Below are 57,671 nucleotides of genomic sequence, written 5' to 3'. Positions count from 1 at the left end.
TCATCACCCTCGACCGGGAGGTGCCTCGGACGGCCGACACGCCAGCCGACAGCCGGGCAATCACGAAACGGCGGAAACGGGAATACCGGGCGCGTGGGCGGGTAACGCGCGGCGGGAGGTGGCCCGAATGGTCGCTTTGGCACAGACTCCGCCCTCGGCCGACCGGCTGCGGTTGATCGACGAATCCCTCGCGCAGGCGTGGGCGGACCAGGTCCGGCACGACGACCGACTGCGCGCTCTGGCGGTCGAGGTGCGCTTCGACCGGGGGGTCGCCCACCTCACCGGGGAGGTGGCCGAGCCCGCCGAGCTGCGGTTGGTCCGCGACCTGGTGGGGCGGCTGGCCGGCGTCTACGGCGTCTGGTGCCGCGTCGGCGTCGGTGACCGGGAGCCGGTGGTGGTGGACCTCGGTTGCGGGCCGACCAAGCAGTGGTCGAGCAACCTGGGGTTGGACATCTACCCGGCGCCGGGGGTGGACGCGGTCGCGGATCTGTCCGGCTCGCTGCCGCTGGCGGACAAGTCGGTGGACGTCCTCTTCGCGGTGCACATCCTGGAGCACCTGATCGACTTCCTGCCGCTGGTGGACGAGTGCCACCGGGTACTGCGGCCGGGTGGCGTCCTTCACGTTATGAGCCCCTGGTGGGGGCACGTGAACGCGGTCGCCGACCCGACGCACGTCCGGCTGATGGACGTGCAGACGTTCAAGGGGATCTGCCAGCTCCGACCGCCGGGCACGCCCCGGTGGTACCCGCTGCACGCGGGCTGCGACGGCGCCTCGATCTTCGCCGACCTGACCCCCCTGCCTCCGGAGGCCGACCCGGCACCCCCGTCCCACCTGGCCCGCTTCTTCGACTGAGCACCGGCAGACGGCCGAACCCGGTCCGGGATTACGGGGCCTGGGTGGACTCGCGGATCTCCAGGCGGTAGGGGGCCGAGAGCTCCTTCGCCGGGGCGGCGCGGTCGCCGTCCAGGCGGTGGGCAAGGAGTTCGACTGCCAGTTGGGCGATCCGCTCCTTGTCCGGTGCGACAGTGCTCAGGGTCGGGATCGAGAACCTGCCGTCCTCGATGTCGTCGAAGCCGACCACCGCCACGTCCTCGGGCACCCGCAGGCCGGCCTCGTGCAGGGCACGCAGGGCGCCCAGGGCGAGCGTGTCGTTGAAGCAGAAGACGGCGTCGGGGCGTACGCCGGCGGTGAGCAGGCCGCGCATCGCGGCCGCGCCGTCGGCGCGGTGCCAGGCCGGCGCGGGCGCCACGAGGGTTTCGTCGTAGGGCAGACCGGCGGCCCGCAGCGCCTCGGCGTAGCCGGCCAGGCGCAGGCGGGCGCTGGCGCCCTCGTCAGTGCGCTGCGAGCCGATGGCCGCGATCCGACGGTGGCCGAGCTTGATCAGGTGGTCGGTGATCTCGCGGGCGGCGGTCACGTTGTCGATCACCACGCGGTCGGCGGGGCCGTGGTCGACGCGCTCGCCGAGCAGCACCATCGGGGTGCCGTCCAGGCCGGCCAGGTCCTCGGCGGTGAGCGCCAGCGGGCTGAAGATCAGCCCGTCGATCAGGTGGTCGGTGATGCCGGAGGCGACCACCCGCTCCTGCTCGCGCCGGCCGCCGGTCTGGTCGATGAGCACCGTCCAGCCGTAGTCGGCGGCGGCGGTGACCACGTAGCGGGCGAGTTCCGCGAAGTACGGGATGTCCAGTTCCGGCACCGCCAGGGCGATCACCCCGGTACGCCCCTTGCGGAGGTGACGGGCCGAGAGGTTGGGCCGGTAGTTCAGTTCGGCGATGGCCTCCTCGACCCGGGCCCGGGTGTCCGGACGTACGTGCACGTAGCCGTTCACCACGTTGGAGACGGTCTTCACCGAGACGCCCGCCCGTTCGGCCACGTCCTTGAGCCTGTGTCGCACGCCGCAACCTCCCCGATGTAACCCAGCGCACCATACCTCGTCAGCAGCTCTTTACAACGTTGCCTACAACGTTGTAGAAACGAGGGACGCCGGGTGGGCGGTGACTGCGGTCACCCGGTTCCGGCACTGAGGAAAGGTGGCATCCCTTGCGGACCGCGCAGCTGACGATCGACCCGGCCTTCAAGATCGGGCCGGCCGACCGACGTCTCTTCGGCTCGTTCGTCGAGCACATGGGGCGGTGCGTCTACGGCGGCATCTACGAGCCCGGCCACCCCAACGCCGACTCCCGCGGCCTGCGCCGCGACGTGCTGGACCTGACCCGTGAGCTGGGCGTCTCGGTGGTCCGCTACCCGGGCGGCAACTTCGTCTCCGGCTACCGCTGGGAGGACGGCGTCGGCCCGGTCGGTGACCGGCCGCGCCGGCTCGACCTGGCGTGGAAGACGATCGAGACCAACGCGTTCGGGCTGGACGAGTTCATGACCTGGGCCGCCGAGGCCGGCGTCGAGCCGATGATGGCGGTCAACCTGGGCACCCGCGGCGTCCAGGAGGCGCTCGACCTGCTGGAGTACGCGAACCACCCGGGCGGCACCGAGCTGTCCGACAGGCGCCGCAAGCACGGCGCGGAGGACCCGTACGGCGTGCGGCTGTGGTGCCTGGGCAACGAGATGGACGGCCCGTGGCAGGTCGGCCACAAGACCGCCGACGAGTACGGGCGGCTGGCCGCCGAGGCGGCCCGCGCGATGAAGATGATCGACCCGTCGATCAGCCTGGTCGCCTGCGGCAGCTCCAACCGGCGGATGCCCACGTTCGCGGCGTGGGAGGCGACAGTGCTGGAGCACACCTACGAGCACGTCGACTACATCTCGGCGCACACCTACTACGACCCGTCCGACGGCGACCAGGCCAGCATCCTGGCGTCGGCCGTCGACATGGACAACTTCATCACCGAGGTCGTGGCGACCGCCGACCACGTGGCCGCCAGGCAGCGGCAGAAGCGCAAGCTGAAGATCTCGTTCGACGAGTGGAACGTCTGGTACGAGTCCCGCCTCCAGGCCGACCTGGACCGGCGTGGCTGGGTCGAAGCGCCCGCGCTGATCGAGGACGACTTCACGGCGGTGGACGCGGTGGTGGTCGGTGACCTGCTGATCACCCTGCTCCGGCACGCCGACCGGGTCGGGGTCGCCGCCCAGGCCCAGTTGGCCAACGTGATCGCGCCGATCCGCACCCGCAACGGCGGCCCCGCCTGGCGGCAGAGCATCTTCCACCCGTTCGCGCTGACCGCCCGGTACGCCCGGGGCACCGTGCTGCGCACCGAGCCGGTGTCGCCGCGCTACGACACGAAGAAGTACGGGGACGTGCCGGTGCTCGACACGGTCGCCGTGCACGACGAGGAGACCGGCGAGCTGACCGTCTTCGCGACGAACCGTGACACGACGGACCTCGCAGTGGACATCGACCTGCGCGGCCTGCCCGGACTATCCGGTTACTCCTTCCAGAGCATCGCCGCCGGGTCCGACCCGTCGGCGACGAACACCGAGGCCGAGCCCGACCGGGTGACGCCGCGGGAACTGCCCACCCCCACCCCCGACGGCGGCCGGTGCACTGTGCGTCTGCCCGCCGTGTCGTGGAGCGTGCTGCGCTTCGGCCCGACCGGCGTCTGATGTCGTACCGGTTCTGAGCAGGCACAATTCATCCCGTCCCCCTCCAAGGAGAGATACAGCATGATCCAGAACGACATGAGCCGGCGACGCCTGCTCGGCCTCGGTCTCGGAATCGGTGCCGCGGCCTCGCTGACCCTCGCCGGCTGCGGCGGCGGCGACAGCACCTCCGGGCCGGCCGCCGGTAACGGCGGCAAGGAGTACACCGGCCCGAAGGTCGACCTGAAGCTGTGGAACGGGTTCACCGGCGGCGACGGCGACATCTTCAAGGCGCTGGTCAACCAGTTCAACACCGAGCACAAGAACATCGCGGTGTCGGTGGCCACGTACCAGTGGGAGGACTACTACAACAAGCTTCCCGGTGCGGCCTCCAGCGGCAACGGCCCGGACATCGCGGTCATGCACATGGACCAGCTCGCCACCTTCGCCGCTCGTGGCGTGATCACCGAGCTGGACGACGTGGCCAAGAACCTGGAGCTCTCCGAGGGCGACTTCGCCCCGACCGTCTGGAAGGGCGGGATCTACAACAACAAGCGGTACGGCATCCCGCTGGACATGCACCCGCTGGGCTTCTACTACAACAAGGCCGTCATGCAGAAGGCCGGCCTCGACCCGAACAAGCCGCCGGCGACGAAGGACGACTACACGGCGGCCCTGGCCGAGCTGAAGAAGGCCGGTGTGCAGGGCTTCTGGGTCAGCCCGTTCCAGTTCACCGGCGGCATGACGTTCTACTCCCTGCTCAACCAGTGGGGCGCCACCCTCTTCGACGCCGAGGTGGCCAAGGCGACGTTCAACTCCGACCCGGCGGTCGAGGCGTGCACCTGGCTGGTCGACATGATCAAGCAGGGCTACTCGCCGGCCAACGTCGGGCAGGACGCCGACTACCTGGCGTTCAAGAGCGGCAAGAACGCCTTCACCTGGAACGGCATCTGGCAGATCAACGACCTCAAGAAGAGCCCCGAGGTCCAGTGGGGTGTCGCCCCGCTCCCGCAGATCGGCAGCAAGCCGTCCGCCTGGGCCAACTCGCACAACTTCACGATCGTGAAGCAGCGCGCCAACGACGCCAACAAGGTCTCCGGGGCGAAGGTCTTCATCAACTGGCTGAGCCAGCACTCGCTGGACTGGGCCAAGGGCGGGCAGATCCCGGCCCGCAAGGAGGTCCGTGAGGGCGCCGAGTTCAAGGCGCTGCCGGAGATCTCGTCGCTCGCCCCCGAGCTGGAGTACGCGGCTTTCCCGCCGGCGGCGCCGGGCCTGGGCGAGGTCATGACGACCTTCTACAACTCGTTCAACGAGGCCGCGCTGGGCAAGAAGTCGCCCAAGCAGGCGCTCGACGACGGCGTGTCCAAGGCCAACAAGCAGCTCGAGGACAACCGCAAGAAGTACGGGAGCTGATAACCCGTGGCGGACGTGATCGAGGTCGGGGCGGCGCGCGGTGACGCGCCGCCCCCGGCGGCCAACGCAGCCCGCCGGGGCGCCTCGGCGGGCCGGACCGGACGGGCGACGCCATACCTGTTCCTCGCCCCGTACCTGGTCCTGTTCGGGGTCTTCGGCCTGCTGCCGATCATCCTCGGCCTCTGGCTGAGCGTGCACCAGTGGGACTTCCAGCTGCCCAACCGACCCTTCGTCGGGTTGGACAACTACACGGAGCTGTTCTCCAGCGACTCCGCCGTCTACGGCGACTGGTGGGAGAGCGTCCGGGCCACCGCGATCTTCACGGTGCTGTCGGTGCCGCTGCTGGTGGTCGTACCGCTGGGGTTGGCTCTGCTGTTGAACCGCTCCTTCCCGGGCCGCACCTTCTTCCGGGCGATCTACTTTGCCCCGTACGTGCTGGGCGTGGCGGTGATCGGCCTGCTCTGGCGGTTCCTGCTCGACGCCAACCTGGGCCTGGTCAACCGGCTCCTCGGAGTCGTCGGCCTGCCGTCGGACACCCCGTGGGTGACCAACATGCCGTGGGCGTGGATCTCGCTGGTCGGGGTGACCGTCTGGTGGACCTCCGGCTTCAACGCGGTGATCTACCTGGCCGGTCTGCAGGACATCTCGCCGGAGCTGTACGAGGCGGCCCGGATGGACGGTGCCAACGCGTGGCAGCGGTTCCGCAATGTGACAGTGCCCGGGCTGCGGCCGGTGCTGCTCTTCGTGATCACCACGACGGTGCTCGCCTCGGCGAACATGTTCGGCCAGTCGTTCCTGATCACCCAGGGAGCGCCGGGCACGGAGACCCGCACAGTGGTGTGGTTCATCGTCGAGGAGGGCCTGCGGGACAACGACGCCGGTCGCGCCGCCGCGATGAGCATCGTGTTCGCCCTGCTGCTGGCGGTCGTGAGCATCGCCAACTTCCGCCTCTTCCGCTACCGGGAAGACTGAGGGGACCGCCATGACGACGCCCACGCCGACCACCAACGGCTCCGCCTCCGGGCTGCGCCGGGTCGTCTTCTACGCCACTCTGGTCGCGCTCACCCTGATCTTCCTGACCCCGCTGGTGTGGATGGTCATCACCTCGCTGAAGACCTACACCGCCGCCCAGCAGATCCCGCCGAGCTGGCTGCCGAACCCCCTCGCCGGGTACGGCTACGAGCAGATCCTCAACAACTCGGCGAACCCGGTGCTGCGCTGGTTCCTCAACAGCATGGTGGCGGCCACGCTGCACTCGCTGCTGGTGCTGGTGACGGCCTCGATGGCCGCGTACTCCCTGGCCCGGCTGCGGTTCCGTGGACGCGGGGTGACCTTCGCGCTGATCGTCGGGACGCTGTTCATCCCGCCGACCTCGCTGATCATCCCGAACTTCCTGATCGTCGACCAGCTCAACTGGATCGACACCCTCGCCGTGGTGGTGGTGCCCGGCGCGGCCAGCGCGTTCGGGGTGTTCTTCCTGCGGCAGTTCTTTCTCTCGCTGCCGAACGAACTGGAGGAGGCCGCCACCCTCGACGGCGCCAACCAGTGGCAGATCTTCGTCAAGGTGGTGCTGCCGCTGTCCAGGCCGGCGTTGGCCACCCTGGCCGTGCTGTCGTTCCTGACCAACTGGAACGACTTCCTCTGGCCGATCTTCGTGCTGTTCAGCCCGGAGAAGTTGACGCTGCCGCCGGGCCTGGGCCTGCTCCAGGGCTCGTACGTCACCGACTACCCGGTGATCATGGCGGGCGCGGTGCTCGCCAGCCTGCCGGTGCTGATCCTCTTCGTGCTCGCGCAACGGCACATCATCCAGGGCGTCTCCCGCAGCGGCCTCAAGGGATGACGCGCTCGACCGCCCGGCGACGCGGCGCGGCGGCGATCACTCTCGCCGCCGCGCTGCTCGTCACGGGCTGTTCCGACGGTGACGAGACCACCTACACGAGCAACGGGAGTGGCCCGAGGATGTTCACCAACCCGGTCGTCAGCACCGACGCCCCGGACCCGCAGGCGATCCAGGTGGGCGACACCTGGTACCTGTTCCACACCAACTCGCAGGGCCACAACGTCCCGGTGCGCACCTCGTCGAACCTGGTCGACTGGACCGAGGCGGAGGACGCCCTGCCGACGCTGCCGGACTGGGCGGACCCCGGCAAGACCTGGGCGCCCGAGGCGATCGAGCTGGCACCGGACCGGTTCCTGCTCTACTACACCGTCGCCGGGCGGGAGTCCGGCCGGCAGTGCGTCGGGCGGGCGGTGGCCAGCGCGCCGCAGGGGCCGTACTCCGACGACGCGACAGGCCCGCTGATCTGCCAGGCCGACCTGGGCGGGGCGATAGACGCCAGCCCGTACCGGGACACCGACGGCAGTCTCTGGCTGCTGTGGAAGAACGACGGCAACGCGATCGGGGTGGACACCTGGATCTGGTCGCAGCGCCTCGCCGACGACGGCCTGACCCTCGTCGGTGAGCCGACGAAGCTGCTCAAGCAGACCGAGCCGTGGGAGGGCACCCTGATCGAGGGGCCGTTCTTCCACCGCCAGGACGGTCGGCTGCTCCTGTTCTTCGCCGCCAACGCCTACGACCGGGCCGAGTACGCCGAGGGCTACGCGGTCTGCGAGAGCCCGACCGGCCCGTGCGTGAAGGGAGCCGAGAACCCGATCCTGAAGAGCAACGAGGCCGCCTCCGGCCCGGGGCACGCCTCGATGGTGGTCAAGGACGGGCGCACCTGGCTGCTGTACCACGCCTGGCCTCCGGGCCAGGAGGGCAGCACCGACCCCGGCCGTCAGGTGTGGCTCGACGAGGTGACCTGGGTCGACGGCAAGCCTGTCGTCAAGGGTCCGACGGCCACGCCGCAGACCCGGCCCTGAGCTGATGAGTGCGGAGGGGCGCTCGGCCCCTCCGCACATCGGTCAGGCGCTCGGTTCGCGTGGCGCCGGGGCGACCGCCGGTTCGTGCTGGGCCAGCCGGTTGCGGCGGTAGCCGTAGCCGAAGTAGATGATGCCGCCGAGCAGCATCCAGGCCAGGAACCGCAGCCAGGTCTCCACCGACAGGTTGAGCATCAGGTAGAAGCAGGCCAGCGCCGAGACGACCGGCAGCACCGGGGAGAACGGCACCCGGAACGGCCGCTCCAGGTCGGGGCGCTTGCGGCGCAGGATCGGCACCGCGATCGAGACCAGCACGAACGCGCAGAGCGCGCCGATGCTGACCAGGTCGGCCAGTGCGGACAGCGGCAGGAAGCCGGCCAGCAGCGCGACCGCCACCGTCATGATCGCCGAGATCCGGTACGGGGTGCCCCACCGCGGGTGCACTGCCGCGATCGAGGGCGGGATCAGGCCGTCCCGGGCGATGGCGAAGCCGATCCGGCCCATCGCCACCAGGTCGACCAGGATGACGCTGGTCAGGCCGGCGACCGCGGCGATGGAGACGAGCGTCGCCGCCCAGCCGGCGCCCACCGACTCGAACGCCGAGGCGATCGGGGCGCCCCGGTCGATCTCGGTGTACGGCACCATCCCCACGACCACAAGCGAGACACCGATGTAGAGCACTGTGGAGATCAGCAGCGTGCCGAGCAGACCCAGGGTGAGGTCCCGCTTGGGCCTGCGCGTCTCCTCGCCCAGGTTGGCGACGGCCTCGAAGCCGGTGTACGCGAAGAAGACCACCGCAGCGGCGCTGAGCACCCCGACGAAGCCGAAGACCGACGGCTCCAACCCGAACAGCGCCTGCGTCACCGGCTGCTTGATGCCGTCGTCGCCACTGCCGGCGGGCTCGGCCGGCGGGATGAACGGGGTGAGGTTGGCCGCCTTCACGAAGAACAGGCCGGCGACCACCACGAAGACGCAGATCGACACCTTGACCAGCACCAGCAGGTTGGTGATCCGGGCGGACTCCCGGATGCCGACGATCGCCACGATGCCGAGGATGAGCACGATGGCGATCGCGCCGATGTTGACAGTGCTGCCCTCCTCACCGAACCACCGGGTCGGCAGGTCGAGCAGCTCGGCGAGGTAGCCGGACCAGCCGCGGGCCACCACCGCCGCACCGAGCGCGAACTCCAGCAGCAGGTCCCACCCGATGATCCAGGCGACGATCTCGCCCATCGTGGCGTACGCGTAGGTGTAGGCGCTGCCGGCGGTCGGCACGCTGGAGGCCAGCTCGGCGTAGCAGAGGGCGGCGAGCAGGGCGACCACGCCGGCGATGGCGAAGGAGATCACCACGCCCGGACCAGCGCTGTCGCGGGCCTCGATCCCGGTGAGCGTGAAGATGCCCGTGCCGATCACGATGCCGATGCCGAAGCCGGTGAGGTCGATCGCGCCGAGCCGCCGCTTGAGCCCGAGTCCGCCGTCGGTGCCGTCGGCGTCGCCCTGGGCTATGACGTCCTTGATTGGTTTGGTTCGCAGCACGGACATGCGCTCACCCCTCCCCACCGTGCGGCCACCACCGCAGCGGCCGGTGACCGCCGTGCTACCCAGCCGGAGGAATGGTCAACCACGAATACTTGCGGTGGCGACGCGATTGTGAAAATTTCCTTCTGTACGCAGATAGGCAGCGGCGAATCTTGCCGCACCCACAGTGCACGGGAGCCCCAATGAAGGGACATACCGCATGAAAGCAACCCGACTCACAGCCGCCGGTCTGGCCGCGGTTCTGCTCGGCTCACTCGCCGCCGCCACCCCCGCGAACGCCACCACCACCCCCACCACCCCGACCTGCGTCACCAACCCGGCCACCCCCAAGCGACAGTTTCGGGCGATGTGGATCTCGTCGGTGGTCAACATCGACTGGCCCAGCAAGGAGTCCCAGACCAGCCCGGACCGGGTCGCCGCCCAGCAGGCCGAATACCGGGAACTGCTCGACCTCGCCGAGCGGTTGAACCACAACGCCGTAGTGGTGCAGGTCCGACCGACCGCCGACGCGCTCTGGCCCTCGCCGTACGAGCCGTGGTCGGAGTACCTGACCGGCGTACGCGGCCAGGACCCGGGCTGGGACCCACTGGCCTTCCTGGTCGCCGAGTCGCACAAGCGCAACCTGGAGTTCCACGCCTGGTTCAACCCGTACCGCGTCTCCATGCCGGCCCCCGGCGGCGCCGGCGCCGACGTCAGCCAGCTCGCGCCCGGCCACCCGGCCCGGCAGCACCCGGACTGGACCTTCGCCTACCCGCCGGCCGGCGTGGCCGGCAGCCGGCTCTACTACAACCCCGGCATCCCCGAGGTCCGCGAGTTCGTCCAGACCGCGATGATGGACGCGGTCAAGCGGTACGACATCGACGGCGTGCACTTCGACGACTACTTCTACCCCTACCCCAGCGGCACCTGGCAGGTGCCCGACGACGCCACCTTCGCGGCGTACAACCGGGGCTTCACGGATCGGGCGGACTGGCGGCGGGACAACATCAACCTGCTGATCCAGGAGATGAACGGCAAGATCAAAGCGGCGAAGCCGTGGGTGAAGTTCGGCGTCAGCCCGTTCGGCATCTGGCGCAACGCCAGCGCCGACCCGCTCGGCTCGGACACCACCGGCAGCCAGTCGTACGACATCATCTCCGCCGACACCCGCAAGTGGGTCAAGCAGGAGTGGATCGACTACGTGGTGCCGCAGCTCTACTGGTACATCGGCCAGTACCCGGCGGCCGACTACGCGCGGCTGGTCCCGTGGTGGGCCGAGACCGTGCGCGGCACCCGGGTCCAGCTCTACATCGGCCAGGCCGACTACAAGAGCGGCGATCCGGCGTACGGGCCGTACTGGCAGAACCCGCGTGAGCTGTCCGACCACCTCACGCTCAACCGGTCGTACCCCGAGGTGCAGGGCAACGTGCACTTCTCGGCCGTCCAGGTGCGGGCCAACCGGCTCGGCGCCACCGACATCTACGCGGCCGAGCACTACTCCCGCCCGGCTCTCGTGCCGGCCATGCCGCACCTGCCGGCGAAGCCGTTGCTCCTCCCGGTGGTCACCAGGGTCGCCCGGGAGGCCGACGGGGTGCGGCTGACCTGGCGCCAGCCCGCCGACGGCGTGGGCCCGCTGGGCACGGCCACGTCGTACGCGATCTACCGCTTCGACGGCACCACCCTGCCCGGGCGGTGCGCCACGGCGGACGCCACGCACCTCGTCGACACCGTCCGGGCCACCCCCGGCGGCGCCCAGTCCTGGGTGGACACGACGGCCGAGCCCGGCCGCCGGTACACCTACCGGGTGACGGCGCTGGACCGTACCGCCAACGAGAGCCCGGCCAGCCCGCCGGCGTTCCTGCTGCACTGACCCGTTCCGCGAAATGCCCCGGGTGCCTCGCGCACCCGGGGCATTCGTCTGTTTGAACGTATGTCACCAATAGTTGGCGGCGCACATACCGCCCAGTTGATCAGCTGATCGACACTCATCGACATCCGGTAACCCGCCGGTAACTTCCGTCCCACCGCTCACCCCGCGGAGGTAAACCGTGCCCCGACGTCTCGCCACCCTGTTCGCCTCGGGCGCGCTCGCGCTGCTCGCCACCCTCGCCGTCGCCTCCCCCGCCGCCGCCGTCACCCCCGCGGAGCGACTGTCCGTGCTGTCGAGCTGGACCCAGACCAGCGCGTCCAGCTACAACTCCTGGAACAGCGCCCGCGTCAACCGGGCTCCCTGGACCGAGTACAACTTCGACTGGTCCACCGACTACTGCTCGTCCAGCCCGGACAACCCGCTCGGGTTCACCTTCAACCTGAGCTGCTACCGGCACGACTTCGGCTACCGCAACTACAAGGCGGTCGGCCAGTTCTCCGCCAACAAGTCCCGCCTGGACAACGCCTTCTACGCGGACCTGAAGCGGGTCTGCGCCACGTACAACACTGTCGTCCGCCCGGCCTGCTACAGCCTGGCCTGGACGTACTACCAGGCGGTGCACATCTTCGGCTCGGTGGCAGCCGTCCAGCAGGCCGACATCGACCGAGCCGCCCGCATGAAGGCCCAAGCCGAGGCCAAGGCCGCAACCCACTAACCCACCCCACCCCACCCGTCGCGTTGATCATGAAGTTGTTGCCCGTCCGCCCGGCGTGTCGCGGCAACAACTTCATGGTCATCGGTGGGAGGTCAGGCGCGTTCCGTTCGGGTTGCCGGGTGGTGGCGGTTGGGGTCCGCCGGGTGCGGGGGCGGCGCGTGTTGGGACAGGTCGGTGCTGAAGCGGGTCGAATCCGCCGCCAGGTCCGGGTGTTCCACGTCCAGCGCCAGGGCCACGGCCTCGTCCAGGCCCATCTCGGCGCCCTCCCCGTACGCGTCGTCGAACGCCGCGTCACCCGCCATCGCCCGCAGCTCCGCCTGCTGGTCGGCCCAGTAGCCGCCGTAGATGCCCGGTGTCGCTCGCATGCTCGCCCGGGTGGCCTGGGCCGCCCCGAACAGCCGGGCGGCGGTCAACCGGTCGCCACCGAGAGCGCAACGCACCGCGATCGCGTTGAGCGTGTCGCACGCCCGGCCGTGGTAGCCGTGCCCCATCCGTGAGCGCAACGCCACCAGCAGGTGCTCGTGCGCGGCGATCACGTCGCCCCTGGCCAGCGCGACCATCCCGAGCAGCATGTCCACCGAACGCCGGCCCCGCTCGACCGGCCGGGCGGCCTCCACCGGACGCGCCGCTCCCAGCAGCTCCGCCGCCTCCTCCAGCGCGCCGCGCCGCCACAGCAGCTCGGCCAGGCTGAACACGGCGAACAGCGCCTCGCCGACCACGTCCTGCCCGTGGGCCCAGTCGATGACCTCCCGACAGACCCGCTCGGCCTCGAAGAACTGGCCCATGTCCACCAACGGCGCGGCCCGGCCGGCGAGCACCCGGGCCAGCAGCCCGGCGTCGCCGGCCTGCCGGGCGGCCGCCTCCGCCCGCTGCGAGTAGCGCAGCTCCTCCGCGAACTCGCCGTCGGCGCCGGCGTGCAGGGAATGCATGTGGTACGCCGCCGCCAGCTCCGCGTCCGGGATCCGCTCGCCGGTCTCGGCGATCCGTCCGTACAGCCGGAACAGCCAGAGCCGGCCCTCCCGGGCCAGCCCGCGCTCACGCCACCACTGGTCCAGCCCACCGGCCAGGCGGAGACCGGCACGGGCGCTGCCGCCGGTGGCACACCAGCGCAACGCGGACCGCAGCTCGTCGGCCAGCGGGTCGAGGGTGTAGAGCGACAACGTCACCGGCCGGCCGTCCGGCCCCAGGTGGGCCCGCTCCAGCGCGTGCGCCGACCAGGCCACGTGCCGGTCCCGGGCAGCCTGCTCCTCACCCGCCTCGGCCAGCCGCCGCGCCGCGTACGCCCGAATCGGGTCGAGCATCCGGTACGAACTGCCGGCGGCGCGCGGCTCGGCCAACACCATCGACTTGTCGACAAGCACCGACAGTGGATCCAGCGGGTCGTCGCCCAGCAGCCACTCCACAGTCGGCAGATCCACCGGCCCCGCGAAGACCGCCAGCCAACGCAACAGCCGCGCGGCCCGGGGCCCCAACGTGCGGTACGACCAGGTGACGGTCGCCTGCATGGTCAGGTGCCGTTCGGTGGCCGAACGCTGCACGGCCCTGCTCGCCGGGGTGGGCGGCGGTGTCCCGATCGCCGCTGCCACGAGGTCCACGGTGTCCTGTTGGTTGCCGGACCAGCCCCGCTCCACCGGCGGCGGATCCGGATCCTCCCGGCCGGCGTCCAACGTGCCGAGGACGTCGTCCAACCGCTCGGCCAGCTGACCCACCGAGAGCACCCGCAGCCGGGCGGCCGCCAACTCGATGGCGAGTGGCAGCCCGTCCAGCCGCTGCACCACCCGCCGCAGGTCGGCCGACTCGGACGGATCGGGCCGCCGACCGCCACGGGCCGCCGCCGTACGGTCCAGCAGCAGCGCGACAGCGTCGCTCTCCACGCCGTCCGGACGGGGATCGACCGAGAGCGGCGGGATCCGCCAGACCACCTCGCCGGGCAGGCTGAACGACTCGCGACTGGTCGCCACCACCCGCACCCCGCCCCCGCCCGAGAGCAGCCGAGAGATGACCTCGCCGCAGGCGGCCGGTTGTGTGTCGCAGGTGTCCAGCACGACAAGCATCCGGCGGGCGGCCGCGTACTCGACGAGGGTGTCCAGCATCGGGCGGCCCGGCTCGGGCCGCAGCCCGAGCACCGCGGCGATGGCGAACGCCACCAACCCCGGGTCGGTCACCGCGGCGATGTCGACGAACCAGACCCCGTCCGGGTACGCCTCGACGACGCTACCGGCCAACTCCACGGCGAGCCGGGTCTTTCCCGCGCCACCCGCGCCCAGCACGGTGACCAGTCGGTGCCGCTCGACCAACCGGCCCAGCTCGGCCCGCTCGACCTCCCGCCCGACGAACGAGGTCACCTGGGTCGGCAGGTTGTGCGCCACCGCGTCGGCGGTGCGGGGGCGGGGGAACTGCCGTTCCAGGCCGGGCGCGACCAGTTGGAACAGCCGCTCCCGGTCGTCGAAGCCACGCAGCCGGTGCAGGCCCAGGTCCAGCAGGGTGGCGCCCGGGGGCAGCGGATCGGCCCGACGGGCAGTGGACGCCGAACAGAGCACCTGACCGCCGTGCGCGGCGGCGGCTACCCGGGCGGCCCGGTGCACCTCGGGGCTCGCGTACTCGCCGTCGCGGGGCTCGGCGTAACCAGTGTGCAAGCCCATCCGCACCCGGGGCGCGGCCTCCTCGGTGGGCCAGTCGTGGCTCGCCAACGCCCGCTGGGCGGTCAGGCAGGCGGTCAGCGCCGCCGCCGCGTCGTCGAAGGCCAGGAAGAACGAGTCGCCCTCGGTCAGCAGCTCCGCGCCACCGGTGGCGGCCAGGGTGCGGCGCAGCAACCGGCGGTGCTCGGCGAGCACCGGGCGGTAGTCCGCGCCGAGCAGTTGAGCCAGCCGGGTCGAGCCCTCGATGTCGGTGAACACGAAGGTCACCCAACCGCTCGGGAGCTGGATCCGTGGCGACATGCGTGGAACCTCCGCCCGTGACGTCGGGTTCATGCTGCCTGACTCCGAGCGGTCACGCATCGTGAGAACGGCCGGGCACGTGCCGCCTCAAGGTGCCACTCGAACCCGCTCCCGGCAAGGCCAGCCCACCGGCCGGCCACCGGAACGCCAGCTCAGCAGCCGCAGGCACCACCGCAACAGCCACCGCCACCAGCGGGAGCTTGCGCGCCACCAGCGCCCCGACCGGTGACCGACACCGCCGAGAGCAGCTTGACCGTGTCGGCATGACCCTGCGGGCAGGTGGCCGGGGCGCCGGCCTCCGCCATCGGACGGTTGACCTCGAAAGTGTCGCCGCAGGCGCGGCAGCGGAACTCGTACCGGGGCATGGCGATCAGGGTACGTGGGCCTGACGCTCGCCGGGGACATGAGTGATACTCGACGGGTGGTGGACGGCGAGGACAAAACGCGTGTGCAACCGCTTCGGCCGGCCGCGCCGCTGGACGGGCCGCTGGCCGAGTCGGGCGCCGCACCGGATCCGGCGCCCGCGGCCGTGCCCCGCCCCCGCCGGCCCTGGCTTCGCGTCGGCACGACCGACGCGAAGGCCAAGGCCCCCGCGACGTCCGTGACCACCGACGCACCCCTTTCCCCGAACGTCGGTGCCCCGACCGGTGACCAGTTGGGGGCCACCGGCGACCTCGCCCCGGCGAAGCCCTCTTCGGACACCACCGACCCCGACGCCCCAACCGCAGCCGACGCCGGCAGCGCCGACGCGGAGGCCGACGACGCGAAGGCCGAGAGCCCGACGCGCGACGACGCCGAGGGCGACACCGCGAAGGCCGACAGCATCGGAGCCCCGAAGACCGACAACCCGCGAGCGGACACCGCGGAGGCCGAGAGCGCGAAGACCGACGACGCGAAGACCGACGACGCGAAGGTCGACGTCGCGAAGGTCGACGACGCGAAGGTCGACGACGCGAAGGTCGACGACGCGAAGGTCGACGACGCGAAGACCGACACCGCGAAGGTCGACACCGCGACAGCGGCGGGCGCGACCGCCACCGACCTGACGGCGACCAAGGTGGACGGTGTCGCCGTGGTGCCGGTGCCCGAACGTGGCCGTCGGCGGCGGGTGCCGTTCGCGCACGCCGTACGGGTGCCACCGCCACGTCAGGCCGCGGTGACCGCCGCCCGGGCGACCCGCGCCTGGGCCCGCCGGCCCAGCGGTCGACTCACGGTCCCGGGAGTCTTCCTGCTGGTCCTGGTGGCCGCGACCGCCGCGGCGGGGGCGTTGCTCGTCCCGGCGACCATCCGGGGATCCCGACCGGTGGCCGACGTCACGGCCGCGCCGACCGTGGCCCTGCCGCCGGCGGTGCCCCTCGACCCGCTGCCCACCGGGCCCCTGCCCACCGGGCCGATGCCGACCGCGCCGCTCCCCACCGGAGCGTTCCCCAGCGGCGGCATGCCGACCGGGCCGACCGTCGGTCCGACGGCCGGCGGCCGTCCCTCGGACTCCCTGGCCGCCTGGGCGCAGCAGGTCGCCGCCAAGGTCAACATTCCCGCGACCGCCGTGCAGGCGTACGGGTACGCCGAGGTGATGCTCGCCCAGACCAATCGCAGTTGCGCGCTGAGCTGGACGACGTTGGCAGCGATCGGCCAGGTCGAGTCCGGGCACGGCTCGGCCAACGGCGCGCGCTTGGGGGCGGACGGCAAGGCGCTGCCCCAGATCATCGGGCTGCCGTTGGACGGGAACGGCGGCCGGATGCGGATCATCGACACCGACCGCGGCGCCCTGGACAAGGACAGCACGTTCGACCGCGCGATCGGGCCGATGCAGTTCATCCCGACGACCTGGCAGGAGATCGGCGCGGACGCCGACCAGGATGGCGTCAAGGACCCGCACGACCTGGATGACGCCGCTCTGGCGGCCGGCAACTACCTGTGCAAGGGCGGCCGCAACCTCAGCATCCCGGGCGACTGGTGGAACGCGATTCTGTCGTACAACGACGTGCGCCAGTACGCCAAGGCCGTCTACGACACCGCTGACCGGTACGGACGGGCCAGCCGCACGTGATGTGATCGTCCGCGTACATTGGAGAACTGGACACTTCCCCCGAGCAGCCGTTAGCGGCAAGCTAGACGGGTGATGGTGCGCGAGTGGGACCCCAGGACCGCGTCGTCCGCCGAGATCGCGTCGCTGCTGACAACGCTGAACGCGGTGCTGGCGGCCGATCTGCCGCAGGACCCGCCGTGGCGGGAGACCTCCCTGCGGGAGTATCTCGGCGAGGTGATGCCCGGTGAGCGGCGGATCTCCTGGCTCGCTCAGGCCGAGCCGACCGCTCCCGGTGAGACGGGCGCCGTCCTCGGGCAGGTCCACGTGCTGCTCCTCGGTGACATCGGGGTGCTCGAGGTGCTGGTGCATCCCTCCGTCCGACGCAACGGCCTCGGCCGCGAGCTGGTGCTGCGCGCCGCCCGCCGCGTCTACCAGGAGGGTTTCCAGTCGATCGGGGTCGAGGTGGTCGGCGACACGCCGGCGGTGGGCTTCTACGAGTCGCTCGGCTTCACCCGGGAGTACGTGGAGACGCGCAGCGTGCTCGACCTGACCTCGGTGGACTGGGCCGAGCTGGCCGAGATGGCCACCGGGATCGGCGCGGGCTACCACCTGGAGTTCTATCCCGGTGGGCCACCGGACGACCTGATCGAGTCGTACGCGCGGGCCAAGGCCGAGGTGCGCGACGTCGACGACGGCGAGCTGCGTCCCAGCTCGTATGACCCGGAGCGGCTGCGGGACAGCCTGGACACCCTGCACCGGCGGGGCATGAAGCCGTACATCGTCCTGGCCCGGCACGAGCAGAGTGGCGAGGTGGCCGGCCTGACCGAGGTCGTGGTGCCGGCGCAGCACCCCACCCGAGCCGACCAGTACGACACGATCGTCGCGCAGGACCACCGGGGTTACGGCATCGACCGGGCGATCAAGGCGCGGATGCTGCTGGAGCTGCGCTCCGCCGAGCCGGAGCTGGCCGAGGTGCAGACCTGGAACGCCCAGGCCAACGAGGCGATGCTCAAGGTCAACGCGGAGCTGGGCTACCGGCCCGACCGGGACTGGTGCGAATACAGCGTCGACGTCGCCGAACTGGTGCACCGCCTCGACCCGCCGCGCTGAGGAATTCACGAAACTGTCCGGTGGGGGATGGACGATGGACGGTTACGCCCCTTAACGTGCGTTGACTCCCATCCACCCATCGTGGAGGCCCTATGCGCCCGCGCCGCACGACAGCAGCGCTCGCGATCGCCACCGCCGCAGTGACCGTCACGGCCCTCGGCGTCACACCCACCGCGGCCAGCGCCGCGCCCACCGACCTGTTCATCTCGGAGTACGTCGAAGGCTCGTCGAACAACAAGGCGATCGAGCTGTTCAACGGCACCGGCGCCGCCGTCGACCTCACCGCAGGCGGCTACCAGTTGCAGCTCTACTTCAACGGCTCCACCACACCGACAAGCATCGCGCTGGCCGGGACCGTGGCCGCCGGTGACGCGTTCGTGTTCGCCAGCGCCTCGGCCGGGGCGGCCATCCTCGCCCAGGCCGACCAGACCACCGGGGCGAGCCTGTTCAACGGCGACGACGCGATAGTGCTGCGCCGGGGCACCACTGTGCTCGACTCGATCGGCCAGGTGGGCGTCGACCCGGGTGCCGAGTGGGGCACAGGCGCGACGAGCACGGCGGACAACACGCTGCGCCGGCTGCCCACGGTGACGTCGGGCGACACCGATCCGTCGGACGCGTTCGACCCGGCCGCGCAGTGGACCGGTCTGCCCGTCGACACCTTCGACGGGCTCGGCTCGCACACCGTGGACGGCGGCGGCCCGGTCGATGCGCCGGCCACACTGACCTGTGGTGGGCCGCTGGTCACCGCCGCCGGGACGGCCGCGAGCCGCGAGGTGACCGCCGTCGACCCCGACGACACGATCGTCGACCTGGCGGTGACCGCGATCAGCCCGAGCCCTGCCTCCGGCTCGATCACCCGTACCGCGTTCACCCCGGCCGACGAGGTGGGCGGCACCGCCCGCGCCACGATCAGCGCGAGCGCCGACCTCACCGCCGGGGCGTACACCGTCACCGTGACCACTACCGACGCGGGCGGTGGCACCGCCACCTGCGCGCTGGCCGTGCAGGTCACCCGGGAGCTGACCGTCGGCGAGGTGCAGGGTCCGACCACCGACGCCGAGTCCGGCCCCGCCGACCGGTCACCGCTCGCACCGGCGAGCGGCAACGGCACCAGCAGCACGATGTACGACGTCCGGGGCGTGATCACCCAGTTGACGCTCGCCCGGACGGCGGCCGGGGCGGAGCAGAACGGGTTCTTCCTGCAGAGCCGCAGCGGCGACACCGACGGTGACCCGACCAGCTCCGACGGCGTCTTCGTGTTCATGGGCACGTTCACCTCGCTGATCGGCGGCTACGTGCCGACGGTCGGCGACGAGGTGGTGCTCCGGGCCCGGGTGTCGGAGTACTACAACCTCACCCAGCTCTCCGGCGCGTCGCTGGTCCGCCAGATCGCCACCGGCCTGGACGTGGACACGACTGTCGCGGTGACCGACGCGGTGCCACCGGTCGAGCTGACCGAGGCGCAGCGCTGGTGGGAGCGGCACGAGGGCGCCCGGCTGCGCGTCCGCGCGGGCAGCGGCGCGGTGAGCGGTCGCGACGTCTTCTCGTCCACGGCGGACGCGGAGCTGTGGGTCGTCGACCGGGACGACCCGCTGCTCGACCGCGCCGACCCGTACGCCCGACGGGTCTTTCGGGACTCCCACCCGCTGGACAACGACCCGAGCCGCCGCTTCGACGATGGTAACGGTCAGCGCGTGCTGCTCGGCAGCATGGGCGTGAAGGGCACCGCCGGGGACAGCACCGCGCTGCTCCCGCCGGCGCACACCTTCGACACCCTGCGCGCGGATGCGGTGGGCGGCGTCTACTACTCGTTCGAGAAGTACGGCGTGCAGGTCGAGCGGGCCGAGTTCGACGCCGGGGCCGACCCGTCGAAGAACAACCCGCCGAAGCCGGCGGACCGTTCCCAGGAGGTAGCGGTCGCCACGTACAACGTGGAGAACCTGTACGACTACCGCGACGACCCGTTCGACGGCTGCGACTTCGCCGGCAACTCCGGCTGCCCGGGCGTCAGCCCGCCGTTCGACTACGTGCCGAGCAGCGAGGCGGACTACCGGGAGCACCTGACGTCGCTCGCCGACCAGATCGTCTCCGATCTGCACGCGCCGGATCTGATCCTGGTGCAGGAGGCCGAGGACCAGGACATCTGCACGGTCTCCGGTGCGGCGCTGGCCTGCGGCGACACCAACAACGCCGACGGTGCTCCGGACAGCATCCAGGAGTTGGCGCTCGCGGTGGCGGCGGCCGGCGGGCCGGCGTACGCCGCGACCTATGACCGGACCGGCGCGGACGCCCGCGGTATCACCGCCGCGTTCCTGTACCGCACGGACCGGCTGTCGTTGGCGGCCGCGACGGCGAACGACCCGCTGCTCGGCTCGGCGCCGACCGTCCAGTACCGGGCCCCCGGGCTGCCGGGCAACGCCGACGTGCAGAACCCGAAGGCCCTCAACGCGGTGCTGCCGGCCGATGTGGACACCTCCACCGGCAAGGACGGGAACAACGTCTTCACCCGGGCACCCCAGCTGGGCAAGTTCACGGTCGCCGCGGCGCCCGGTGCGGCCGAGCGGTTCACCCTGTACGCGCTGAGCAACCACTACTCCTCCGGCCCGGACGGCCGGATCGGGCAGCGGCGGGAGCAGGCGACGTACGGCGCGGCGATCGTCACCGCGATCGAGGCGTCCGATCGGAGCGCCCGGGTGGTCTACGGCGGGGACCTGAACGTCTTCCCCCGCCCGGACGATCCCATCGCCACCGCGGCGCAGCCGACGCCGTCGGACCAGCTCGCCCCGCTCTACGTGGCCGGCCTGCACAACCTGTGGGACACCCTCGTCGCACAGGTGCCCGCGTCGGCCTACTCGTACAGCTTCGAGGGGCAGGCGCAGACTCTCGACCACCTGTTCGTCAACGACGCGCTCTACGGTGACCTGGTGCAGGTGCGGGCGGCGCACGTCAATGCCGACTGGCCGGCGGAGTTCACTGGTGACGGGTCGCGGGGCTCCAGCGACCACGACCCGCAGGTGGCCCGTTTCCGGTCCCGGGCGTCGTTGACCGTCGCCGACACGTCGGTGGTCGAGGGCGACCAGGGCACCCGTCAGCTCACCTTCACGGCGACCGTGTCCCGTCCGTTGTCCCAGCCGGTGCTGCTCTGCGCCGCGACCGTCGGCCTCACGGCGCAGGCGGGCTCGGACTTCGACGCGTACGCCGGTTGCCGGGTGTTGGCCGCCGGTGACACCTCGGTGGCTTTCCCGGTCACCGTGCGGGGTGACCGGCGGCGTGAGTCGGACGAGAAGTTGACCCTGCTGGTGGCCGGGGTGCCCGGCCTGCGGCTGGCCGACCCCCTGGCGACCGGCACGATCACCAACGACGACTGAACGACGGCACTGACGGCCCACCCTCCGGTTTCCCCGGAGGGTGGGCCGTTCGCGGTGTCAGTAGTATTCGTCGATGATCGGGGGCGGTGGCAGGTGCCGATGCTGCGCGACCCGCACCTCCCACTGGCTGCGTCGGCGTCGCGCCTCGCGGTCCGCCGAGCTGCGGTGGTAGGTCTCCGGTGGCCGTGCCAGGCCGTAGATGTCCCCCCACCACTCCCCCGGCTCAGGATCGAGGATCGTATCGAGGTGGGCGGGGTAGCGGCGTCCGGCGCCGTCGTGAACGTCGTCGCGGTCGACCATCGGTTGAATCACCCGGCCCTCCTGGTCCACCACCACCAGATAGAGCCCGGCCGCGCCGAGTAGGCGCTCCAGCACCGCCAGGCTCGGTATCAGGCTGCCGGCCTCGACCTTGCCCACGGTCGACGGTGAGACCTTGGCGAAGCGGGCCATCTGGCGTTGCCCCAACCCCTTCATCCGACGGGCTCGCCGGACCAGGCCGGTGATGGGAAACCGCCCGACGGTCGGGCCGGGTGGCGAAGGAGGAACGAGTGCGGAGGCCATCCGACAACCATTCTCGGCCGAGACCTGCCTCTCAACCCCTGTGGATAACCCTGTGGAAAGCTGGCCGGCTCAGGGACTCGCCGCACCCCGCACGCATCCTTTGCTCTGCTTCAACGGAGGCGACAGTGGGAGGCTCTCAGTGTTGCCTCCGCTCAAGCAGAGCAAAGGACGTCAAGGTGGGCCGTGGGCCGTGGGCCGTGGGCCGTGCCGTGGGCCTTGCCGTGGGCCGTGGGCCTTGGGCCTTGGGCCTGGGCCGGTGAGCTGCTCGCCGCCGTCATCCGGATGGCCGTGGTTGACCAGCCGGGGCATCTGCCCTGATCGTCAGGGCGCGCGGGCGACGATCAGCGGACTGCGGACTGCGGACGGTCGAGGTCAGAGGTCGCAGAGGCGGCGGCCGGAGCCGATGTCGTCCAGTGCCGCGTGCAGGTCGCGGATGCGCCGCTCGGCCTCGGCGGTCAGCCGATCGTGCAGCCCCTGCCAATCGGCCAGTTGGGGGTCGGGTGGCAGGGCCGCGAGCAGGTCGCGGATCTCGTTGACGGTCAGGCCGACGCGCTGGGCCACCCGCGCCACCCTGATCCGACAGGCCGCGTCGGCGTCGAAGCGCCGCTGGTTGCCGCCGGTGCGGGCAGCCGTGATCAGGCCCTGCCGCTCGTAGAACCGCACGGCGGAGCCGCTGACCCCGCTGTCGCGGGCCACCTCGCCGACCGTCAACGTGCCCATCGCCACTCCCCCGCCGCCATTGACTTCACCATTAGTTCAAGTCCTAGCGTCCGAGGCATGACTACGCAAGAGGACACCGCACCGCCGACCGTCGCCGTGCTCGTCGGGAGCGTCCGGCAACCTCGGGTGGGCCGCTCGATCGCCGACTGGTTCGTCGCCCACGGGAGCCGCCGTACGGACCTCGACCTGGACCTCGTCGACCTCGCCGAGGTGGCGCTGCCCTTCGCCGACACCCCTCCCGGGGGCAATTCGGCCAGCCCGATCAGTGCCCGGTTGGCTGCCGCCGACGCGTTCGTCGTGGTGACGCCCGAGTACAACCACAGCTTCCCGGCCGCCCTGAAGAACGCCATCGACTGGCACTACCGGGAGTGGGCCCGCAAGCCGGTGGCCTTCGTGTCGTACGGCGCGGGCTCCGGCGGCATCCGCGCGGTCGAGCAGCTCCGGCTGGTCTTCGCCGAGGTGCAGGCCGCCACGACCCGCTCCGGGGTGGTGCTCCGGGCTCCCTGGGAGCGACTCGACGTCGCCGGTCGGCTGGTCGACGACGAGCCGCTGCGGCAGGCCGCCGACGCCACGCTGAGCGAGCTGGCCTGGTGGGCCGAGGCGTTGCGCGCCGCCCGCCAGGTCCGGCCCTGAGCCGCCGACATGGACGCGTCCGCGCGACGGCTCGGCTGGTACCTGACCCTGGGTGGTCTGCTCGCGGTGATCGACACCACGGTCACCGTGGTGGCCCTGCCGAGACTGGTCGACGACCTCGGCACCGACCTCACCACGATCGGCTGGGTCACCAGCGGCTATGCGCTCGCCCTGGTCGCGGTGATGCCCACCGCCGCCTGGGCGATCGGCCGCTTCGGCGCCCGCCGCACCTACCTGACCGCGCTGCTGCTGTTCACCGTCGGCTCCGTGCTGGCCGGTGCCGCCTGGAGCGTCGGGTCGCTTATCGCGTTCCGGGTGCTCCAGGGGCTCGGCGGCGGACTGCTCAACCCGGTCGGGATGGCCGTCGCGCTCGCCGCGGTGCCGCCGGGGCGGCGCGGACGGATGATGAGCCTGCTCGGCCTTCCGGTGCTGGTCGGGCCCCTGATCGGGCCGGTGCTGGGTGGGCTGCTGCTCGATCACGCGTCCTGGCGGTGGATCTTCTGGATCAACCTGCCGGTGGGACTGTTGGCGATGGTGCTCGGCCGGTCGGTGCTGCCGGTCGCCGACCCGCGACGAGCACCGGTCCGGCTGGACGTCCTCGGGCTGCTGCTGCTCTGCCCCGGTCTGGCGCTGGCGGTCTACGGCCTCAGCGTCACCGGCGAGCGGGGCGGGGTCGTCACCGCGTCCGTGCTGCTGCCGCTCGTGCTCGGCGCGATGCTGGTGGTCACCTTCGCCTGGCGGGCCGGCCGGGTACGGCAGCCGCTGCTGCGCCTGGCCGTGCTGCGCGCCCCGGGGATGACCCCCGGCGCGGCGACTGTGGCGTTCTTCGCCGCCGGATACTTCGGCTCGTTCCTGATCATCCCGGCCTACGTGCAGGTGGTACGCGGTGACTCGGCCACCCTGGCCGGGGTGATCGGCATCCCGCAGGCGCTGACCACCGGTCTGATGCTCCAGGTCGCGACCCGGCTCGTCGATCGCGTCTCGGCGCGGCGGGTCGTCGGGCTCGGCATCGCCACGGCAGTGGCCGGCACTGTGGCCCGGGTGCTGGTGCTCGACGCCGACACGTCGTACCCGCTGCTGGCCACGCTGGGTGCGGTCATCGGCCTGGGCATGGGTGCGACCCTGATGCCGACGATGACAGCGGCCAGCCGGTCGCTTCCGCCCGACGACCTGCCGTCCGGCTCCACGCTGCTCACCACCGTGTCGCACACCTCGGTCGCGGCCGGCACGGCACTGATCGCCGCCGCCCTGTCCTGGCTGGCGGACCGGCTCGCCCCGACCCTGGGCGGCGGGGGCATCACGGCAGCCAACCGGCTCGACCCGGCCAGCCGGCTCGGCCTCGCGCCGGAACTGGCGCAGGCCACCCGGCTCGCGCTTGCGGTGTCGGCCGTGCTGTTGGCGCTCGCCTGGCTGACCAGCCGGAGGCTCCCGGCCGCCGTCGCGGGCGCCGACGAGGTGGCCACCCCGACGGAACCCGCGGACCCGGTCAGTAGCGCTGGCGGAGCAGACCGGCGGCTTCGACCGCCCAGTAGGTGAGGATGATCTGCGCGCCGGCCCGCTTGATCGAGGTGAGCGTCTCCAACATCACCCGCTCCCGGTCGATCCAGCCGTTCGCGGCGGCTGCCTCGACCATCGCGTACTCCCCGGAGACCTGGTAGGCGGCGACCGGGACGTCCACCGCGGCCCGCACCGCCGACACCACGTCGAGGTAGGGCAACGCCGGCTTGACCATCACCAGGTCGGCGCCCTCGGCGACGTCGAGCGCCACCTCGCGCAGCGACTCGCGCAGGTTGGCCGGATCCTGCTGGTAGGTGCGCCGGTCGCCCTCCAGCGCCGACTCCACCGCCTCCCGGAACGGGCCGTAGAAGGCCGAGGCGTACTTCGCGGCGTACGCCAGCACCGCCACATCCTGGTGGCCGGCGGCGTCGAGCGCCCGGCGGGCCACGCCGACCTGGCCGTCCATCATCCCGGACGGCCCGACCATGTGCACCCCGGCTTCGGCCTGGGCAACCGCCATCTCGGCGTACGCGGCCAGGGTCGCGTCGTTGTCCACCTCACCGTCCGCGGTGAGCACGCCGCAGTGCCCGTGCGAGGTGAACTCGTCCAGGCACAGGTCGCTCATCACGACAGTGCTGTCGCCCACCTCGGACACCACGTCGCGGATGGCGACGTTCAGGATGCCGTTCGGGTCGAGGCCACCGGACCCGGTCGGGTCACGCTGCTCCGGCACCCCGAAGAGCATGATCCCGCCGACGCCGGCCTGGACCGCCTCGGTGGCCGCCTTGCGCAGGGAGTCCCGGGAGTGCTGAAGCACCCCCGGGAGCGACCCGATTGCGCGAGGCTCGGTCAGCCCTTCCTTGACGAACATCGGCACGACCAACTCGGCCGGGTCGACCCTGGTCTCGGACACCAGCCGGCGGATCGCCGGGGTGCGGCGCAGGCGGCGGGGCCGGATCTCGGGGTACGACATGAAAGGGCCCTCCTGGAGACGACTACCGGAAGCGGAGGGCGGTCGGCCCCTGCACCTTCGAGCCACGGCGCTGCTTGGCCGGCATGGCGGCCAGCTTCTCGCGCAACTCGACGGCGTAGGCGGCGAGCGCCTCCACCAGGTCGGGCACCGAGGCGTGCGGTGGCTGGACGTCGACCCGAAGGCCGAACTCCGTCGCGGTCTCCGCCGTCTTGGGCCCAATCACGGCAACAACCGTCCGCGCGTGCGGCTTCCCGGCGATACCGACCAGGTTCCGCACAGTGGAAGAAGACGTGAAGAGGACCGCGTCGAACCCGCCCGACTTGATCGCGTCGCGGATCTCGGCGGGCGGCGGCGCGGCCCGCACCGTCCGGTACGCGGTCACGTCGTCGACCTCCCAGCCGCGCTCGGTGAGCCCGGCGGCGAGCGTCTCGGTGGCGATGTCGGCGCGCGGCAGCAGCACCCGGCCGACCGGGTCGAGGATCTCGTCGTGCGGCGAGAACTCGGCCAGCAGCCCCTCGGAGGACTGCTCCCCGGCGGGGATCAGCTCCGGCTGGATGCCGAACGCGCGGACCGCGTCAGCGGTCGCCTCGCCGATGCAGGCGATCTTGACGCCGCCGAAGTGCCGGGCGTCCAGGCCGTGCTCGGCGAACTTCTCCCAGACCGCGCGGACCGCGTTCACCGACGTGAAGATCACCCAGGCGTACCGGCCGTCGACCAGGCCCTTGACGGCCCGCTCCATCTGGGCCGGGGTGCGCGGCGGCTCGACCGCGATGGTCGGCACCTCGCACGGGATCGCCCCGTACGCCCGCAGTCGGGCGCTCATCGCGCCGGCCTGCTCCTTGGTGCGGGGCACCAGCACCTTCCAGCCGTACAGCGGGCGGTTCTCCCACCAGCTCATCTTGTCGCGCTGGCCCACACCCGCGCCGATGGTGAGCACCACCCGGCCGGTGAAGCCCAGCGCGGCGGCCACGAAGCTGTCCACGGTCGACGTGGTCGTGTACTGGGTCTCGCCGGTGCCGTCGCCGGTCACCCCGACGCCTGTGGTGCCGTCGACCCCGGCGGCCAGCAGGCCGTCCCGGACGGCGGCGAGGTCACCGGCGTCCACCGCGAGCGCGAGCGAACCCCGGCCGACGGCCGCGGCCAGCGCCTCGAAGTCCAGCGTGCTGACGTCCTCGACGTCGGCGGCGGTACGCACACCCGGCAGCGGGACCCCCGCGTAGGTGGCGACGCCCTCGGCCTGGCCGACACCCGGCACCACCTCGAAGTGGGCGGCGGTGCGGGCCACCGCCTGCACCTCCTTGACCACCGAGTCGTGGCCGAACGGGTCGCCGGCAACCAGGTGCACCGCGTTCAGCCCGGACCGGGCGGCGGAGATCAGCACCTTCGCCACGTCTCCCGGCACGCCTTCGGCCGGGGTGAACTCGGCGTCCTCTCTGGCCTCGGCGCGGACGACGGCGAGCAGCGACTCGGGGACTCCCCGGTCGTAGATCACCTGGTCGGCGTCGACCAGGGCGTCGTGCGCCCGACGGGTCAGCAGGCCCGGGTCACCGGGGCCAGCCCCGACGAACGCGATACGGCCGACGGGCTTACGGGTGCGGGTCATTCTGTGCTCCCAAATTGCTGGGTCCCCGGGCCGGTGTGTCCTTCGTGGCCGAGGATCGAGTCGGCGCCGAGTTCGAGGAGTTCGGCGGCGAGTGCCTTACCGATCTCCGCCGCGTCGGCGGGCGTTCCGGTGCGGGACAGCCGGAGGTCACGAGTGCCGTCCGGGCTGATCACCGCCCCGCGCAGGTAGATCTCATCGCCGGCGTCACCTTCGGCGAGTTCCGCATAGGCGGCGACGGGTGCGCTGCACCCGGCCTCCAGGGTTGCCAGCAACGCGCGCTCCGCGGTGACCGCGGCGCGCGACGGTGCGTGGTCGAGCGTCCCGAGCAGCTCGACCAGTTCCTGGTCGTCGACCCGGCACTCCACGGCCAGCGCGCCCTGGGCGGGCGCGGGCAGCATGAGCATCGGGTCGAGCGTCTCGGTGATCGCGTCGGTCCGGCCGATCCGGGCCAGTCCGGCCCGGGCCAGCACGATCGCGTCGAGGTCGGCCTCGGGGCCGAGCACCCGCGCCAGGCGGGTGTCGATGTTGCCGCGGATCGGGGTGACCTCCAGTTGCAGCCCGAGGGCGTGCAGCTGGGCGATGCGGCGCAGCGCGCCGGTGCCAACTGTGGCGCCGGGCGGCAGCTCGGCGAGCGTCCGCCCGCCCTGGGCGATCAGCGCGTCGCGCGGGTCCTGTCGGGCCGGCACGGCGGCGATGTGCAGCCCGGCGGCGCCGGCCGTGGGCAGATCCTTGTAGGAGTGCACGGCGAAGTCGATCGTCCGGGCGGTCAGCGCGTCCCGCAGCGCGGAGACGAACACCCCGACGCCGAGCCGGTGCACCGGAGCGCTGGAGCGGTCGCCGGCGGTGACCACCTCGACGAGCTCGACCGGGCGGCCGGTGGCGGCGGTCAACGCCTCGGCGACGTGGCCGGACTGGGCCATCGCCAGGGCGCTGCCCCGGGTGCCGAGGCGCAGGGGGGCGGTCATCGCGCACCTCCGGTGGGCGGGATCTGCTCGGTGGCGTCGGTGCCGGTCACCGGGGCGTTGGTGGGGGTCAGCACGTCGGGGACGGTGTCCACCGGCGAGGTCTGCGGCACCTGGAGGTCGAACAGCTCGCGCAGCAGAGCCGCGTACTGGTCGCCACCGGGCTCGGCCGCGAGCTGGCGGACCTTGACGGTGGGCTGGTGCAGCAGCCGCTGCACCACGCGGTGCACCGTACGGGCCACCTCGGCCCGCAGGTCGTCGCCGAGGTCGGGACGGCGCTGGGCCAGCCGACGCAGCTCAGCGGTGACGACGTCGTCGGCACGACCGCGCAGCGCCGCCACGGTGGGCGCCACGTCGGCGCCGCGCAGCCAGGTGAGGAAGCCCTCCACCTCGCCGAGCACGATCCGCTCGACGGCTGCGGCGTCCGCCGCGGCCGGACCGTCGGCGAGCAGCGTCGCCATCCGGTCGATGTCGATCACCTCGACGCCGGGCAGGTCGGCGACGCCCTCCTCGACGTCGCGCGGGACGGCCAGGTCGAGCAGGACCAGCGGGCCCCGCGCGGGGCTCCGCTCGGCGAGCGCGGCACCTACCACCGCGCGGGTGAGGACCGGTTCAGTGGACGCGGTGGCGGCCACTACGATGTCCACTGTGGAGAGCGTGGCGGCCAGCTCGGTCATCGGCGCGGCGTCCGCCCCGTACGACTCGGCGAGCCGGACGGCCCGGTCGATGCCCCGGTTGGTGACCGTGAGCGGCCCGGCGCCCTGCCGGGACAGCGTGGCCACCCCGAGCGACCCCATCGCGCCGGCCCCGATCACCAGGGCCGGGTGGCCGGCGAGGTTGCCGTCGAGGTGCCCGGCGGCCAGCTCCAACGCGGCGGTGACGACGCTCTGGCCGGCCCGGTCGATGCCGGTCTCGGCGTGGGCCCGCTTGCCGACGCGCAGCGCCTGCTGCATCAGCTCGTGCAGCAGGCGGCCGGCCGAGTCGGCGCCGGTGGCCCAGTGGTACGCGTCACGCAGCTGGCCGAGGATCTGCGCCTCGCCGACGACCATCGAGTCCAGCCCGCTGGCGACCCGGAAGACGTGGTCCACGGCGGCGGTGTCGTAGTGCACGTAGAGGTGGCTGGCGAGCGCCGCCGGGGAGCTGTCGGCCTGCTCGGCCAGGACGGCGCAGATGTCGCCGAGCCCGCCGTGGAATCCGGACACGGCGGCGTAGACCTCCACCCGGTTGCAGGTGGAGACGAGCACCGCCTCGCTCACGTACGGCTGGGCGACCAGGCGGTCCAGGGTGCGGGTGAGGTCGGCGGGGGGCACGGCCAGCTGCTCCAGCGTGGCGACCGGGGCGGTCCGGTAGGACGCGCCGACGACGAGCAGTTTCACGTGCCGATCGCCTCCTGGGTGTCGGTGGCCGCGAGCCCGCCGGGCAGGGCCGTGAGAGCGGACCCGCCGGTGGCGGGCAGCGCGGTCAGCGACGCCTTGCGGTGCTCGTGGAAGGACAGAATCTGCAGCTCGATGGCGAGGTCGACCTTGCGCACGTCGACCCCCTCCGGAACAGAGAGTACGCACGGCGCGAAGTTGAGGATGCTCGTCACGCCGACCGCGACCAGCTGATCGGCGACCCGCTGGGCCGCGGCGGCCGGCGTGGCGATCACGCCGATCGCGATGGATTCCTCCGTGGCGACCGCCGGCAGCTCGTCGACATGCCGGACAACCAGGCCGTTGATCTCTTCGCCGACCCGGGAGGGATCGGCGTCCAGCAGTGCGGCGATCCGGAAGCCGCGGCTGGCGAAGCCGTCGTAGCCGGCCAGAGCGTGACCGAGATTACCCACACCGACCAGGGCGACAGCGCGACGCTGAGTGAGCCCGAGCACGTACTCGATCTGCTCGATCAGCAACGCGACGTCGTAGCCGACGCCACGGGTGCCGTACGAGCCGAGGTGGGAGAGGTCCTTGCGGAGCTTGGCGGAGTTGACCCCGGCGGCGGCCGAGAGACCCTCGCTGGAGATCGTCTCGTGCCCGGCGTCGGCGAGGTTGTGCAGCGCGCGCAGGTATTCCGGGAGCCGAGCGACGGTCGCCTCGGGCAGATCCGGGAGCGCCGGTACGGCACCGGCGCGGCCGGGCGCACCTGGGTGACGGTGCTGACTCATGAGACTCCGTGCGGTGCGATCCTCGGCCAACTCCGCTGGTCGGCCGCTTATGGACTCCCGCTGGCGACCGAGGTTGCCGGCTGTGCTAGCAGGGCGCGTCGGAACTACAGAGTAGGCGCTTGTGAAGACGTGCACAAATCGCGATCTTGTCGCTCCGGGACGCGACCCCACCAGCCCCTCCATTCCACAAGATCGATTGAGCGGCCCTGCGCGCCCGCCACCCCTGGCGATTATTGCTCAATCCCGACTTCTCTGACCAATCCCGCGTCGGCCGGTCCCGGCGGTGGTAGGGCCTGGTCACAGGGGCGGCGGTAGGGACAGCACTACGGGGGAGAGGCGGGGCTTCGGGATGGGGACACCGAGCCCCCATGCCTAGCCTTTGGGCTATGACCGCCGTTGCCGCCAGCGACCATCCGACGCTGGCACCGAGCATCCCCCGCCAGCTCTTCGTCGACTCCGGGTACGTGCTGCTCGGCCTCCCCCTCGCGGTGGCCAGCTTCGTCGTCCTCCTCGCGGGCCTCGTGGCCGGTGTCGGCCTGGTGGTCACCGTGATCGGCCTGCCGATCCTCAGCGGCACCCTGTACGTGGCCCGGGGGCTTGCCGACATCGAACGACTGCGGCTGCCCGCCGTGCTGGGACAACCCCGGATCCGGCCGCACTACCGGATGCCGGAGGCGGGCGCGAACGCCTGGCGGCGGATCTTCCTGCCGATGCGCGACGCCCAGTCCTGGCTCGATCTGGCACACGGCATCCTGCGGATGATCGTGGCGCTGGTCACCTTCGTGGTGGCGGTGGCCTGGTGGATCGCCGCAGCCGCCGGCTCCCTCTACTGGGTGTACGACTGGACGCTGCCGCACGGCGCGGACGACAGCGACCTGGCCCAACTGCTCGGCCTGGGCGACTCGACCACGGCCCGGATCGGGGTGACCACCGCGATCGGGGTGTTCTTCCTGATCACGCTGCCGATCGTGGTCCGGGGCTGCGCGCTGCTCCAGGGCAGCTTCGCCAAGGCCCTGCTGACCGGGGTGGCCGAGATGCGGGACCGGATCACCGTGCTGGAGGAGCAGAAGCGGGCAGCCGTGTCCGCCGAGGCGTCCGCGCTGCGCCGGCTCGAACGCGACATCCACGACGGCCCCCAGCAGCGCCTCGTCCGGCTCGCGATGGACCTCAGCCGCGCCCGGATGCAGCTGGCCTCCGACCCGGAGGCCGCCGGTCGGACCATCGACGAGGCGGTGACCCAGACCCGGGAGACGCTGGCCGAGTTGCGGGCGCTGTCCCGGGGCATCGCCCCGCCGATCCTTGTCGACAGGGGTCTGCCCAGCGCCCTGGCCGCGCTCGCCGGCCGAGGGCTCATCCCGATCGAGCTTCAGGTGGACCGGCAGCTCGGCACGCCGGGCGGACGGCTCGATCCGGCGGTGGAGAACACCGCGTACTTCGTGGTGGCCGAGGCGTTGACCAACATCGCCAAGCACAGTCGGGCCACCGAGGCCATGGTCGCCGTGGCCCGCCAGGGCGACCAGCTCCAGGTGCGGGTGGGCGACGACGGGCAGGGCGGCGCGCACATCGCCAAGGGTCACGGGCTGGCCGGCATCGCCGACCGGGTCCGAGCGGCAGGCGGGGAGCTGGCGGTGGTGAGCCCGAGCGGCGGGCCCACCGAGATCCGTGCGGAGCTTCCGCTGTGAACCACCGCGAACCGGGCCGGACGTGGTAGACACCACAGCCATGCGCATCGTGATCGCGGACGACGCCGTCCTGCTCCGGGAAGGGCTGGTGCGGCTGCTGACCGAGAGCGGACACCAAGTGGTGGCCGCCGTCGGGGACGGCGACGCGCTGGTCGAGGCGGTGGTCCAGCACCGGCCGGACGTGTCGATCGTCGACGTCCGGATGCCGCCGTCACACACCGACGAGGGTCTGCGGGCAGCGGTGGAGGCACGACGGCTGGTGCCGCGTACGCCGATCCTGGTGCTCTCCCAGTACGTCGAGGTCTCGTACGCCGATGATCTGCTGGCCACCACCGGGGGTGCCGGCGGTGGCATCGGCTACCTGCTCAAGGACCGGGTGGCCGCGATCGACGAGTTCCTGGACGCGCTGCGCAGGGTGGCGGCCGGCGGCACGGTGCTCGACCCGGACGTGGTCGGCCAGCTCTTCGCCCGACGCCGCCGCGACGACCCGCTGAGTGAGCTGACCCCCCGCGAGCGCGAGGTGCTCGCCCTGATGGCCGAGGGCCGCTCGAACACGGCCATCGCCCGCGCCCTGGTGGTCAGCGACGGCGCGGTGGAGAAGCACGTGCGCAACATCTTCACCAAGCTCACGCTCCCGCCGGACACCGAGCAGCACCGGCGGGTGCTGGCCGTCCTCACCTACCTGCGGAACTGACCTCCCGGGCGGCCAGGGCCACCGCGTCGGTGAGGGTGTCGGCGACCGGGTGGCCGGAGGCGCGCAGCCGGACCGGGTCGGTGAAGCCACCGGTGTAGAGCACCGCCCGGCCGCCCACCGCGAGGGCCGCGTCCGCGTCGTCGATGGAGTCGCCGATCAGCACCACCGCGCTGCCGTCCACGCCCAGCTCGGCCAGGTGCCGCTGAAGCGACTCGGCCTTGCGGTCGCCGCCGACAGTGGCCCGCAGGCCGTCGACGCGGGTGAAGTGGCCGGTCAGCCCGTACGTGTGCACGGTGGGCACCAGCTCCTCGTGGAACCACATGGACAGCAGACTCTGACTGCCCTCCCAGGCGGCCATCGCGGACTGCGCGTCGGCCGCCAGCTCACAGGTCGTCAGGCCGCTGCGGTACGCGTCGTGGAAGATCCGGTCGAGGCGGCCGAACGCGTCGTCGTCGACGGCCTGACCGAGCACCTCGGCGTAGTAGTCGGCGATCGGCCGGCGGAACCGCGTCCGGTGCTCGTCGAGGGTGACAGTCGGCCCGCCCACGCTGGCGAACGCGGCGTTGGTGGCGGCCACCACCAGGCTGAGGTCGTTGAGCAGGGTGCCGTTCCAGTCCCAGACCAGGTGGGAGCGCGCAGGGGTCATCACAGCACCATAGGGTGCCACTCAGAGCTGCGGGGTGGTCAGGTCCCGCAGCAGCCGGTCCTCCTCCACCCGCCAGTAGCCGTGCTCCTTGCCGTCGAGCAGCACCACAGGCAGGCGGTCGCCGTACTCCCGTTCCAGCCCCTCGTCGCCTGTGACGTCCCACTCGACCCACTTGTCGCCGGTCACCGCGACCACCCGGTCGAGCGCCGCCTTGGCGTCGTCGCACAGGTGGCAGCCGGGTCGGGTGATCAGGGCGAGTCGGGCGTCACTGGCCATCGGTTACCTCCGTGCGGTCGGTCGGCGTCGCCGACCGGAGCTGGGTCTTGCGGACCTTACCGATCGCCGAGTGCGGCAGGGCGTCGACGAACTCGACAGCGGTCGGGCACTTGAACCGGGCCAGGTTGCGCGCGCAGTGGGCGAGCAACTCCTCGCTGGTCACCGGTCGGCCCTGCGCCGGCACCACGTACGCCCGCACAGTCTCGCCGGTCCTCGGGTGCGGCACACCCAGTACCGCCGACTCGACCACCCCGGGATGCCCGGCGAGCACCAGCTCGACCTCGTGGGGATACACGTTGAACCCGTTGACCAGGATCAACTCCCCGAGCCGGTCGACCAGGAAGAGGTCACCGTCCTCGTCGGCGTACGCGATGTCGCCGGTGCCCCACCAGCCGTCGTCGTCCGGGCCGTCGCGCCCGTCGGGCCAGTAACCGCCGAAGAGGTTGGGCCCGCGAACGACGATCTGCCCCGGGTCGGTGCCCGGGGCGACGTCGGAGATGTCCAGCTCGTCCGGGTCGTCGTCGGGGACCGCCTGGCCGTCGCGCCACAGGTCCTCCCCGACCGGGCCGACCAGGCGCAGCTGCACGCCGGGCAGCGGCCGGCCGATCGAGCCGGGTTTGACCACCGGACCGACCAGGGTGGAGGTGAGCACCGGCGCGGTCTCGGTGAGGCCGTACCCGACATGCACCTGCTGGCCGGTGGCCTCGGTGAAGCGCGCCGCGACAGTTGGCTCCAGCGGCGCCGCGCCGCACACCGCCACCCGCACCGACGCGGTCGCCGCGCGGACCGCGTCGGCGCCGGCCCAGGCCAGGAACATCGACGGTACGCCGACCAGCACGCTGACCCGGTGCCGGGCGATCTCGGCGAGCCCCGCCGTGGGCCCGGGCTCGTCGAGCAGCACGCCGGTGGCGCCGTGGTAGACGACGGCGCCGAGCCCCGAGTTGAGCCCGTACGCGTGGAACAGCGGCAACCCGAGCAGAACAGTGTCCGTCGGCCCGACGACCGGCGGCTCGATCTCCGCGACCTGTTCGTGGTTGGCCAGCAGCGCACGGTGGGAGAGCATCGCGCCCTTCGGACGGCCCTCGGTGCCGGACGTGTAGAGCAGTACGGCCAGGTCGTCGCCGCCTCGGCGCGGGCGGGGGCGTGAATCGGGCGCCTCGGCGGTCGGCGGCGTGTCGTGCACGGCGGTGAGCGCGGGCAGGTCGGCGGCCACCTCGGCGACCAGGCGGCGGACCCGCTCGGTGCCGATGAGCAGCGACGCGCCCGAGTCGGCCAGTACGTGCCGCAGCTCCGGGGCGGTGAAGCCGGGGTTGACCGGGACGGCGACCAGACCGGCCCGCAGCGCCCCGAGCCAACCGATCACGAAGTCGGGGGTGTTGTGCAGCGCGATCGCGACGCGCGGCGGCGTGCCACCCGGGTCGGTGGCCGGCGCGGCGGCGGCCAGGCCGTGCGCGGCGGCGGTCACGGCGGCGTCCAGTTCGGACCAGGTGACGCGCCCGTCCCGCCAGTACAGCGCGGGCCGGTCACCGTGGTCCAGAGCCGCCCGCTGGACCCGGTCGGCGAGGTTCGGCGCGGGGTCTGCCGAGAAGTCCTGCACGGTGGTCGAGTCTGGCACAGCGGCGATCGACAGGCCACGCCCGACGGTCGGGCCGCCAGGATCGCCGAGCGTCCCGTCAACGGGACACTCACCGTGCCGTCGATGCTCCGGTCGAGTCCGGCCGATGGGACGGGCGACGGGTCGGACGGATGCTTCGACCCGGCCCACGCGGCGACCGGCCGGGGCGGCGCGGCCGACCGGCCACATTGCCCCCGACCTGGGGATCCACCCAGGACCACCGGCCCGGGCCAAAGTCAAACGCACACGACGGACAACCGGTCCGCCATCGGTGCGACACAGCGGGAAATACTTCCGCCCTGTGTAACGGACTTGCCACGCGCGGGTGACGTTGGCCCTATTATCACTCGGGTCGGCTCACCCCATTTGCCGTGAGTCGACACCCCTCAGCCCGAGGAGGCCCCCGTGCCTGTGAGCGCATTGGACCAGCACCTCAAGGGGAACTGCCGCCCGTCGGCACACCCCGGAACCGTCCTGCCCGACCGGTTGCCCGGTCGGTCCGCACCAACGACCCGTAAACCGGCCCGGCCGGCTACCAACGGGACGGGGGCGGCGCGGTGACCACCTTCGGATACGCGGAACGCCCGGTCGGCCTGACTGGCCAGACGCCCCGCTCCCCGCTCAACGAACGACAGGCGGCCCGCGCCCCGCTGGGCGACCCGCACGCCGCGATGCGCGGCGACAACGCGGCCCAGCGGACCCGCAACCGCCCGCACACCAACGAGCCACCACCGAGACCAGCGGCCCCGGGTGCCAACGCGATGCCGACCGGTGGCCGTGTCGCCGCACCGGCCCGACCGACAATGCCCTCGCAGGGCCGTCGGGTTGGCGACGCGCCTGCGGCGGCCACCGATCCGACGGCTGGCGAGACGGCGGTGATCCCGGCGGTCCCGGCCGCCGCCACCCCGACCACCCCGACCGGTTTCCCCAGCCGCCCGGACCCGTCCGACCCGGCCACCGAGGTCTGGACCCTGGTCGAGCGCGCGCAGGCTGGCGAGTCCGAGGCGTTCGGCCTGATCTACGACAGGTACGTCGACACCGTCTTCCGGTTCGTCTACTTCCGGGTCGGCAACCGCCAGCTCGCCGAGGACCTCACCTCGGACACGTTCCTGCGCGCCCTCAAGCGGATCGGCAGCTTCACCTGGCAGGGCCGCGATCTCGGCGCCTGGCTGGTGACGATCGCCCGCAACCTGGTCGCGGACCACTTCAAGTCCGGCCGGTACCGGCTGGAGGTCACCACCGGCGACGTGCTCGACGCCGACCGCGAGGACCGGGGCCCGGAGGGCAGCCCGGAAGCCGCGGTGGTCGAACACATCACCAACGTCGCCCTGCTCACCGCCGTCAAGCAGCTCAACCCGGAGCAGCAGGAGTGCATCGTGCTCCGGTTCCTCCAGGGCTTCTCGGTCGCCGAGACCGCCCGCGCGATGGGCAAGAACGAGGGTGCCATCAAGGCCCTGCAGTACCGGGCCGTTCGCGCGCTGGCACGGCTGCTGCCCGACGGCTTCCAGCCGTGATTCTCGGCGGCGGGGCCGACGGGCGTCGATCAATGTCTCGGCAGCTCAGGCCTGCCGAGACCCGGTGATGGCGATCACTTTCTGTGATTTCGGCCCCGCCAGGCCCGTAACCCGTGCCCGGTCCGCCGCGTTTCTCCGGGTGCGACCGGTGGTTGTCCCGGCAGGCCCGGGGCACCGAGGTCCGACCGGCACGCCGGACGGCACCTCACCTCCGTGGTGTCACTTTGCCGCCCGGTCGCTGGCAACGATGGCGGCCGACCGGCCGTGACCAGCGAGAGGAGGTGCCTGCGGTGGACGACATCCTCTTCTCCCGCCGGCGTGCCGAGCGCTTCGCGCAGCTTCTCGACGAGGCCAACGGCGGCCGGCGGCACCACGTGCGGTCCCGAGTGGACAGCCAACTGGCTCCGCTCGTCGCAGTGGGCCAGCGACTCAGCGTCGATCCCCCCACCGCCGAGGTGAACCCCGACTTCCGCACCGGCCTGCGAGCGATGCTGCTCGCCACCGCCGAGCGCGAAGGGATGGGCACCCCACCGGCGACCACCGAGCCGGCTGCCCCACGGGCCGCGGCGACGAGCCGCGGCTCGCTGCTGCCCGCCGTCACCGCCCGGCGGGCCCGAGCCCGGGGCGCGATCCTGGTCGGCATCGCCGCCGGTGCCATCGCCGTCTCCGGGATCTCCGCCGCCAGCGAGAACGCCGTTCCCGGCGACGCGCTGTACGGCATGAAGCGCTCCACCGAGCGGGCCCAGCTCGCCCTGGCCAGCTCGGACATCAGCCGCGGCCAACTGTTCCTGGACTTCGCCCGAACCAGACTCGGCGAGGCAGCCGAGCTGCGCGGCGACCGCATCGGCTACAGCGCCGTCCTCGACGACATGGACGCCGACACCCGGCAGGGCATTCGCCTGCTCACCGCCGCCGCAGTGCAGCGGGCCGAGCCGGCCAGCCTGGACACCGTCAACACGTTCGTCGCCAGCCAGCGCCGGGCGGTGACCAACCTGCTCGACGGCGCCAGCCGGGCCGACCGCGAACGGACCCGGAGGTCGCTGGCCCTGCTGGACAGCATCCGTGAGCGCTCGGACTCGGTACGCGCGGCGATCGCCTGCGGCCTGCCGGCACCGACCGGCAGCGACGCGCTCGGGCCCACCCCGACCACCTGCCCCGGCGAGCGCTGACCCGCCAGCCCCGGCACCGCCATACCGCACGTCCGACCGGCCGGGCCACAGTTCCCTGTGGTCCGGCCGGTCGACCGTGCGCTCCGGCTACCCTCGCTGGAGGCATCAGTCGTACCTGGTCAGGAGGGAGTCCCGTGGCGCGCAGCCGCAAGGTGACGGTCAGCACCGACGCCGACGGTCACACCGCCGGGTGGGCGGAGACCGCGCTGGCGCCGGTGACCCCACCCGCACCGGACCCGGGTGCCGCCGCGTTCTTCGACGTCGACAACACGATGATGCAGGGCGCGTCGATCTACTGGTTCGCCCGCGGGCTCGCCGCCCGGAACTACTTCACGACCGCCGACCTGGCCCGCTTCGCCTGGCAGCAGCTCCGGTTCCGGCTGCTCGCCCGCGAGCACGCCGGGGACATGTCCCAGGCGAAGGACGCCGCGCTCGCCTTCGTCGAGGGGTGGCGGGTGGACGACGTGGAGCGCCTCTCGGAGGAGATCTTCGACGAGCTGATGGCACCCCGGATCTGGGCCGGCACCCGGCAGCTCGCCCAACGCCACCTGGACGCCGGTCAGCGGGTGTGGCTGGTCAGCGCCGCCCCGGTGGAGATCGGCCGGGTGATCGCCACCCGGCTTGGCCTGACGGGTGCGATCGGCACGGTGGCCGAGGTGCGGGCCGGGGCGTACACCGGGCGGTTGGTGGGCGATCTCATGCACGGGCCGGCGAAGGCCGAGGCGGTCACCCAGCTCGCCGCCGTGGAAGGGCTCGACCTGAGCCGCTGCGCGGCCTACAGCGACTCGGCCAACGACCTGCCGCTGCTCAGCTCGGTGGGCCGGGCTGTCGCGGTAAACCCCGACGGCACCCTGCTGCGGCAGGCCCGGCAGCACGGCTGGGAGGTGCGGGACTTCCGCACCGGCCGCCGAGCCGTCAAGATCGCCGTACCGTCGACGGCGGCAGCCGGCCTGGTCGCCGGCGCGGTCACCGCCGGCCTGGCGTTGCAGCGCCGCCGTCGCGCCGGCTGACTCAGGGGCCGAAGGGGTCGGGTCGCCGTTCCAGCAGCGAGTGCAGGGTCTGCTGGATGGTCTCGCGCACCTGGTCGGCGAGGTTGAAGACCACCAGCGGATCGTCCGCCGAGTCGGTCAGGTGCGCGGTGGGGATCGGCGGGCAGAACTGGATCAGCCACTTGCTGGGCAACGGCACCATGCCGAGCGGCCCGAGCCAGGGGAAGGTCGGCGTGACCGGGAAATACGGCAGCTTCAGCAGCCGCGCGAGGGGCTTGATGTCGGCGAGCATCGGGTAGATCTCCTCGCCGCCGACGATGGCGACCGGAACGATAGGCGTGCCGGTGCGCAGCGCCGCCGAGACGAAGCCGCCCCGGCCGAACCGTTGCAGCTTGTAGCGGTCGGCGTAGAGCTTGCCGATGCCCTTGAACCCCTCGGGGAACACACCGACCAGGTCTCCGCCGCCGAGCAGCCGCTCGGCGTCCGGGTTGCAGGCCACCGTGCCGCCGGTCTTGCGGGCGATCTCCGACACCACAGGCATGCGGAAGACCAGGTCGGCGCCGAGCAGGCGCAGGTAGCGGTGGGCGGGGTGCTTGTCGTGCAACGCCGCCGAGAGGATCAGCGCGTCCAGGGCCACGGTGCCGGAGTGGTTGCCGACCACCAGGGCGGGCCCGTCGACGGGGACGTGCTCGACCCCGCTGACCTCGGTTCGGAACCAGTCCCGGTAGAGCAGCCGCAGCAGCGGGTGGAAGACCGCGTCGGTCAGCTCCGGGTCGAACCCGAACTCGTCGACCTCGTAGTCGCCGGCCAGCCGCCGCCGCAGGAACGCCAGCCCGTTCGCGACCCTGCGGTCCCACTGGTCGCCCGGCCGATCCGGCACCGTCGGACCGGTGTCGCCCGCCCCGCCTCCGGTGGGCGCGACGCCCCCGCTCGCCGGCTCGTCGGTCGCGGTGTCGACCTCGTCGCCGGCAGGGTTGTCGCTCGGCGTCGCCGGGTCGTCGGTCGCGGTGTCGACCTCGTCGCCGGGCGTCCCGGCCGGCGCGAGCCGGCTCGCCGGTCGGTGACCGTTGCGTCGCGCCGGCTCCGCGTCCGGCACGGGCGGCCCGGCCGGTACGTCGAACGGCCCCATGCCCGCCGGCTCACGTCCCTGGGTCGGCCCGGTCATGACCGCTCCCGCACCGCGGCACGGACCTGCCGGATGCCGTCCAGGACCAACTGCTCGGCGGCGGCCAACTGACCCCGGCTGAGCACCGCCCCACCGTGGTGGGCGCGGATGAAGTCGTCGAACGCGGCCGCGGTGGAGCGGGGTGTGAAGCCGTACTCCTGCTCAAGGCGCGTGGTGTCGACGACCCGCCCGTGCACGAAAAGATCGACCTGGTCCAGGCCGTAGCGGCCGAACCCCATGGTGCGGGCCAGCGCCGCGGCGCCCGAGAGACCCGGCTCCAGCACCGGCACGGCCACCCGACCGGCCCGCCGGATCGCCTGGGACAGCGACAGCACCCCCGGACCGGCGACGTTGTAGGTGCCCGGGTGATCCTCCACGATCGACCGGTGCAGCACCTCCAACGCGTCGTCGAAGTGCAGGAACTGCAGTCGGGGATCGCGGCCGAAGACGGTCGGCACGAACGGCTGCGCGAAGTAGCGCGTCAACGTCGTGTCGGCTGTCGAACCGATGAACGGAGCGAAGCGCAGCACCGTGGCGGTCACGTCGGCCCGGCGGCGGCGGAAGCCGCGAACGTACCCCTCGACGTCGAGGATGTCGCGGCCGAAACCGCCGCGTGGCACCTCGCGCGGCTCGGTCTCCTCGGTGAACACCGCCGGATCGCGGAACGACACCCCGTACGCGGCGGTCGACGACCGGACCACGAGCTTGCGCAGACGGGGCGCCCGTTGGCAGGCGGCGAGCAGTTGCATGGTGCCGATGACGTTCTGGTCCTTCATGGCCGACCGGCCGCCGTGCTGCTGGTCGGGGGCGCTGACCAACGCGAGGTGGACCACCGCGTCGACGTCCAGGTCGGCGAGGAGCCCGCCGAGCGACCCCGGGTCGACGCGGATCCGCTCGACCCGGTCCAGCAGATCGGTGAACTCGGCGCCCGGCTCCGGGGCGTCCACGCCGATGACCCGCTCGATGCGGGGGTCGGCGGCCAGCCGGGCCGCCACGTGCGCGCCCAGGTACCTACCGACCCCGGTGACGACGACGACCCCCGGAGCACCTGAAGTGCTTCCGGGGGTCATCTGACGCACCTACGCCGACAGGAGGGACCGAGCCGGGACGACCACGGCCTGATCACCTGAGCCTCCGGGGGTCGACAGTTTGGCAAGTGAGGCCGAACGCCGGGCTCAGCGCCCGGCGACGATCACTTGCCGAGACGGCGACGCTGGACGCGGGTCTTGCGCAGCAGCTTGCGGTGCTTCTTCTTAGCCATGCGCTTACGGCGCTTCTTGACCACCGAGCCCATACGACAGCCTTTCGATACAACGTGCGGGGCGGACCGGATGACACCACGCAGGTGGCGACGGCGACCGCATGCGGACAACGGACCGGACCAGTCTGGGCGGCGGGGCGCACCGGTGGGGTCTCGGTCGGGCTCCAGGGTAGCCGGAGAGCGTCAGCAGGACCAACGCGCCCCCGTCCAAGCCGCCTACGTGGCACTCGATCGGCGGACCGGTGGCTCAGGCGGTCTCCTGAAACGCGCCCCGCAGATATTCGTGCACCGCGTGCTCGGGCACCCGGAACGACCGCCCCACCCGGACGGCGGTGAGCTCACCGCTGTGCACGAGGCGATAGACAGTCATCTTCGACACCCGCATGACCGTCGCCACCTCCGCGACGGTCAGGAACTTGACCTCCGACAGCCGTCCATCGGACTGCGACCCGGCCATGGCTCACCGACCCATCCCATGCCCGGCGCGTGCCAACCCGACGGATGCTCCGGGCCGGGCGGCGACGCGCGTGTTACCAGTACGGTAGCGGGGCGGCTGTGACCGGCGCGATCCCTTCGTACAACTGATCATGCCTGGATCGTCGGTTCACCCGATCCGGCCCGCCGTTATCTCCCCGGCTGCGTCCACCGTCCGGTTGGTCACTCGGCGCGCAGCGCCACCACCGGGTCGAGTCGGCCGGCGCGTTGCGCGGGAACCACCCCGAAGACGATCCCCACCGCCGCCGACACCCCGAAGGCGAGCGCCAACGACCACCAGGTGATCGCCGCCGGGATCGGCGACAACGCGTCCACCAGCAGGGCCGTACCCACGCCCAGCGCCATCCCGGTCAGCCCGCCGATGGTGGTGAGCAGCACCGCCTCCAGCAGGAACTGCACGCCGATGTCACGGGGTCGGGCGCCGACGGCCTTGCGCAGCCCGATCTCCCGGGTCCGCTCCCGGACGCTCACCAGCATGATGTTGGAGACGCCGACGCCGCCGACGAGCAGCGAGATGCCGGCGATGGCGGCGAGTACGCCGGTGAGGACGCCGAGGATGTCGCCGAGCACACCGAGGATCTGCTGCTGTGTGACCGCGCTGAACTCGGTGTCCGGGTGGCGGCGGTTCAGCTCGGCGACGATGCGCTCACCCAACTCGTCGATGCGCTCCCGGTCGGGCGCCTTCACCGCGATGCCGTCCACCCGCTGGGTGCCCCACAGGCGCTGCGCCGCGGTGACCGGTACGTGCACCTCGTCGTCCCGGTCGACGCCGAGGCTCTGCCCGAGGGGCGCGAAGACGCCGATGACCCGGAACCGCACCCCGGCGAGGGTCACCTGCTGACCCAGGGGATCCCGGTCGGGGAACAACGCGCGGGCCACCGAGTCACCGAGGACCGCGACCCGCCGGCTGGTGTCCACGTCCGTGCCGGTCAGGTAGCGACCTCGGGCCAGCGACCGGGTGAACACCGCAGGGGTGGTCTCCAGCACGCCCTGGACGGTAGTGAAGTCGGAGCGGGCGCCGGCCCGTGCGGTCGCCCCGGAGGCGACGGTGACCGCGACCCGCTCGGGATCGCCGACGACCCGGGAGACCGCGTCCACGTCCTTGAGCGTCAACGGCGACACCACAGGCGCGGTGCCCACCTCGATCTTGCCGGGGACGACAAGCAGCAGATTGGAACCGAGCCCTTCGACCTGCTGCTCGACCTTCTGCTTGGTGCCGGTGCCGATGGCGACCAGCAGCACCACCGAGGCCACCCCGATGATCACGCCGAGCATGGTGAGCGCGCTGCGCAGCCGGTTGGCCCGGAGCGCGTCCAGCGCGACCCGCCACGCCTCGGCGACCCTCACGCCGCACCGTCCCCGGGCTCGCCCGGGCCGACCTCACGCGTTCCGGCTTCGGCGCGGCGCGGGCCGGGCTCGCGCATGTCGGTCCCCCCGCCGCGCGGGCCGGGCTCGCGCGGAAGGCGCCCGGTGGCTCCGGCGGCGCCACCAGAGCCACCGGACGGGTGCCCCGGGCCGCTTCCGGACACGGACCGGGGCTCCGCGCTGGGAGCGGGGACCAGTGTCTCAGGTCGACCGTGATCGACGGACAGCGGTCGATCATGAGGTGCGGTGGCGCTGTCCGCCACCACCGCACCGTCGCGCATGGTGATCCGGCGGGCGGCCCGAGCCGCCACCTCCTGGTCGTGGGTGACCATCACCAGCGCCACCCCGGATTCCGCGTTCAACCGCTCCAGCAGCTCCAGGACCGCAGCGCCGGTCACACTGTCCAGATTGCCGGTCGGCTCGTCGGCCAGCAGCACCGTCGGCTCGGTGACCAGGGCGCGGGCGATGGCCACACGCTGCTGCTCGCCACCGGACATCTGGTTGGGCCGGTGGTCCAGCCGGTGCCCGAGACCGACCCGGCCCAGCATCGCCGCCGCCCGCTCCCGGCGCTGCCGGGCCGACACGCCCCGGTAGACCAGGGGCAACGCCACGTTCTCCACCGCCGAGGTACGCGGCAGCAAATGGAACGCCTGGAAGACGAACCCGATCGTCTCGTTGCGCAGGGCGGCCATCTCCGGCGGGGTGAGGGCGTTGACGTCCCGCCCGCCGATCACCAACCGGCCGCCGGTCGGTCGGTCGAGCCCGCCCAACAGGTGCATGAGCGTCGACTTGCCGGAGCCGGACGGCCCGACCAGCGCCACGTAGTCCCCCGGCTGCACGGTCAGCGACACCCCGCGCAGCGCCTCCACCGACACCCCGTCCAGCTGGTACGTGCGCGACACGTCCACCGCCTCGATGGCCGGCGGGGTGTCGCTCACCGCACCTCCTGGCCGTCGCGCACCTGGTCGGTGCCGCGCACCACGATCCGGTCGCCGGCCTGGACGCCGTTGAGGATCTGCACCAGGTCGGCCCCCTGGACGCCCACGGTCACCGGCGCCCGGTCGGCCTTGCCGTCGCGGACCACCCAGACCGTGTCCCGCCCGTCGGCGGAGAAGACCGCCGAAGCGGGGACGGTCACCGCGTCGGCGGCCTCGCGTACGCGCAGGTGCACTATCGCGTTCATGCCGGGGCGGGGCGTCGGGGCCGGCGCGTCCTCGGCCAGCTTCCCGGGACCCAGCGTGAGGCGTACCCGATAGGTGACGCCGCCCTGCGCGGAGCTGGTGGGGAGCACGTCGACCGAGCGGACCGTGGCGTCGTAGTTGGCGCCGGCGACGGCGTCCAGCTCGACGGTGGCGGTCACCCCGGCCTTGACCAGCAGCACGTCGGTCTCGTCCACCTCGGCGAGCAGCCCCAGCTGCCCGGTGTCCACGACGGTCAGCACCGGAGTGCCGGCCGTGACCTGACCGCCGACCGCCACCGCGTCGTCCACTCCGGCCGGCGGGGCGGCCTGCGCGGGGGCCAGCGCGGACGGGTCGAGACCGGCCACACCGGCCTGCTCCAGCAGCCCCGCCAGGCCGCTGTTGGCACCGCCGCCGGCCCGGGTGCCACCGGGCTGCACCACCCCGGCGACCGGGGCGCGCAGGGTCAACGCGTCGACTGTCGCCTTCGCCAGGTCGTACGCCTGCTGGGCCTGGAGCCGTTGGGCCGCGGACAGCGAGCCGACGGCGGAGTTGAGCCCGCTGATCCCCCGCTGCACCGCGCGCACGGCCTGGTCGGCGCTGCGCGCGGCGGCCGCGTACTGCTCCTGAGCGGAGGTCACCTGGGCCAGCAGCGCGTCCCGCAGTTGTTGGTCGGCGATCTTGTCGGCGGCCTCGCGGGCTTCGTCGAAAGCCTTGTCGGCAGCCTTGTCGGTGGCGCGCCGGCTGCCGGTCAGGTTACCGGTGGAGACACCTCGCCCGGCGCGCTTGGCAGCGGCCAGCGCCTCCTTGGCCTGGCGCAGCCGCTCCTGCGCGGACGGGGACGCGACCACGGCGAGCACCTGGCCACGCTTCACCCGCTGTCCAGGCTGGACACGAAGGCTGGCCACGGTGCCGTCGGCGGGTGCGGTCAGGGTGGCGGCGGCCCGGGCGGTCACCGTCGCCGGCGCGTCGATCACCTCGCTCACCGGGTTGCGGGCGGCAGATGCCAGCGCGAAGTCAGGGTCTTTGTCGCCGCAGGACGCGGCGGTGGTGGCGGTGAGGACGGCGACGGCGGTCAGGGCGATGAGCAGGCGGGGCCGCGTGGCTGGGCGCAGCCGCGGCGAGAGAGTGCGGTGCACCCCCCAATCCTACGAGGGGTGCACCGCACAAACGTCAACGCCTGCCACGCGAAAGTGGCTTTTCGGATCTAGATCAGCACCAAAACCTGATCAACGCGACGCTGAATCAGCTTGCCTAGCCAACCGACCCACTGCCACTATTCTCCACACGCACAAATGCGAGATTCACAAACTCGAATTCCGCCTGCTCGACTGCCGCCGACTCCGTTGGGTGGCTAGTGTCCGAAACAACGTCCCAATCATTTGTACAGTAAAAGAGGTAGAACTCCTCATCATCACCGTACTGAGCTATTGCAAGGTTGTCGACCACATCGTTGAAGTTGCTGACGGAGTGGACCGTCGCCCCCGTCGGCCGCTGCATCGGCCCTAGGTTCGCGAACAATCTGACCCGAGCGCCATCTATGAGCATCGGGGGCACCGCACTCATGGAACAATCCTAACGCTCGTATTCTCGACAACCCTACCATTCTCTACCGCCTCGAAGTGCATGTGATGCGTCCTCGAAGTGACTTCGTGATTTCCGTACCGGACCACCCGCTGGCCATCTTCGGAAACATAGCGGCCCTTGTTGTCATACTTATAGCCGGGACGGAGCCACTTTGCCGCTGCAGTCATTGCTTCGTCTTCACGAAGAGTTCCGCCGTCGAACTCCGGGGCACGCCCTCTGGGCGCTACGTTTACCGTCCCCGGGCTCGTGCATCCTCCAGTCGTGTTGTGCACGAGCAACGACGTTTTCCCGGCGAGCACGTAGTACGTATGAATCCCGCTGACAGTCAAGTTGTAGGCGAGGTCCTCGCGCACTGTGTTCGGTCGAATGCCTACGACAGATCGGGTCCTTCCGTCCGCCGACAAAACGAGATCGCCCGTGTCGAACTCGTCAGCCCGCTGCCACTCCCGGTCCGTCTGATTCCAAAATGGATGATCCTCTGTCGTGGTGATTACCGCGCCAACGAGCTGGAGTTCGACGAGGTCGTCCTGGTGGACCCATACGTGGGTGATGACTCGAGGGCCCTGCTCGCCAGTCTCCGGGTCCGCGGCCATGACCTCGTCCCCGGCCTTGATCTCGTCGAATCGCTTCATGCTCCCGTCGGCCATCAAGACCTCGGTGTCGCCGCTGAAGCTCTTGCAGCCACCGCCGCCCGCGGGGCGGCTGCCCGGCGCCGCCCCACGTCCCGCGCCGCCCAAGGCGCCGAGCGCACCGCCCTGGACCATCTCGTCCGGCGGCATGTTCGCCGCCATGAAGTCGAAGTGCCCGCCCCAGAGCTGTTCGATCCACTCGTTGCAGCCGCCCGGTCGTCCCATCTCATGACAGATGTTCATGGCGAGTTCGCGCTCGTCGTTCCTCAGCAGCTCGTCGTTGGAGATCCCCGACGCGCTGAACTTCGCTGCACGCTGCTCGTTCCAGAGTCGGGTGAACTCCTCCAGCGGCACCGTTTCGGGCACCACGATCACGTGTCCGAGGACTCGGGGGTGGGTCCGCTTCCCGTTCCTGGTGGTCGTCTTGCCGTTCTTCTTGCCCCAGTCCTTGTTCGCCTCGGTGCCACAGCCGCCCGGGCAGCCGCCGGCACCGCGGCCATCGCCATCCTTGAGGGGCCGCGAATCATAGCCGTAGCAGTCGTACTCCATGCAGTCGGCCGGGATCAGGCCGTCCGGGTCGCTCATCGTGACCGGGGAGTTGTTGGCGTACGAGTAGCCGTTCCACTGCTGCGGATCGGTCAGGTCCTGCAACGGGTCGACCGATACGAACCGGCCGATGGTCGGGTCGTAGTTGCGGGCGCCGACCTGGGTCAGGCCGGTGCTGGGGTTGAGTGGCTGGTTGAGGAAGCCACGGTTGTCCGGTGCCGTCACGGTGGCGCCGCGGGGCGCGCCGTACGGGGTGTACTGCCGCCAGGTGGGCACCTGGGCGGTGTTGTTCAGGTACAGGCTGGGCGTGCCCTGGTGGTCCGGGACGGTGAACCCGTACTCGGTGCCACTGCCGGTGCGGTAGGCCACCGCACCGGGCAGCTCGTAGTAGCGGGTGCCGCTCAACGCCTGGGTGGCGGTGTTGAGGGTGATCTGCTGACCGGGCAGGTAGAGGGTGGTGACCCCCGGGTCCTTCTGGATCAGCAGGTTGCCGTCGGCGTCGTACAGGAACGAGCTGTTTCCATCCGTGCCACCGGTCACCGACGTCAACTCGCCGGTGTCGTCCCAGTTCAGGGTCTGGGTGCCCTGCCCGGCCTTGCGGGTGGTCATGTTGCCCGCGTCGTCGTAGGCGTACGACGTGGTGCCGGTGAGGCCACCGGAGGTGGTCGTACCCGTCAACGTGTGCGGCTGGCCCTTGCCGTTGCCGTCGTAGGCGTAGGTGGTGGTGGTGTCGGTCCCACCGGTCGGCGAGTACTGCGTCTGGCTCTTCCGGTTGCCGAGCGAGTCGACGTCCCACTCGGTCCAGTAGGCGCTGGTGGCGCCGATGCCGCTGCCGACCATGGCCCGGTTACCGACGGTCGGAGTGACCGCGCAGGCGTCCTTCGCCGTCCATGCCTTGGTCAGCCGCCGCAGCGCGTCGTACCGGTAGCACTCCGTCTCGGACACCGTCGACGGCTCGTAGCGGGTGTTGACCGTCTTGGTGATGTTGCCGTACAGGTCGTACTCGTAGTCCTGCTTGTCGACGTTCGTCGTGGTGGTCGTCGTCTTGGTCACCAGTTGCTGCTTGCGTCGCCCGTCGTGGTCGTCGTAGACGTTGACGATCGAGGCCAGGCTCGTCGAGGAGCCGACGACGTTGCGGGTGATCCGGCCCCAGGCGTCGTAGTCGGCGGACTGGCTGTAGCCGGCGAGGCCGCCGACGGTGGTCGGCAGGTCCAGCACTCCGGTGTAGCTACGCAACACGGTTTCGGCAGGCAGGTTGCCGCGCGCCGGGTAGGTGTCGGCGAGCGGGATTCCGATGGTGGCCGAGTAGGTGTGCCCGAAGCCGTACGTGTTGCCGAGCGCCCCCTCTGCGGCGGGAATGGTGATCGTCTCGCCCTTGGAGTTGCCGAAGGCGTCGAAGCCGGTCCACTGGGTGCTGTACGCGGCGCCGTTGCGGAAGGCGGTCGCCGTGGTCAGCTTGCCGACCGGGTTCGTCATCGCCACGGCGGTGTTGTCGTTGTCGTACACCCAGGCGCCCAACTGGTTGCTGGCCGACTGCGCCGTGACCGCGGCGGCGAAGCTGCCGGTACGACGATTGATCTTGTCGAAGGTGTACGACACGGTCTTGCCCCGGCCGTCCGTCGACTCGACGACGTTGCCCGCGCCGTCGTAGCGGGTGGTGCTGGTCCCGGCGTCCGGGTCATCCTTGCTGACCACCTGTCCCAGCAGGTTGAACCCGCTGGCCCAGACGTTGCCCGCGGTGTCGGTCAGGGTGGACTGGTTGTCGTGACTGTCGTAGCCGTACCTGGTGGCCACCGTGGTGCCGCCGGTCAGGCGGTAGACGCCGGTGAACGGGTTGCTCGGCGAGACCAGCGTCGGGGCCGCGGTGTACTGGAGCTGCTCCTCCAACCGGCCCATCGGGTCGCTGACCGTCGCGGTGACGGTGCCGCCGGTCGGCGGGATGACCGTCGTGCGGTCGCCGTTGTACACCGTCCTGGTCGACGACTTGACCACCCCGTCGCGGGCGTTCTCGGCCAGGATGACCCTGCCGAGCCCGTCGTAGGTGTTGAAGGTCTGGTTCAGGGCCTTCTTCACAAGGCTGTCGGTGTAGACCGGAGTGGTGTTCGGCGTCGTGCCGGCATCCCACCAGCCGTTGTAGGTCGCGCGCACCCATCCCCGGCTGTCGTAGAACGAGTCGGTGACCATCCGGCCACCCGTGTTCGTGACCGACTGGGTCTGCCGCACCCGGTACTGGGCGTCGTAGATGGTGGTCGAGGTGCGGTACCCGTTGTTCTTGTTGAGCGTCTCGGTCGTCGTGGCGGTCGGCCCGGTCTTGGACACCGTGTAGCTGTGCTTCACGTTCGCCGGAGCGCTGGTGGGCCGGGACGCCACCCACGCCGCCGTCAGGCGGCCGAGCGCGTCGTACTGGGTGCTGGTGACCACGCCGTTGGCGTCGGTGCTGCTCGTGGGCAGATTCCGTAGCGTGGTCATGGTCGTGGTGGTGGCGTGGCCCTCGGCGTTCTGCAGGGTCATGCCGGTAGTCAGGCCGGTGGCGTTGTCCGTGTAGGTGGTGGTGGCCTTGTTGCCGTTACCGTCCCAGCTGCCGGTGGCGCGGCCGTACGCGTCGAACTCGGCCCGGTCCGTCGTCTGGTAGGTGTAGCCGCCGGAGACCCAGTCGGACGCCTTGCGGACCATTGTCACGTTGCCCCTGGTCGGGGCGGCCTGCGGAAACGTGGTCGCGAAGGTCGTGTCGTCGTAGAAGGTGCGGACGTGTGACACCACCTGCGCGGGCCGGTTGACCGTGGCCGGGGCACTCAGCGTGTTGGTGCTGCCCGGCACCGAGGTCGGCGAGCCGGCGGTGAAGCCACCGCAGGCCACCGACACGGTCTCCACCTGGCTGGTCAGGCCGACCAGGTTGAGACCGGTGTTCACCGGGGCGTAGCTGGTGCTGGTGCAGCGGTCGTACTTCGGGTCCGCCGGAACGGTGTGGTCGTACGAGTGCTGCAACAGCCCGAACGTCGGGGAGCTCGTCGACGCGTCGTACGACATGTCGGTCTGGCTGTACCGCCAGGTGGTGGTGGCGCCGGTGGTGACCGCCTGACGCCGCCAGGTCTGCACCGGCGCGGCGAACGTCGCGGTCAGAGCCGGCAGCCCGGTGCGGGAGCGGGTCGCGGTCGCGCCCGACACCCAGTAGGACGTGACGGTCGAGCTGTCGACCGGGCCGCCGTCGCCCAGGTAGGTGGTGGCCTCCAGCGGGCGGCCGGCGAGCTGGTCGACATCCTCGTGCGTGCCACCGGCGCTGTCGGTGACGTTGACGACGGTGGTGTTGTTGTTCCTGCTCATGCCGCGGTAGTAGGTCGTGTCCGCCAGCGTGCGCGGGTCGTTGACGCCGTCACCGTTGCGGACCCGGACCTTGCCGTAGCCACGGAACTGTCCGTAGGTTCGGTACTTGGCCTTGACCACCTCGTTGTCGTCGTAGTGCCATGCGGCGTTGCCGACGTACTCGTAACTGGTCGAGGTGGCCGGCGCGCCCCCGGTGGGGTCGGTGGCGGTGACCCGGGTGACCGCGTACTTGTGGAACCAGTCCAGGATCTGGTTCGGCACCCCCTCCGGCGTCCAGTAGACGGGATAGCAGGACTTGCCGTTGGACGCGGGGCTGACCGTCACCGGCGCGCTGCAGGGCTGCGGCAGCTCGTAGCTGGGCGAGATCACCGAGCCGGTCTCGGTGGTGATCGTCGCGATGCGCTGCCGGTAGAACGAGGGGTAGCCGCCGGTGACGTCGACGCGGTTGGGCAGCTTGATGCCGGTGAACGACACCGAGGGCAGGGCGATGGCGCTGGTGGAGCCGCCCGAGGTGGTGTCGTGCCCGGTGCGGGTGATCGAGGTCAGCCACAGCGTCGGCGCGGTGCCGTCCCCGGTCGCCGGCATGGTGTGGGTCAGGGCGTAGGAGTCGACCTTCTTGTACGGGGTGCTGCTGGTGTCGTACTGCTGGGTCTCGATGGAGGTCAGCCGCACGGTGGAGAAGAAGGACGGGCTCCAGGCCTTGCAGTCCGTACCGGAGTTGCAGACGAGGTCGAACGGCACGTCCGGCCAGTTGGCCTTGGTCGAGTCGTTCAGCGGCTTGCAGGTGCCGGACAGGCAGCGGTCGTCGCTGTTGAAGACCACCCGGTTGGGGATGATCCCGTACGCGCCGTTGTCGCGGAAGCCGTAGTCGATCCGGGCGAGGTTGCTGTCCCGGATGTACGCCACGTCCGTGGCGCCCTCGTTGCGGCCGTAGTAGTTGGTGGCCTGGTTGTAGTAGTAGGCCATCGCGTTGCCGTGGACGTCCTTGACGTAGTCGAGGTTCCACCGGTACGCCATGGTGCAGACCGAGGAGCTGAAGCCCGCCGAGTTGTAGCAGGGGTCCCCGGAGTGCGCCGAGTAGACCGGAACGTAGTCGACCGACTTGGTCTCCGGCTTGTTGGTCGTCCACCCCGGCAGACGGTTGCGGCCGAACTCGTAGACCGTGCCGTCCCGCTCGGTCACCCGCCAGTAGTCGGTGTCCCTGGTGCCACTGCCGTTACCCGAGTTCATCACCCGGGTGACCACGGCGCCGGTGTCGTTCTGCACCTTCCAGGTGTCCTTGCCGGAGTCCCAGATCAGCGAACTCGACGATCCGTTCATGGCGATGGTGAGGATCGGACCGGCGTAGCAACGGTCGTTCGTCTTGACCGGGGATGGACTACCGCCCGGGTCGTCGGAGCAGGAGACGAAGGTCTGCTCGACGTACGACTTCGGCGTGGTCCAGCCGTCGCCCACCCAGGACGCCTGCGCGTTGGTCGCCGAGGTCTGACCGTCGACCCCTGCGGAGTCGTAGGAGAGGGCGAGCTGCGGCACGAGCTTCGACCGGGTCGGCGGCACGGCAAGGGGGTACGAGTAGCTGAACGAGCCGGTGCTACCGCCCGCGGTCCAGGAGCCGGACGGCTTCAGGTCGGTCGCGGCGTAGGTGCCACCCTTGCCGCCCTCATCGCCGACACCGGCGACGGTGGCGAGCACCATCGCCGACCCGGCCGACCGGCTGTCGGCGGCGGCGGTCGTCAGCGGAACCTCCGCCGACACCGAGTTGGCCGCCGCGTCGTTGGTTGAGGCCAGCGGGATGGGCGTCCGGCAGGCGGCGAGCGCCGGTGTGGTGAGCGCGCACGCCGGCAGCTGCACGAGCCGCAGGCGAGAACCGTAGTTGCCGCCGTACGCCTCCGCGAACTCGGCGTAGTCGACGCCGACCCGTACCGCGCCGGTGGCGCGTCCGGTCGACGACGGCGTCACCGAGAGCAGTACGCCGTCCACGCCGGCCGCCTCGGTGGCAGCGCGGTCCGCGATCCCCACCCGCATCTGCTGCGGACCGGCGTAGCGGCCGCCCTTGGCGACCGGTGTCACCCAGATCGGGGTACCCGCGGCGCGTGCCTTCGCCGGCGCGGCAGCGCGGGCCGCGGAGGTCGTCGCGGTCAGCTCGACCGTTGCCGACGCGGCCTTCGGCCACGCCGTGCGCGACGGCCGGTAGGTCGACTTCGCCTGGTCGGGTGGTGTCACGAAGCTCGTGGGCAGTGGCTTGACGCCGGTCACCGATCGCCCGGGCGACATGGGCGGCAGCTTGGACACCCCGCCGTCTTCCGGTTTCGCCGCCGCCGGCGCCCCGGCCAACAGGCTCGCCACCAGGGACGCCGCAGTGGCCAGTGCCACCAGACGTCTGGGACGTGTGTGCAGTCGTAATCCCCCGTACCCGACCATTCGACCCTCACCTCTGCGCGTTGCCAGAAAAGCCACGCAGGGTGTTCGGTCGCACACCCCCGTGGCGCGATCAATGTTTCACGTTGGACCGACCCGAAGGTAACGAGACGATAACGATGACCTTTGATGGCAGCCGGCAAATCCATCGCAGTGAGTTCGAAAAGGACAACCCCATGTGACAACCGGCGTTCCACGAAGGCCGGAAGTGCTGCTTCACTGTTGCCGCCCAACGGACGTGTTCCGCGTCCGCCGGCCAGACTCACGGGGGAGTAAGCGCATCATGCTCAAAATCGGTCCTCCACCGAGGACACCTACCGCCAGACGCAGGCTCACGACAGGCGTCGCGGCCAGCATGGTCCTGGCCACCACGGCCGCCATCCTGCCCGCCGCACCGGCAGCCGCCGCGCCCGGCAAACCCGCACCTGCGCCTGCCAGCGGATCACTCAGCGTCGATCGGGCGCTGGTCGAGGCGAGGCGGACCGGCAAGCCGGTCGAGGCCACCGGCGCCGGCACGTCGACCGCCACCTTCACCGCCCGCCCGGACGGGACGATGGAGCTGACCCAGTCCGCCGTACCCACCCGGACCAGGGTGAACGGCGCCTGGAAGGACCTCGATCCGACGCTGGTCCGCAACGCCGACGGCAGCATCAGCGCGGCCGTCACCACCAATCCGATCCGTGTCTCCGCTGGCGGCACTGGCCCGCTCGCGGAGATGACCAGCGGCGACCGCGCACTGTCGGTGACCGCCCCGCTGACCCTGCCGGCGCCGACCCTGTCCGGGCCCACCGCCACCTACGCCGAGGTGCTGCCCGGGGTCGACCTGACCGTCCGGGTCAGCGGTGAGGGCTCCTTCTCGCACGTCTTCGTGGTCAAGAACCGACAGGCGGCCGCTGACCCTCGGCTCGCCGCACTCGACCTCGCCACCGTGACGAAGGGCGTCACCCTGGCGGCCGACCCAGTCGGCAACATCACCGGCCGGGACCGGGGTGGCCGCACGGTGCTCACCGCTTCCGCCCCGGCCATGTGGGACTCCGCCCCGGGCGCGAACGCCAAGGCGGGTACGAACGAGCGGGCTGCCGCGTCGACCCCCGGCGGACCGGGCCGTGGTGCGCGGACGGCCCCGATCGGTGTGCGGATCGCCGCCGGGAACCTGCGGCTTACCCCCGACCGGGCGTTGCTGACCGACCCGGCCGCGGTCTATCCGCTCTACATCGACCCCACGTTCAACTGGACGCCCGTCGGCCCCAAGATGAGCGGCTGGGCCTCGATCTCCTACCAGCACCAGTCGACCAACTACTGGAAGAACACCCCGGACCCCATCGGCCGGATGCAGGTCGGCAACTCGGGCAGCCAGCGGTCGAACACCCTGATCAACTTCCCGGTGCCCTACAGCACCCTGGCCGGTGCCGAGATCGCGGACGCCGTCTTCAAGATTACGAACACCCGCTCGTGGAGCTGCACCGACAAGACGGTCAACATCTACGGTCCCAGCACCACACTGACCTCTGGCAACGCCACCTGGAACTACTGGGAGGGGGTGAGCAAGGGCAGCGCCATCGCGAGCAAGAGCTTCGCGTACGGCTACAGCGGCTGCGACGCCGCCGGCGTCTCCTTCGACATCACCAACCAGATCAGGGCCGACGTCAGCGCCAAGAAGTCGACGCGCACCCTGTGGATGGTCGCCGCCAACGAGGCCAGCGACGCCCAGAGCTGGAAGGAATTCCTCGAGACCAGTCCCACCCTGACTATCCGGTACAACCACGCGCCCGCCGCGCCGACCGGCCTCAGCACCTCCCCGACCACCGCGTGCACCGCCGCCAACCCCACGGTGGTCGGTGACACGGCGGTGTCGCTGTACGCGCCGGTCTCGGATGTCGACAAGGGCACCCTCGGGGTCACCTTCAAGGTGTGGAAGGACGGCGATCCCGCTCAGACGGCCATCGCCAGCACCAACCCGAGCCTGCTCACGTACTCCTCCGGCACCACGGCGGTGTTCATCGTGCCCCGAGCCACACTGGCGGCCGTCGCGGGTACGAGCAAGTTCGCGACCTTCGCCTGGAAAGTGCAGACGACCGACTTCCGCACCGCCAGCAACTGGTCGACCACCTGCCGGTTCGCCTTCGACGCCACCCGGGCCGGGCCGCCCAACATCCCCGAACTGACCCAACCGGCGACCATCGGGCAGCCGATCACCATCCCGGTCAAGGCACCGTCCAGCGGCACCGCCCCCACCAGCTACGTCTACCAGCTCAATGCGGCACCCCCGCAGGCCGTCACCCCCGACGCGAGTGGCAACGCCAACATCCAGGTCACGCCCACCCGCTTCACCAACACGATCTCCGTGACGAGCGTGACCGCGGCAGGCAGGAACTTCGGCGAGACCGCGACGCTGCCGTTCAACGCCGACCCGCCGACCATCACCGCACCGGACGGCGACCTGACCGGTGACGGCTGGGCCGACCTGCTCACCGTCGGCTCAGTCAACAACCTCACGGCCGGCCTGTGGCTGGCGGAGAACAGCGGTTCAGCCGGGCTCAACCCGAGCATCAGCAACATGGGCGCGCGAGGTAACGGCGTCACCGGCAACAACTCACCCGCCGACTTCAACGGAGGCCAGGTCATCACCGGTCGATTCACCGGCGGCGGCCTCCAGGACGTGCTCGTCTACTACCCCACGGGGACCAACGCCGGCGGCGGTGGCATCTTCGCCGGCAATGGCGACGGTTCCGTGCTCATGCCGGAGCGCGGCGGCGTTCAGACCAGCCTGATGAGCGAGTACCTCCTCGACGAGTACGGCCGGTCGCCGATCCAGCTGGCCAACGCCGGGGAGGCTCGGGGCACCGGGTCGGGCTTCCCGGACCTGATCGGTACCAGCGGGGACGCCACCAACGGCTACCAGCTCACCTACTACCCCAGCTTCCCGGGGACCAGCCTGTTCTTCGGAGCGACCTCGACCGGTGCGGCGACCCCGACCGGCGGCGCGGACTGGAACAACTGGACCATCGCCACCGCCCAGACCGGTACCGGCACGGCGATGTTCCTCCGGAACCGGACCACCGGCGCGCTCTACCTGTGGTCCGACCTGGCCTACAACGAGGACACCGGCCAGCTCACCTACACCGCGCGTACCCTCGCGGCCGGCGGCTGGAACACCGGTGTCGCGCTCAGCCTGCGCGCCGGGGACATCAACCGTGACGGCACCCCCGACCTGTGGACCGTCGGTGCCGGTGCGGCCACCACGGCCTGGCTGGTCACCAACCTCCAGGCCGGCAGCGCCACCATCACCGCCCAGCCCAAGCAGACGCTGATCACCTCCGATCACACCTGGCAGTTCGACGACAAGTTCGACGAAGCGGGAGACGGGGTGCTCAGCACGGCCACCGACATCTCCGGCGGCAAGTCGCTCGGGGTCGAGGTGACCGAACCTTCGCCGACCAAGCCCGGCGTGAGCGCGAAGTGGCGTCAGGGTGAGCTCTTCCCGCAGGTCGTCGTGCTGAACACCGACTCCACCGCGACCCAGGTCGATTACACCAACAAGACGGCACTGACCAGTCCCGAGCGGCTGATCGACACGAGCAAGTCGTTCACCCTCTCGGTCTGGGCCAAGCCGACGGCGGCCGGTGGCGTCATCGCCAGCGAGGACGGCGCGAACGCGTCGCGCTTCCTGCTCTGGAACAACGCGAGCGACAACACCTGGCGGTTCGGCCTGGGCAACGCGGACAGCGGTTGGTCGTACACCCAGGTGGTGACGCCGGCCGGGACGGCGTTGGGTGTGTGGACGCACCTGGTGGCCAGCTACAACGCCGACACGAGGATCATCTCGCTCTATGTCAACGGGGTCCTGAAGGGCAACGCCCAGTACACCGCGACGCCCACGTGGCCGAGCACCGGCAAGTTCGTGGTCGGCCGCTACAAGTACCAGGGCGTGGCGACCGCGCACTACGCCGGGATGCTCAGCAACCTCCAGGTGTGGAAGCGGGCGCTCACCCCCACCCAGATCGGGGCGAGCAACAGCGCCAAGAGCGGCTCCCTCACGCCAGTCGGGGCGACCACGTGGACCCCTCCCGGCACCGGTCAGCTGGAAACCGAGATCTACGCCAGCGACGTGGACGGCAACCTGTGGAAGTACCGGAAGCTGACCCCGCCGAACGATGGCTCCCCGCCGCGCTCCGAGCAGCTGTCCAAGCCGCGCCTAATCTCGAACGGGTGGAACCAGTTCACCGCCTTCGGCATCGCCGACTGGGACCATGACGGGTACCAGGACATCGTGGCCAGGGACAACGTCAGTTGCGAGCTCAAGGTCTTCCTGGGCACGGCGGACGACCTGAGTCCCACCCCCACCTTCCTGGGGATCCAGTGGTGCAACTACCGCCCGTTCGGCGTGGGCGACTTCAACCGGGACGGCTACCAGGACGTCTTCACCGCTGGATCGACGAACGACCTGTGGGTCTACCCGGGTGACCTCAAGGGCGGCGGTGGCACGCGAGCGGACATCGGCAACGGCTGGAGCACCGACTTCACCGGGTTCGGCGTCGCCAACGTCGTCGGGGACGCCACGCCGGACGTCTACGCTCGGCAGGCGAGCACGGGCCTGCTGAAGCTCTACGACATGGGACCGGACACGATCACCCAGGTCGGTATCGGCTGGGCCGGCTACACCTCCTTCGGTCTGA

The 57,671-nt window shown here is 71.3% G+C and carries 41 protein-coding genes and 1 pseudogene (1 of these 42 cut by a window edge); 19 read left to right on the top strand and 23 right to left on the bottom strand.

Annotated elements, in window-relative coordinates; translation table 11 throughout:
* Positions 1–127 precede the first annotated feature (127 nt).
* On the top strand, positions 128–853 hold the full coding sequence (locus B0E54_RS06795; RefSeq protein WP_234582397.1) for a methyltransferase domain-containing protein: 726 nt from the start codon (positions 128–130) through the stop codon (positions 851–853).
* Between the two features lie 31 nt (positions 854–884).
* On the opposite strand, the gene B0E54_RS06790 is transcribed toward B0E54_RS06795, so the two are convergent.
* Positions 885–1,892 carry a LacI family DNA-binding transcriptional regulator gene (locus B0E54_RS06790; protein WP_234582396.1) on the bottom strand — a complete coding sequence of 336 codons (1,008 nt, stop codon included), beginning with the start codon at positions 1,890–1,892 and terminating at the stop codon, positions 885–887.
* Positions 1,893–2,038: 146 nt separating this feature from the next.
* On the opposite strand from B0E54_RS06790, the gene B0E54_RS06785 reads away from it, so the two are divergent.
* Genes B0E54_RS06785 through B0E54_RS06765 form a run of 5 tightly spaced genes read left to right on the top strand, consistent with a single transcriptional unit; the run spans position 2,039 to position 7,804 of the window.
* Positions 2,039–3,553, top strand: coding sequence for an alpha-N-arabinofuranosidase (locus B0E54_RS06785; protein ID WP_234582395.1), 1,515 nt, complete (start codon positions 2,039–2,041; stop codon positions 3,551–3,553).
* 60 nt (positions 3,554–3,613) lie between these two features.
* Positions 3,614–4,942 (top strand): ABC transporter substrate-binding protein, encoded by a 1,329-nt coding sequence (locus B0E54_RS06780; protein WP_234582394.1) that lies wholly within the window; start codon positions 3,614–3,616, stop codon positions 4,940–4,942.
* 6 nt (positions 4,943–4,948) lie between these two features.
* Positions 4,949–5,914 (top strand): carbohydrate ABC transporter permease, encoded by a 966-nt coding sequence (locus B0E54_RS32740; RefSeq protein ID WP_234582393.1) that lies wholly within the window; start codon positions 4,949–4,951, stop codon positions 5,912–5,914.
* Between the two features lie 10 nt (positions 5,915–5,924).
* On the top strand, positions 5,925–6,782 hold the full coding sequence (locus tag B0E54_RS06770; protein ID WP_234582392.1) for a carbohydrate ABC transporter permease: 858 nt from the start codon (positions 5,925–5,927) through the stop codon (positions 6,780–6,782).
* A complete protein-coding gene (locus B0E54_RS06765; protein ID WP_234582391.1) occupies positions 6,779–7,804 on the top strand; it encodes a glycoside hydrolase family 43 protein in 1,026 nt (341 codons plus the stop codon). Before B0E54_RS06770 ends, B0E54_RS06765 begins: the two co-directional genes overlap by 4 nt.
* A gap of 42 nt (positions 7,805–7,846) precedes the next feature.
* On the opposite strand, the gene B0E54_RS06760 is transcribed toward B0E54_RS06765, so the two are convergent.
* Positions 7,847–9,343, bottom strand: coding sequence for an amino acid permease (locus B0E54_RS06760; RefSeq protein ID WP_234582390.1), 1,497 nt, complete (start codon positions 9,341–9,343; stop codon positions 7,847–7,849).
* Between the two features lie 196 nt (positions 9,344–9,539).
* On the opposite strand from B0E54_RS06760, the gene B0E54_RS06755 reads away from it, so the two are divergent.
* A complete protein-coding gene (locus B0E54_RS06755) occupies positions 9,540–11,189 on the top strand; it encodes a glycoside hydrolase family 10 protein (protein ID WP_234582389.1) in 1,650 nt (549 codons plus the stop codon).
* A gap of 178 nt (positions 11,190–11,367) precedes the next feature.
* Positions 11,368–11,904, top strand: coding sequence for a phospholipase (locus tag B0E54_RS06750; protein WP_234582388.1), 537 nt, complete (start codon positions 11,368–11,370; stop codon positions 11,902–11,904).
* 92 nt (positions 11,905–11,996) lie between these two features.
* Here B0E54_RS06750 and B0E54_RS06745 read toward each other — a convergent pair whose 3' ends face one another.
* A complete protein-coding gene (locus B0E54_RS06745; protein ID WP_234582387.1) occupies positions 11,997–14,843 on the bottom strand; it encodes an adenylate/guanylate cyclase domain-containing protein in 2,847 nt (948 codons plus the stop codon).
* Between the two features lie 152 nt (positions 14,844–14,995).
* Positions 14,996–15,208, bottom strand: a complete 213-nt coding sequence (locus B0E54_RS06740) for a zinc ribbon domain-containing protein (RefSeq protein WP_234582386.1) — start codon at positions 15,206–15,208, stop codon at positions 14,996–14,998.
* Between the two features lie 83 nt (positions 15,209–15,291).
* Between B0E54_RS06740 and B0E54_RS06735 the strand changes: the two genes are divergently transcribed.
* The 3 genes from B0E54_RS06735 to B0E54_RS06725 all read left to right on the top strand — a co-directional run bounded on the left by B0E54_RS06735 (position 15,292) and on the right by B0E54_RS06725 (position 21,353).
* Positions 15,292–16,893: a lytic transglycosylase domain-containing protein gene (locus B0E54_RS06735; RefSeq protein WP_234582385.1), complete on the top strand. Its 1,602-nt coding sequence runs from the start codon at positions 15,292–15,294 to the stop codon at positions 16,891–16,893.
* 72 nt (positions 16,894–16,965) lie between these two features.
* Positions 16,966–17,982, top strand: a complete 1,017-nt coding sequence (locus B0E54_RS06730) for a GNAT family N-acetyltransferase (protein WP_234582435.1) — start codon at positions 16,966–16,968, stop codon at positions 17,980–17,982.
* A 92-nt stretch (positions 17,983–18,074) separates the two neighbouring features.
* Complete coding sequence (locus tag B0E54_RS06725; RefSeq protein WP_234582384.1) at positions 18,075–21,353, top strand: lamin tail domain-containing protein; 3,279 nt, start codon at positions 18,075–18,077, stop codon at positions 21,351–21,353.
* 57 nt (positions 21,354–21,410) lie between these two features.
* On the opposite strand, the gene B0E54_RS06720 is transcribed toward B0E54_RS06725, so the two are convergent.
* Entirely contained in the window at positions 21,411–21,914 is a 504-nt protein-coding gene (locus B0E54_RS06720) for a helix-turn-helix transcriptional regulator (RefSeq protein WP_234582383.1), read from the bottom strand.
* Between the two features lie 372 nt (positions 21,915–22,286).
* Positions 22,287–22,634, bottom strand: coding sequence for a MerR family transcriptional regulator (locus tag B0E54_RS06715; RefSeq protein WP_234582382.1), 348 nt, complete (start codon positions 22,632–22,634; stop codon positions 22,287–22,289).
* Positions 22,635–22,691: 57 nt separating this feature from the next.
* Here B0E54_RS06715 and B0E54_RS06710 point away from each other — a divergent pair, with 57 nt between their 5' ends.
* Positions 22,692–23,267, top strand: a complete 576-nt coding sequence (locus B0E54_RS06710) for an NADPH-dependent FMN reductase (RefSeq protein WP_234582381.1) — start codon at positions 22,692–22,694, stop codon at positions 23,265–23,267.
* Positions 23,268–23,276: 9 nt separating this feature from the next.
* The gene (locus tag B0E54_RS06705; RefSeq protein ID WP_234582380.1) at positions 23,277–24,803 is read left to right on the top strand and encodes a DHA2 family efflux MFS transporter permease subunit; all 1,527 of its coding nucleotides are present in this window, start codon (positions 23,277–23,279) and stop codon (positions 24,801–24,803) included.
* Here B0E54_RS06705 and hemB read toward each other — a convergent pair.
* Genes hemB through B0E54_RS06680 form a run of 5 tightly spaced genes read right to left on the bottom strand, consistent with a single transcriptional unit; the run spans position 24,754 to position 30,445 of the window.
* Complete coding sequence (gene hemB / locus B0E54_RS06700; protein ID WP_234582379.1) at positions 24,754–25,737, bottom strand: porphobilinogen synthase; 984 nt, start codon at positions 25,735–25,737, stop codon at positions 24,754–24,756. The genes B0E54_RS06705 and hemB overlap by 50 nt on opposite strands.
* A 22-nt stretch (positions 25,738–25,759) precedes the next feature.
* Positions 25,760–27,340: a uroporphyrinogen-III synthase gene (locus B0E54_RS06695; protein ID WP_234582378.1), complete on the bottom strand. Its 1,581-nt coding sequence runs from the start codon at positions 27,338–27,340 to the stop codon at positions 25,760–25,762.
* Complete coding sequence (hemC, locus tag B0E54_RS06690; RefSeq protein WP_234582377.1) at positions 27,337–28,305, bottom strand: hydroxymethylbilane synthase; 969 nt, start codon at positions 28,303–28,305, stop codon at positions 27,337–27,339. The genes B0E54_RS06695 and hemC overlap by 4 nt, the downstream gene beginning before the upstream one ends.
* Positions 28,302–29,678: a glutamyl-tRNA reductase gene (locus B0E54_RS06685; protein WP_234582376.1), complete on the bottom strand. Its 1,377-nt coding sequence runs from the start codon at positions 29,676–29,678 to the stop codon at positions 28,302–28,304. Before B0E54_RS06685 ends, hemC begins: the two co-directional genes overlap by 4 nt.
* Complete coding sequence (locus B0E54_RS06680) at positions 29,675–30,445, bottom strand: redox-sensing transcriptional repressor Rex (RefSeq protein ID WP_234582375.1); 771 nt, start codon at positions 30,443–30,445, stop codon at positions 29,675–29,677. Before B0E54_RS06680 ends, B0E54_RS06685 begins: the two co-directional genes overlap by 4 nt.
* A gap of 386 nt (positions 30,446–30,831) precedes the next feature.
* On the opposite strand from B0E54_RS06680, the gene B0E54_RS06675 reads away from it, so the two are divergent.
* Both B0E54_RS06675 and B0E54_RS06670 read left to right on the top strand, forming a co-directional pair.
* The gene (locus tag B0E54_RS06675; RefSeq protein ID WP_234582374.1) at positions 30,832–32,127 is read left to right on the top strand and encodes a sensor histidine kinase; all 1,296 of its coding nucleotides are present in this window, start codon (positions 30,832–30,834) and stop codon (positions 32,125–32,127) included.
* Between the two features lie 40 nt (positions 32,128–32,167).
* Positions 32,168–32,821 (top strand): response regulator transcription factor, encoded by a 654-nt coding sequence (locus tag B0E54_RS06670; RefSeq protein WP_234582373.1) that lies wholly within the window; start codon positions 32,168–32,170, stop codon positions 32,819–32,821.
* Here B0E54_RS06670 and B0E54_RS06665 read toward each other — a convergent pair.
* Genes B0E54_RS06665 through B0E54_RS06655 form a run of 3 tightly spaced genes read right to left on the bottom strand, consistent with a single transcriptional unit; the run spans position 32,802 to position 35,358 of the window.
* Positions 32,802–33,467: an HAD family hydrolase gene (locus B0E54_RS06665; protein WP_234582372.1), complete on the bottom strand. Its 666-nt coding sequence runs from the start codon at positions 33,465–33,467 to the stop codon at positions 32,802–32,804. The genes B0E54_RS06670 and B0E54_RS06665 overlap by 20 nt on opposite strands.
* Before the next feature lie 21 nt (positions 33,468–33,488).
* On the bottom strand, positions 33,489–33,743 hold the full coding sequence (locus B0E54_RS06660; protein WP_234582371.1) for a glutaredoxin family protein: 255 nt from the start codon (positions 33,741–33,743) through the stop codon (positions 33,489–33,491).
* Positions 33,733–35,358 carry an AMP-binding protein gene (locus tag B0E54_RS06655; protein WP_234582370.1) on the bottom strand — a complete coding sequence of 542 codons (1,626 nt, stop codon included), beginning with the start codon at positions 35,356–35,358 and terminating at the stop codon, positions 33,733–33,735. The genes B0E54_RS06660 and B0E54_RS06655 overlap by 11 nt, the downstream gene beginning before the upstream one ends.
* A gap of 557 nt (positions 35,359–35,915) precedes the next feature.
* On the opposite strand from B0E54_RS06655, the gene B0E54_RS06650 reads away from it, so the two are divergent.
* From B0E54_RS06650 to B0E54_RS06640, 3 genes are all read left to right on the top strand, one after another.
* Complete coding sequence (locus tag B0E54_RS06650) at positions 35,916–36,872, top strand: ECF subfamily RNA polymerase sigma factor, BldN family (protein WP_234582369.1); 957 nt, start codon at positions 35,916–35,918, stop codon at positions 36,870–36,872.
* Positions 36,873–37,153: 281 nt separating this feature from the next.
* The gene (locus B0E54_RS06645; RefSeq protein ID WP_234582368.1) at positions 37,154–38,041 is read left to right on the top strand and encodes a DUF5667 domain-containing protein; all 888 of its coding nucleotides are present in this window, start codon (positions 37,154–37,156) and stop codon (positions 38,039–38,041) included.
* Between the two features lie 134 nt (positions 38,042–38,175).
* Positions 38,176–39,051 carry an HAD family phosphatase gene (locus tag B0E54_RS06640; protein WP_234582367.1) on the top strand — a complete coding sequence of 292 codons (876 nt, stop codon included), beginning with the start codon at positions 38,176–38,178 and terminating at the stop codon, positions 39,049–39,051.
* Between the two features lies 1 nt (position 39,052).
* Here B0E54_RS06640 and B0E54_RS06635 read toward each other — a convergent pair whose 3' ends face one another.
* The 9 genes and pseudogenes from B0E54_RS06635 to B0E54_RS06595 all read right to left on the bottom strand — a co-directional run bounded on the left by B0E54_RS06635 (position 39,053) and on the right by B0E54_RS06595 (position 52,851).
* On the bottom strand, positions 39,053–39,910 hold the full coding sequence (locus B0E54_RS06635; protein WP_234582434.1) for a lysophospholipid acyltransferase family protein: 858 nt from the start codon (positions 39,908–39,910) through the stop codon (positions 39,053–39,055).
* A gap of 281 nt (positions 39,911–40,191) precedes the next feature.
* Entirely contained in the window at positions 40,192–41,265 is a 1,074-nt protein-coding gene (locus B0E54_RS06630; RefSeq protein WP_234582366.1) for an NAD-dependent epimerase/dehydratase family protein, read from the bottom strand.
* A gap of 122 nt (positions 41,266–41,387) precedes the next feature.
* Positions 41,388–41,489: a 30S ribosomal protein bS22 gene (locus tag B0E54_RS06625; protein ID WP_007465623.1), complete on the bottom strand. Its 102-nt coding sequence runs from the start codon at positions 41,487–41,489 to the stop codon at positions 41,388–41,390.
* Between the two features lie 214 nt (positions 41,490–41,703).
* On the bottom strand, positions 41,704–41,913 hold the full coding sequence (locus tag B0E54_RS06620; RefSeq protein WP_007465625.1) for a helix-turn-helix domain-containing protein: 210 nt from the start codon (positions 41,911–41,913) through the stop codon (positions 41,704–41,706).
* 200 nt (positions 41,914–42,113) lie between these two features.
* A complete protein-coding gene (locus B0E54_RS06615; RefSeq protein ID WP_234582365.1) occupies positions 42,114–43,298 on the bottom strand; it encodes an ABC transporter permease in 1,185 nt (394 codons plus the stop codon).
* 116 nt (positions 43,299–43,414) lie between these two features.
* Positions 43,415–44,254: pseudogene (locus B0E54_RS06610) on the bottom strand (ABC transporter ATP-binding protein); the annotation flags it as partial.
* Positions 44,251–45,633 carry an efflux RND transporter periplasmic adaptor subunit gene (locus B0E54_RS06605; protein WP_234582364.1) on the bottom strand — a complete coding sequence of 461 codons (1,383 nt, stop codon included), beginning with the start codon at positions 45,631–45,633 and terminating at the stop codon, positions 44,251–44,253. The pseudogene B0E54_RS06610 and the gene B0E54_RS06605, both read right to left, overlap by 4 nt.
* Positions 45,634–45,748: 115 nt before the next feature.
* The gene (locus B0E54_RS06600; RefSeq protein WP_234582363.1) at positions 45,749–46,060 is read right to left on the bottom strand and encodes a hypothetical protein; all 312 of its coding nucleotides are present in this window, start codon (positions 46,058–46,060) and stop codon (positions 45,749–45,751) included.
* Positions 46,057–52,851, bottom strand: coding sequence for an RHS repeat-associated core domain-containing protein (locus B0E54_RS06595; protein WP_234582362.1), 6,795 nt, complete (start codon positions 52,849–52,851; stop codon positions 46,057–46,059). The genes B0E54_RS06600 and B0E54_RS06595 overlap by 4 nt, the downstream gene beginning before the upstream one ends.
* Before the next feature lie 499 nt (positions 52,852–53,350).
* On the opposite strand from B0E54_RS06595, the gene B0E54_RS06590 reads away from it, so the two are divergent.
* Positions 53,351–57,671, top strand: the 5' portion of a protein-coding gene (locus tag B0E54_RS06590; RefSeq protein ID WP_234582361.1) for a LamG-like jellyroll fold domain-containing protein. 128 nt of this gene lie beyond the right edge of the window; the window shows 4,321 of its 4,449 coding nt (coding positions 1–4,321); the start codon lies at positions 53,351–53,353; the stop codon falls past the right edge of the window.

The sequence above is a fragment of the Micromonospora sp. MH99 genome, assembly GCF_021442385.1.
In the GTDB taxonomy this organism is placed as follows: Bacteria; Actinomycetota; Actinomycetes; order Mycobacteriales; family Micromonosporaceae; genus Micromonospora.
This window is presented reverse-complemented; position numbering and strand designations above follow the sequence as displayed.

Excerpts from the sequence above, each read along its gene's own strand:
- B0E54_RS06715 (WP_234582382.1), bottom strand. The coding sequence starts at position 22,634 with ATGGGCACGTTGACGGTCGGCGAGGTGGCCCGCGACAGCGGGGTCAGC.
- B0E54_RS06675 (WP_234582374.1), top strand. The coding sequence starts at position 30,832 with ATGACCGCCGTTGCCGCCAGCGACCATCCGACGCTGGCACCGAGCATC.
- B0E54_RS06795 (WP_234582397.1), top strand. The coding sequence starts at position 128 with ATGGTCGCTTTGGCACAGACTCCGCCCTCGGCCGACCGGCTGCGGTTG.
- B0E54_RS06660 (WP_234582371.1), bottom strand. The coding sequence starts at position 33,743 with ATGGCCAGTGACGCCCGACTCGCCCTGATCACCCGACCCGGCTGCCAC.
- B0E54_RS06770 (WP_234582392.1), top strand. The coding sequence starts at position 5,925 with ATGACGACGCCCACGCCGACCACCAACGGCTCCGCCTCCGGGCTGCGC.
- B0E54_RS06725 (WP_234582384.1), top strand. The coding sequence starts at position 18,075 with ATGCGCCCGCGCCGCACGACAGCAGCGCTCGCGATCGCCACCGCCGCA.
- B0E54_RS06720 (WP_234582383.1), bottom strand. The coding sequence starts at position 21,914 with ATGGCCTCCGCACTCGTTCCTCCTTCGCCACCCGGCCCGACCGTCGGG.
- B0E54_RS06665 (WP_234582372.1), bottom strand. The coding sequence starts at position 33,467 with ATGACCCCTGCGCGCTCCCACCTGGTCTGGGACTGGAACGGCACCCTG.
- hemB (WP_234582379.1), bottom strand. The coding sequence starts at position 25,737 with ATGTCGTACCCCGAGATCCGGCCCCGCCGCCTGCGCCGCACCCCGGCG.
- hemC (WP_234582377.1), bottom strand. The coding sequence starts at position 28,305 with ATGACCGCCCCCCTGCGCCTCGGCACCCGGGGCAGCGCCCTGGCGATG.
- B0E54_RS06760 (WP_234582390.1), bottom strand. The coding sequence starts at position 9,343 with ATGTCCGTGCTGCGAACCAAACCAATCAAGGACGTCATAGCCCAGGGC.
- B0E54_RS06600 (WP_234582363.1), bottom strand. The coding sequence starts at position 46,060 with ATGAGTGCGGTGCCCCCGATGCTCATAGATGGCGCTCGGGTCAGATTG.
- B0E54_RS06680 (WP_234582375.1), bottom strand. The coding sequence starts at position 30,445 with ATGAGTCAGCACCGTCACCCAGGTGCGCCCGGCCGCGCCGGTGCCGTA.
- B0E54_RS06595 (WP_234582362.1), bottom strand. The coding sequence starts at position 52,851 with ATGTCGCCCGGGCGATCGGTGACCGGCGTCAAGCCACTGCCCACGAGC.
- B0E54_RS06695 (WP_234582378.1), bottom strand. The coding sequence starts at position 27,340 with ATGACCCGCACCCGTAAGCCCGTCGGCCGTATCGCGTTCGTCGGGGCT.
- B0E54_RS06755 (WP_234582389.1), top strand. The coding sequence starts at position 9,540 with ATGAAAGCAACCCGACTCACAGCCGCCGGTCTGGCCGCGGTTCTGCTC.
- B0E54_RS06740 (WP_234582386.1), bottom strand. The coding sequence starts at position 15,208 with ATGCCCCGGTACGAGTTCCGCTGCCGCGCCTGCGGCGACACTTTCGAG.
- B0E54_RS06620 (WP_007465625.1), bottom strand. The coding sequence starts at position 41,913 with ATGGCCGGGTCGCAGTCCGATGGACGGCTGTCGGAGGTCAAGTTCCTG.
- B0E54_RS06730 (WP_234582435.1), top strand. The coding sequence starts at position 16,966 with ATGGTGCGCGAGTGGGACCCCAGGACCGCGTCGTCCGCCGAGATCGCG.
- B0E54_RS06670 (WP_234582373.1), top strand. The coding sequence starts at position 32,168 with ATGCGCATCGTGATCGCGGACGACGCCGTCCTGCTCCGGGAAGGGCTG.
- B0E54_RS06780 (WP_234582394.1), top strand. The coding sequence starts at position 3,614 with ATGATCCAGAACGACATGAGCCGGCGACGCCTGCTCGGCCTCGGTCTC.
- B0E54_RS06705 (WP_234582380.1), top strand. The coding sequence starts at position 23,277 with ATGGACGCGTCCGCGCGACGGCTCGGCTGGTACCTGACCCTGGGTGGT.
- B0E54_RS06710 (WP_234582381.1), top strand. The coding sequence starts at position 22,692 with ATGACTACGCAAGAGGACACCGCACCGCCGACCGTCGCCGTGCTCGTC.
- B0E54_RS06625 (WP_007465623.1), bottom strand. The coding sequence starts at position 41,489 with ATGGGCTCGGTGGTCAAGAAGCGCCGTAAGCGCATGGCTAAGAAGAAG.
- B0E54_RS06765 (WP_234582391.1), top strand. The coding sequence starts at position 6,779 with ATGACGCGCTCGACCGCCCGGCGACGCGGCGCGGCGGCGATCACTCTC.
- B0E54_RS06745 (WP_234582387.1), bottom strand. The coding sequence starts at position 14,843 with ATGTCGCCACGGATCCAGCTCCCGAGCGGTTGGGTGACCTTCGTGTTC.
- B0E54_RS06630 (WP_234582366.1), bottom strand. The coding sequence starts at position 41,265 with ATGACCCCCGGAAGCACTTCAGGTGCTCCGGGGGTCGTCGTCGTCACC.